Genomic DNA, 57,671 nt, shown 5'->3' with positions numbered 1-57,671 from the left:
GACGAGTAGGCAGTTCTGATCTTCAAGTATCTGAAATTTCTTTCGGGACAATGAGCATCGGTACCGACGAGCAGCAAGGAATCCGGCTGCTTCACGAAGCACAGGATCTAGGTATCAATTATTTTGACACTGCAGATTTATATGATCAAGGTAAAAATGAAGAGATTGTCGGAAAAGCATTCAAAGGCAGACGGGACAAAATAATTCTCGCCAGCAAAGTAGGAAACAGGCTGGATCCTGGCGGAGAGTCTTGGCATTGGGATGCAAGCAAAGAATACATTGTTTCACAAATCAAAGAAAGTCTTCGCAGATTGCAAACAGATTATTTGGACCTTTATCAGCTTCATGGCGGAACGATGGAAGATAATATCGATGAGACGATCGACGCATTCGAAACACTGAAAAAAGAAGGACTCATTCGCTATTACGGCATTTCGTCCATCCGTCCGAATGTTATCCGTGAATATGTAAAGCGGTCGAATATCATCAGTGTCATGATGCAGTACAGCTTGCTGGACAGACGGCCAGAGGAAGAAGTGCTGGATTTGCTTGCAGAAAGTAATATCAGTGTCTTTGCACGCGGCAGTGTTGCCAAAGGTATGCTGAGTGATTTTGCCAGTGAGAAAGTAAAACAAAAAGGTGCAGACGGCTATTTGACTCACTCATATGAGGAGCTGCTGGCTGTTAGTGAAAAACTGAGTGTACTGGCTGAACAAGAGCATACTTCCCCCACCTCGCTAGCCGTTCGTTATGTACTTCAGCACCCTGCTTTGGCGAGTTGCGTTATGGGAGCGAGTTCATTGGAACAGGTAAAGCAGAATGCCGCACTCGCCACTGATCCGCTGCCTCAAACGGCTTACGAGAACCTGCAGCAGATCACCCGTCAAAATAACTATACGAGCCATCGATAAGGAAAAACCGGAAGTCAGCAGGAATCTCCCCTGCCAGCTTCCGGTTTTTTGTCCAGAAAATCTGTATGTGTCAGATGTGCTTGTGGAATCAACGCATTCAGATATCCTTCTTTACTGGAGAGACGGAACACATTATTGCTGAAGTCCAGTTTGACTTCCTCAGCGAAATATACCTCCTGCTGCTCATTGACCAATGCTGGTATCGTCTCGCTTTCCACTTCGATATCTCTTGCCCGCGGTTCTTCCGCCAGACGCACTGTCGGGATGCCATTTGATTTACATCCCACACCTACCGTATCGTAATATAAAACAAGGTAACGATGTGACTCATCCTGCAATGCGTGCACTTTTTCCAAGGCTGTTTCTGTAATTATCAGCTTCATATTATGTTCCTCCTTCATTTCTTGTTGAATTGGCCTCCAAGCAGCTTTTCTGCCACTCCCGGCATCAGCTGATACATCTTGCTGCCAATACCCATCCAGCTAGGCAGATTGATTTCACGCTTATTTTTCCCAATAGATGAAATGACTTTACGGGCTACTCTATCAGGCTGCAGCATATAGCGGGCACTCGCCTCACGATATCGACCGCTTGGATCAGCTGTGTCAAAAAAGTTTGTGTCCATCGGTCCAAGATTCACCGTTGTCACTTGAATGCCATATGGCTTCATCTCCTGGCGCAGTCCATTGCTGAAACCGATGATGCTGTGTTTGCTTGCGCCGTAAACTGCCGCTTTAGGTGTGGCTACTTTACCAGCCATCGAACCGATCATGATGACGTGTCCTGTTCCCTGCTGCAGCATACCTGGAAGTATTGCTGCAGAGGCTTCCATCGCTGCCAAGACATTCACACGCATCGTCGTTTCGATCTGCATTGGCTCAGTATCCGTAAAGAGACGGAAATAGCCAACTCCCGCATTATTGATCAATACATTAATTTGCTGATTTTCAGTTACGATCCGCTGTAAGACAGTACGCCATTCCTCAGGATTATTCAGATCCGCGACATATAACGTACTGTCTGTCTGGAATCGCCCTTTCAGCTCAGCAGCTATCTGCTTCAGCTTATCCTCAGATCTTGCAACAAGCAGCAAGTGATAGCCGGCAGATGCGGCTTTAGCGGCAAGTTCTCTTCCAAGGCCGCTTGATGCTCCGGTAATCAACATGCTTTTCTTCCTTGCTTCCATATGCTGTACCTCTTTCTGTTTACCCTTCTTTCCTGATCATTATGTACGGAATGCTAACCGGATGGCTTTTTCCATCAAGTCGGGCAGCTTGCCAAAACTATAGGTCACTTCCAGCCGCTCTGTCCACTGATGTGCATCTTTACCATATGGTCCTAGATGCAGTACAGGCATTTGCAAACCTTCCATTAAATCGGCTGGCAACGTAAATCCTTTCTGCTGCAGCGGCATGTTTGATATCAAGTCCTGGATTGCTGTCCGTGATGTAGGTTTACCGATGAAGCTGGAATCAGAAAGACCAGGGAAAAACTGTATTTCTGTCAGTTCTGCTGAAAAGTTCGCTTTTGCCTCTAATTGTATATCAGCAATCAATTGCCTTACATAAGGGTCCTTTTTAGAGGAAACTGCAGGATAAAATGGCGGGCTGTAAAAAAGAACGATAACAGGTGCCAGATCATGACACATACTTACGAGTTCTTTGACAAGCTTAGTTGAAAAATCCCTGTCGCCTTCCTTGCGGGTGGTGACAAGCCTGTTTTGTCTTCTCTCCACTTCTGCCTTCCCGAACCGCTTGACTGCATGCGCATAAAGTTCTTCATAGAACATAGTCTTAATTTGGAAAGCTATTGGCTGATATGCATTCGTTCTAGCGGCCGAAAGATTGGCTTTTTGCTGATAATGCGCTTCTATCTTACGGGCTGCCTGCTCCATTGCTTGCTTTAATTTGGTGTTTATCTCTTGAATGGACTGTTCCAAAAACAGCACATTGTACATCGTGACAGCAGATACAGGAGTCTGTACAGAATAAGCTTCTTTCAGATCTCGGAGCATTAAGCTTACCGGAGGCGGAGTCACTTCTCCGTCCACTTCTTCAATGAAGGATTCCTGCAGCTCCAGCTCCTGTGACAGATAACTGATCATCAAGTTCGCGTTCAGTCCGCCGAAAGGCTCTCCTACATGCGTTTCTTTACCGTAGCAAAAGAAACCTGGCAGCACTTTACCGATGGATCCGCTGTACAAATAATTACCTGTATCACCGGGGTATTTGCTGAACACAGGTTCTCCATTCATGCACAATTTGTAAACCAATTCTTCAGCCGTCTGCAGCTGCTGCAGAATCTCCAGTGCACGCAGCATTCCGGAAGAATTCACTTCTTCATCTGGTACTGTCAATAATAGTATATTACCGTCGAAAGCATCATCCATCGCCCTTTCCAACATGGACAGATGGATTGCCAGGCCCGCTTTCATATCCATCGTCCCCCGGCCGAACAGCCATTCTCCTTGCTGTATTTCGGTTTTTATATAAGCAGGCAGTTCCACTTCATTGTTTAAATATGCCGCAGTCAGGTCATGTACTTTAGTGGCAAGATGCTGGAAGGTGCCAAAGTCCTCAGTCCCGACGACATCAAAGTGACTGAGCAAAATGATAGTATCTTGTTTGTCAGATTTCTTTACTAGTGCCGTGAGAAGCTGACGGCCGTCCTTTAAAGGATGGAGCTGCAAATGGTTTTTGTGCTTCTGGAAGTACTGCTTTTGTTCCAGAAGCGTATATACATGCTCCGGAAAACGGATTTCTTCTGGAGAACCTGTAATACTCTCGATTTCTACAAGCTCTGCCAGCAATGCTATCAATTCGTCCTTCGTTTGCCATTGTTTCATGCATGCACGTCCTTTCAAATTGACTTTTGCAAGTTTTTCTCGCACAATTCAACTATACGTCCAAGTTCGGGGTGAAACCATGTCTACCAAAATATTTGCACATCGCGGTGCCAGCAAATATGCACCGGAAAATACGATGGCCGCTTTTCGGCTGGCAGAACTGATGCAAGCTGACGGCATCGAAACCGATGTGCAGCTGACGAAAGACCAAGTACCAGTTATCATTCATGATGAAAGTATCAATCGCACGACGAATAAACGCGGTTTGGTTCGGAAGCTTACATACGGAGAAATACAGCAAGCAGATGCTGGCGCCTGGTTCTCCCGTGATTATGCTGGTGAGAAGATCATTTCATTAGATTTGTTTTTACAATGGATAAAAAAGACACCTATGCTTCTAAACCTGGAGCTGAAGACGAATAAGTATCCCTACCCTGGTATCGAGGAAATCGTCTTACAGCGTCTTTCTGATCATGGAATGAAAGACAGGACGACCATATCTAGCTTTAACGCAGATACAATTCGTCGTACTGCCGATTTGGATGGTGAAATAGATACAGGCTTTCTTACATCAAGACGACCGCGTCAGCTTTTTTCCTTGATGGAACAAATCGGAGCGAAAGCTTTACATCCAAAATACCGTTTGCTTAACAAGAAACTTATTCAAGAGTGCGAGCTGCACAACGTACCAATTAGGGTATATACAGTCAATCAGCCTGTTTATATCTTGCGTGCTTTGGAAGCGGATTGCGATGTTATCATCTCAGATGTGCCTGATCGGGCACTCGAACTGCAAAAGGGCTATATAACTAGTTAATCAAACAATCGGAGGTCCTACAATGGCTACACCAAAATTATTTCAGCCTATCACTTATAAAAACTGCACCTTTAAAAACCGCATTGTCGTCTCCCCGATGTGCATGTACAGTGTAGAAGAAAAGGACGGCAAAGTCACTCCTTTTCACATCACCCATTACGAAAGCCGGGCAATCGGACAAGCTGGACTAGTTTTCCTGGAATCTACGGCTGTTACACCAGAAGGAAGAATTTCCGATCAAGATCTTGGCATCTGGTCTGATGAACATGTTGAAGGACTTCGCGCTATCAGTGAGAGAATTCAAGCCCATGGCGCGAAAAGCGGCATTCAGCTTGGCCATGCCGGCAGAAAATCAAGAGCGGAAGATCCAATTGTCGCACCAAGTAATGTGGCTTGGGATGGCGAATCTGCCGCACCCGAGGCTTTAACAGAAGATAAGATAAAAGAATTGGTGGATGCATATCGTAAAGCAGCACTTCGCGCGAAGGAAGCAGGATTCGATGTGATCGAGATTCACGCTGCTCATGGATATTTGATCAATCAGTTTCTCTCTCCACTGACAAATAAACGAATTGATGCCTATGGCGGAGCACGGGAAAACCGATACCGTTTTCTGCGGGAAGTGCTCGATGCAGTCAAGCATGTTTGGGATGGTCCATTATTCGTTCGTATTTCGGCTGATGAATACGCAGAAAACGGCAATGGAATCAATGATTTTATTTACTTCAGCATTGAAATGAAACGACAGGGTGTCGATCTGATCGACTGCAGCACAGGAGGAGTCGTCCCTGAAGGTCCATCTGCTGTCTACCCGGGATATCAAGTGGTTCATGCAGAACGGATACGCAAGCATGCTCTTGTCGATACTGGAGCTGTCGGCTTGATAACGAACGGACAAATGGCTGAGGAAATATTGCAAAATGAACGCGCTGATCTTGTCTTTGTGGCGCGGGCGATGCTTAGAAATCCATACTGGCCGCTCAAAGCGGCTGAACAGCTGAACTATAGATTGGAAGCACCGGCCATGTATAAACGGGGCTGGTAACAGCAGGAGGCTTTTATCATGGAATTACATTTTCTTGGAACAGGTGCGGGGCTCCCGTCAAAAGATCGGAATGTAACGAGCCTCTGTCTGTCGATGCCGCAGGAACGGCAAGCTGTATGGATGTTCGACTGCGGCGAGGCAACCCAGCATCAGCTGCTTTATTCTCCATTAAAACCAGGGAAAATCGAAAAAATCTTCATTACTCACCTACATGGAGATCATATATATGGATTGCCTGGTTTATTATCGACCCGTTCATTCCAACAGTCCGATTTGCAGCTGGAAGTTTACGGTCCGCAAGGCATCAAGGAGTATATCGAGGTCTCCTTGCGCGTCAGCGGAAGCAATGTGGCAAGTTCCCTTATCATTCACGAGATCGAGCCCGGGCGGATCTTCGAAGATGAGGGCTGGACTGTCGATGCCGTACAGCTTTCCCACGGTATTCCCTGCCTGGGGTATATTGTAGAAGAAAAGGCTGTACAAGGAGAATTGAAGGTTGAGAAGCTCAGACAAATGGGTATCTCACCTGGACCAATTTATCGTCAAATCAAAAACCAGGAAATGACGGTGCTGCCTGATGGACAGCAAATCAGAAGATCTGATGTAGTCGGTCCGGACAAGCCGGGCAGAAAATTAGCTATTTTAGGTGATACAACGTACTTGCCAGAGCTTAAGGACCATGTGGAAGGTGCTGACATTCTCGTTCATGAGGCAACGTTTTCTGCAGATGAACCAGAAATGGCAAAAGCTTATGGGCATTCTACAGCCGTGCAAGCAGCAAGCTTAGCTAGCGATGCCAATGTAAAAAAACTTATCCTGACACATATTTCGGCACGCTATCACCAAGACGACGCACAGATACTGGCCGATCAAGCTCGAAGTGTTTTCCCTGAAACAGAATTAGCAGAAGATATGCGTGTGTTTGATATACCAAAAAATAGCAGCGATTCATAAAAATCGCTGCTATTTTGTATAATCGTCAAGAAAATCCTTTTGAAAGCTCGTTCTCATACTATCCGAAGCAGATGAACGCAGAGTTTGAAAAGGATTTTTCCCAAATTTAGCTGTGAGCTGATCAATCACTTGATATAAGCCTTCTTTTGAAGCTTCTTTTTCGTATGTGAACAAATCAAGCTGTTTACCAACTTCTTTTTTCTCTGCCACATCAAAAACACTTACCCCTAAGAGACGTATCGGATCCCCATTCCAATGTTTTTGCAGTAAAGATTGGGCATGATGGAACACCTCATCCGCAGATTCCATGAAATGCTGCAGCTTCTTGCTGCGAGTGATCGTCTTTCGATCATGATAACGGATCATAAGCTGTATGCCTTTTGCAATCGCTTCTTTCCGCAGCATACGCCTTTCCACGCTCTTGGATAAGTCCAACAGCAGTTTATCCAATTCTTTATCATCGGTTGTATCCTGCGGGAGCGTTTGCGAGCTCCCGATACTTTTGAAGCTATGCACCGCATCCGGATCAACCGGTCTGTCGTCCAACCCATTGGCCCGATTAGCAAGCCTCTCCCCGTTTACGCCGAAGACACGTTTCAGCTGATATATATCTTTATGAGCTAAATCGCCAATCGTCTTTATACCGAGAGACCGCATCTTTTCAGCAGTCTTTTCTCCGACACCGTACATTTCCTCAATCGGAAGCGGCCACAGAAGTTCAGGTATATCCCGTTTCCGCAATACTGTGATACCAAGCGGTTTCTTCATGTCTGAGGCCATCTTGGCTAGAAATTTGTTCGGAGCAATTCCGATACTGCAAGGCAAATCCAGTTCCTTCATAATACGATCCTGAAGGGTCTGGGCGATTTCTAGCGAAGATCCCAAATGGGCACAATCCGTCACATCCATATACCCTTCATCTATGGAAACAGGCTGGATCAATGGCGTTACTTCCTGCAAGATTTTGAACATCTCACTGGATGCTTTCCGGTACCGTTCAAAGTTCGGGCGCAGCACGAGCAATTCCGGGCATAGGCGCCTTGCTTCCCAGAGAGTCATCGTCGTCCTGACACCCTTCTTCCTCGCTTCATAGCTGCTTGTTACGACGATACCTTTCCGCTCAGCAGGATTTCCGCATATGGCGAGCGGTTTTCCGCGGAGTGATGGATCAAAGGCCATCTCGACCGAAGCATAAAAACTATTCATATCCACATGGAAAATTGCCCTTCCTTTTGGCTGCATGCTGTCCCTCCTCTCGATACGAACTGTCGTTCTTATTATAGCATGTTTGCAAATAAAATAGGAGGCATGTGCCTCCTACTGCTCTTTGCTGTTAGCAACTTCACGTATGATGGCCGCAACCATCTCTGCAGTTTTCACTAATTCTCCTACCGGGATGCGTTCATTGGTTGTGTGGATCTCTTCATAGCCTACAGACAGATTCACAGTCGGGATACCGAAGCCTGCAATCACGTTTGCGTCACTGCCACCACCGCTGTGAGTCAGCTTACTGTCACGTCCGATGCTTTTGGCAGCTGTTCGAGCTATCTCGACGACACGGTCTCCCGCTTGCTGTTTGTAGCCAGGATACTCCACAGTGATTTCCACTTCTGCACGCGCACCCATACTTTCAGCGGTTTGCTCGAAAGCCTGCTTCATCTTCTGGACCTGTGCCTCCATCTTGTTTGCTTCAAGCGATCTTGCTTCTGCAAGGATCTCGACGTAATCACAAACAATATTCGTTTGTTTGCCTCCAGCAAATCGACCGATATTGGCAGTAGTCTCTTCATCAATTCTGCCAAGCGGCATTTTTGAGATGGCTTTAGCTGCTACAGTGATAGCTGAAATTCCTTTTTCAGGTGCTACCCCTGCATGCGCTGTCTTACCATAAACTTTTGCCAGCACGGAAGCACGTGTCGGAGCTGCCACAACGATGTCACCTACAGGACCATCACTGTCAATGGCATATCCGAAAGAAGCTGTCAGCAGGGATGAATCAAGTGCCCGGCTGCCGATAAGTCCCGCTTCCTCCCCAGCTGTGATGACGAATTGAACTGTGCCATGCGGCAATTCCTGCTCATTATACACTTTGATTGTTTCCAGTATGGCAGCGAGCCCAGCTTTGTCATCAGCTCCGAGTATTGTTGTGCCATCACTCGTAATATATCCGTCCTTGATCTGCGGTTTGATTCCTTGGCCAGGCACTACTGTATCCATATGTGAGGTGAAATAAATCGTTTCTGCTCCTTCAACATTTCCTTTCCAAGTACAAACCAGATTGTTTGCTCCATGTCCGGTTTTCGCCATAGAATCATCTTCTTGAACCTGCAAGCCTAGTTCGGTGAATTTTCTTTTCAGTACCTCGGCGATTTCTTTTTCATTCCCTGTCTCCGAATCAACTTGGACTAATTCGAAGAACTCTTCGACCAAACGGTCTTCATTTATTTTTATCATGGATTTATGTACTCCTATTCTATCTATTGGTTTCTCCTTGTCCCCCTAGCCGCTTCCCTGTACAATGGACATAAACAGATAAGGGGGCTCCATTCCATTGGCCAAACAGAACAAAAAAAGATCCAAGCAAAGCGTTGCCATGAAGTTCATGGTCTACTTGATGATAATCACAATGCTATTATCCACTTTTGCCATCACTTTGAGCTATTTTGTCCTTTAGGAGACAAAATAGCTCCATCTTCCCTTCCAATTTCTTCAAATGACTTCCATCCAGTCACAATTCTTACCTTTGTGCCTACTGGTATTTGTTCATATAATTCTTCCACATCACTGTTTCGCATCCGGATACATCCTGCGGATACACGAGTACCAATCGACTCTGGTCTATTCGTTCCGTGTATACCGTAGGTGCGTCCTTGAGTATCGTTGGCATTGAAGCCGATCCACCTGCTTCCCAACGGATTGTCTTTATCACCGCCGGCAATACCTTTTCGGGTATACCCGGGATATTCCGTCTTAAACAATGTAAGGAAGATCCCTTCCGGTGTCGACTCCGGCTTCTTGCCGGTCGCTACCGGATAAATCTTGATTACTTCCCCTTTATCCAAATATGCAAGCTGATTTGTCGTTTTATTGACAATGATGAGCGGTCTTCCCGGCATAGGATTTTCACCGAATGGCCATAACGGAGATAAAATCGACAGACAAGTGAAAGCTACCAGCAACGTGCGCATAAGCACATCCCCTTTTCAGATGGTGATGTGCTTATTGTTGCTCCTTCTGTCTATTTCTATGTTGTACATCGCTTTCTTTGAACGATTGTTTCAGTTCCAGGTAATTTTCCATCTCGTATAACAGCTGCAATAAGTGGGCACGTGTCTCGAATTCCTCTCTTGTCTTCGGAAGCGGATCTTCATCGAAGGACTTCCGCAATGCTTCGAGTTCCTCCAGGAATAAAACTGCCGTATTTCCAGGATGGACAGAATCAGCTAGACCTGCAAAGAAATGAGCCAGCTGCTCACACTGTGAATAGGAAGTCTCCGGAAGCCTGCTGATAAGAGGCAGAATTCTTTTCACTATCGCAAATTGCTTCGTACGCATCTCAAAGTAGTCATAATACGGATGCTCTGACCGGAGCACATGATTCTCCACATCCCTGCCGACAAGCTGGTTTGCTTCCTTCAGTATCTTTTCGGTCTGAGTGATTTCTTCCCCTGACCAAGACTGGTCCCCTTCACGAAGATATAGCGCGATTTCTTCTAAAATCTTCATAAAATTCCGTTCCAAAATGATCTGTTTCCGGCGGATTGTAGCTTCCAGGCTTGGCATATACAAATTCACAATTAGTGCCACGCCTATCCCTACAGCTATGAGGATTATCTCGTTGATGATCAAATCCAGCGTAATATGGCGGGAATTGTATAAATGCAAAATGATAACAGCACTTGATACGATTCCTGGAGATACATGCAGCATGACAGTAATTGGAATGAAGACAAGCAGCAAGATACCGATACTAATAGGGTGGAACCCGATAGTCTCAAATATCACAAAAGACAGCACGATTGCCAGCAAACAGGCAGCTACTCGATGCCAAGCTGCCAAAAAGGACTTCTTTCTTGTTACTTGTGTGCACAAAATTGTCAGGATACCTGCGGATACACTGTTCTCCAACTGCAAAAGCTCCGCTATCCATATTGCAAGCGGTGTTCCTACCGCAGTCTTAATCGTTCGGTAACCTATTTTCACAGTCCTGCTCCTCGTTAAAAGTGATCAAAAGCAGAATAGTCCCGCATCCAGATGGATGGGGACTTGTTCCGTCAAACTTCTTTACAATGCTCATCGAACAAAGACTGCAGTCTATTGACTACTTCCATTGGCTCATGACCTTCGATGTCATGACGTTCAATCATCGTAACAATTTCGCCGTCCTTCAAGAAAGCAAATGACGGAGAGCTTGGCGGGAAGCCAGTGAAATATTCCCTTGCTCTTTCTGTTGCTTCTTTATCCTGACCTGCGAAAACCGTCACAAGCTGATCAGGGCGTTTGTCATAATGCAGACTGTGGGCGGCTGCCGGGCGAGCAATTCCGCCGGCACATCCACAAACGCTATTGATCATTACAAGCGTCGTTCCGGAGTTCTTAAGCGTGGAATCCACTTCTTCCGGTGTTGTTAATTCCGTATACCCTGCATCGGTAAGATCCTTCCTAGCAGTCGTTACGATATCGTTCATAAACATTCTGAAATCTGCCATCGGTATTCCTCCTTTTACACTAGTTTAAGTGTATCAGCAATTTCAGTCTCTTTCAATTTCTATGACCTTCTCAGTAAACCGGCATTGTCGACTCGGATACGTTCTCCAGAATCTCTTTCACCCTGGCCATGAACTGTCCGCAGATCAATCCATCAAGGATACGATGATCGAGGCTCAAACAAAGGTTCACCATATCACGTGCAGCAAACATATCTTTGATGATGACTGGACGTTTTACGATTGATTCCACCTGCAAGATTGCTGCTTGCGGATAGTTGATGATGCCCATGCTCTGGACTGATCCGAATGAGCCAGTGTTGTTCACAGTGAATGTTCCGCCTTGCATGTCGGCTGCTGTCAGTTTGCCTGTACGTGCTTTCTTGGCAAGGTTTGTAATTTGCTTCGCGATACCCTTAACGCTCAAATCATCTGCAGATTGGATGACAGGGACAAATAATTCCTGCTCTTTTGCTACTGCAATAGAGATATTCACATCATCATGCTGGATGATTTTGTCGCCAGCCCATGAGCTGTTAAGCTGCGGGAATTCTTTAAGTGCCTGCGCGACAGCTTTTACAAAGAAACTAAAGAAAGTCAGTGCATAGCCTTCTTTCTCTTTAAACGCATCCTTCACCTTATTGCGGTAAGCAACCAGATCGGTTACATCCACTTCCACCATCATCCATGCATGCGGAATTTCCGTTGCTGCTTTGACCATATTAGTGGCGATAGCTTTTCTGACGCCAGTAACCGGTATGGATTTACCCACTGCATCTGTTTGGGCTGTATGTGCTGGTTCAATTGCTTGCTCACGGACAGGTGCTGGCGCTTCTTCAGCTGCTGGCTGCTTCTGCTCCTGTTTCTGCGGCTTTTCACCAGACGCAATGATGGCTTCTACGTCCTTACGTGTAATCCTGCCGCCTTTTCCGCTTCCAGTGATTGCGGAAAGATCCAGGTCATTTTCCTGTGCAAGCCGCATGACTGCCGGCGAATAACGTGATTTCATCGCAGTATCGGCAGCCGCATCGCGGGATGATGCTGCATCTGCAGAAGGAGCAGTTTCAACTGCTTCCTTTTTCTCTCCTGCTTCTTCTGTTTCAATCGTACAAATCAGCGCACCGACTTCGACCGTATCGCCTTCTGACACACTCAATTCTTTGATCACACCAGTGAAACTGCTGGGTATTTCCGCGTTTACTTTATCCGTCATCACTTCCGCAATGGCATCGTATTTACTTACTTGATCTCCAGGTTTGACCAACCACGTGCTAATCGTACCTTCGGTGACACTTTCACCGAGCTTTGGCATTGTTATTTTTTCTATCGTCATCATTACACCTCGTTTAGAATTCCGCTAATTCTCGCATGGCTGCTTCCACTTTTGCAGGATTGACCATGAAGTATTTCTCTGTACTAGGCGCATAAGGCATCGCTGGCACATCCGGTGCTGCCAGTCGCTGAATCGGCGCATCCAAGTCGAAGAGACAATTCTCCCCGATGATAGCTGCAACTTCTCCAATGATTGAGCCTTCTTTATTGTCTTCTGTGATCAGCAGGACTTTCCCAGTTTTTGAAGCGGCCTCGATGATCGCTTCTTTATCAAGCGGGTAAACGGTACGCAAATCAAGGATATGTGCTTCTATACCTTCAGCTGCAAGCTTTTCTGCCGCTTGCAATGCGAAATGCACACATAATCCGTACGTGATGACAGTGATATCGGTACCCTCTCGTTTTACATCTGCTTTACCGATTGGCAGCGTGTAAGGATCAGCAGGCACTTCACCTTTGATAAGACGATAAGCACGTTTATGCTCAAAGAACAAAACTGGATCCGGATCCTGGATAGCTGCTTTCAAGAGACCTTTCGCATCATAAGGCGTAGAAGGCATCACGATCTTCAATCCAGGCTGGTTTGCAAAAACCGCCTCTACAGATTGGGAGTGATACAAGGCACCATGCACACCGCCGCCATATGGCGCACGAATTGTAACTGGACACGTCCAATCGTTATTGGAACGATAGCGGATTTTCGCAGCTTCTGAAACAATTTGGTTAACCGCCGGCATGATGAAATCAGCGAATTGCATTTCAGCAATCGGTTTTAAACCGTACATCGCAGCACCTACTGCGACACCGGCGATTGCTGATTCCGCAAGTGGTGTATCCAATGCACGTCCTTCTCCGAATGTATCATAAAGGCCGTCTGTAGCACGGAACACACCGCCTTTTTTCCCGACGTCTTCTCCTAACACGAATACTTTTTCATCTGCTTCCATTTCTTCACGCATCGCCTGCGTGATTGCCTGGATATAAGACATTACTGGCATTGTTTCTCCCCCTTAATCGGCATACACATGAAGCAGTGCGGATTCCGGCTCCGGATCTTCAGCATGCTCAGCATAGTCTGTTGCTTCATTTACGATTAGCTTTATTTCTTCTTCCATTTGCTTTTCCAGTTCTTCCGTCAGCACACCAGCTTCACGCAAATATGCACCGAAAGTCAGCAAGCCATCTTTCTTACGCTGTTCCTCGACTTCTTGCTTTTCCCGGTATGTCATATCGTCGTCATCACTGGAATGCGGTGTCAGGCGGTATCCAACTGTCTCGATAAGCGTTGGCCCCTCCCCATTCAGAGCACGCTCCCGTGCTTCTTTCACAGTTTGATACACAGCTAGAGGATCGTTGCCGTCAATTGTGAATCCAGGCATGCCGTAACCTTGAGCCCGGTCTGATACGTTCACGCAGCCGAGCTGTTTTTCCTGCGGTACACTGATGGCATACTTATTGTTTTGAACCATCGTGATGACAGGCAGTTTATGAACACCTGCAAAATTCAAGCCTTCATGGAAGTCACCTTGGTTTGAGGAACCCTCTCCAAGCGTTACAAAGCTGACCAGCTGTTTCTTTTCCATTTTGGCAGCTAGTGCAAAACCGACAGCATGCGGCACCTGTGTAGTCACTGGTGACGAACCTGTCACGATTCGAGAGGATTTTTTCCCGAAGTGGCCCGGCATCTGACGGCCGCCGGAGTTTGGATCTTCTGCTTTTGCAAAAGCAGACAGCATCAAATCTTTCGCAGTCATACCGAATGGCATAACCAGTCCTAAGTCACGGTAGTATGGCAATAGATAATCAATTTCCGTGTCCAACGCCATTGCAGCGCCAACCTGTGCTGCTTCCTGCCCTTGACAAGAGATAACAAACGGAATTTTACCAGCTCTGTTCAAGAGCCACATACGTTCATCCACTCTTCTTGCCAGAAGCATCCATCTATACATTTCCAATACTTTTTCGTCTGATAATCCAAGAGAAGCATGTCTTGTTTCTGACATCGCCGCTCCCCCTTTCTTCAATATCTTAGCCATGGATTTGCTCTCCATCGACCGCAAGTGCCGCTTCTCCGATAATTTCCGAGAGTGTCGGATGCGGATGGATCGTTTGGCCGATTTCCCAAGGTGTCGCATCAAGCAACTTGGCAAGCGCAGCTTCTGAAATCATATCTGTCACATGCGGACCGATCATGTGGACGCCAAGCAGGTCATTCGTCTTTTCATCGGCAACAATTTTCACGAAGCCTTCTGCTTCACCGTATACCAACGCTTTTCCGATTGCTTGGAAACTCATTTTTCCAGTCTTGACTGTATACCCTTCTGCTTTTGCTTGTGCCTCCGTCAAGCCGACACTTGCTGTTTCAGGGAAACTGTAAACACAAGCAGGAACCAAGCTGTAGTCCAATACGCCTGTCTGATGTCCTGCAATATGCTCGACTGCGATGATGCCTTCCCTGGAGGCAACATGTGCCAGCTGCATACCGCCAATCACATCGCCAATTGCATAAATATGGGATTCACTGGTCTGGTAAAAAGCATTTGTCTGGATGAAGCCTTGCTCTGATAGCTGGATATCGGTATTTTTCAGCCCGATGTCAGCGACATTTGCGGAACGGCCTACAGAGACGAGAATTTTATCAGAAACGAATACTTGCTCTTCCCCATTCATCTCCGCCTTGACGGTCACTTTGCTGTCATCGGCTGCGGCGCTCTTCACTTGCACATTGGTATGGATGGTGATCCCGCGCTTTTTGAGCTGCTTGAACATTTCCTTGCTGATATGTTCGTCTTCAGTAGGCAGGATACGATCCTGATATTCGAGTACGGTGACTTTTGTACCGAGATCATGGAGCATAGATGCCCACTCTATTCCAATGACACCACCACCGATGATCGTCATGCTTTCCGGAAGCTCCTGCAGTGCCAAAGCACCTTCAGAACTAAGAATTCTGATTTCATCAAAGTTGATGCCTGGTAAGGAACGCGGAGAAGAACCAGTGGCAACGATAACGTTTTTCGGAAGAAGAATTTCATTTTCGCTGCCGTCGGCAAATTCCACCGAAATCGTTCCTGCCGTCGGAGAAAAGATGGAAGGTCCGAGGATTCTGCCGTAACCTTGAAAAACATCTATTTTCCCTTTTTTCATCAAATGCTGAACCCCGCGATGCAGCTGATCGATGATTTTTTCTTTTCTTTCTTGTACGCCTGAAAAGTCCAGACGCACATCTGTTGTATGTATACCGAAAGCTGCCGCTTCCTTTGTTTGCCGGTAAACTTCAGCAGAACGGAGCAATGCCTTGGATGGGATGCATCCTCGATGAAGGCAAGTTCCTCCAAGCTCAGCTTTTTCCACGATCGCTGTTTTTAATCCTAGCTGGGAAGCACGGATGGCGGCTACGTACCCGCCCGTACCGCCTCCTAAGATGACAATGTCATATTCTCTTACCATTGTTTCTGCCTCCTATACGACATAAACTTTTGCCGCTTCTTCTTTTCGCATGACACGAAGCGCACCTTCAGTCAGAGCTCTAAGCTCGTTTTCTCCTGGGTATACAAGCACATCTGCGATCCAGCTCACCCGATCCTTCAGCAGGGAGATGAACAGCTCATCATGCGCAAGTCCGCCAGTCACTGCAATCGCATCTACTTCTCCAGAGAGAACGACACTCATTGCCCCAACTTCTTTTGCTGTCTGATACACCATTCCTTCAAAAATCATCCTTGCCTCTTGATCGCCTTTTTTGATCCTGTCGGCAATGAGCCTTCCGTCATTCGTACCGAGATAACCCATGAACCCGCCTTTAGTTGTGAGCATTTTCATAAGCTGGTCCTTTGTATAAGTCCCGCTCAACGCAAGCTCGATCAAATCACCCGCTGGAACTGTCCCCGCACGTTCTGGCGTATATGGACCTTCCCCGCTCAGACCATTGTTCACATCGATCACGCGTCCATGATGATGCGCACCGACAGTAATTCCACCTCCAAGATGCACGACGATTATATTTGCTTCCTCGTAGCCCTTATCTTTGGCAGCTGCCGCTTTTCGCGCTATCGCTTTATGGTTCAATGCATGGAAGATACTCTTTCTTTCCACACCAGGCAATCCTGAAAGCCGTGCCAGCGGATTCAATTCATCAACCACAACAGGATCGGTGATGAAGGCAGGGATATGGAGACTGCTTGCAATCTCATAAGCAATCAATCCTCCCAGATTGGAGGCATGTTCGCCACTGTAACCAGCTTTAAGATCAGCAAGCATTTCTTCGTTCACACGGTATGTACCGCCCTCAAGCGGACGGAGCAGTCCGCCGCGTGCACAGACCGCAGTTAGCTTGGACACATTGATACCTTCGAAATCCAATGCATCCAAGATGATTTGTTTTCGAAACTGGTACTGATCCATCACTCTTTCATATCCGCCTATATCTTCTAAATCATGGCGGATCACTCGTTCAAAAATGTTATGCTCGTCATCAAACACACCGATTTTCGTAGAAGTAGAACCTGGATTGATAGCTAAAATGCGGTTTTCTGCTGTATGCACGCGGTTTCCCCCTCGTTATTATCTTCTGCTTAAAGTATGATGGCCGTTACGCAGGAATTGGCTTCTGGATCTGCGCATTGTTTCGATTCTTTCTTCAGCCATTCTATCAGCAGCGATACTAGTCGGAATCTCATCACGTTTTGCGATTTCGAATACGCGCTGCAAGCTGTCATAAATCGTCTCTACTTTACGAAGCGCACGTTCTCTGTTGTAGCCGTGCAATTCATCCTCGACGTTGATAACACCGCCGGAGTTGATCACATAGTCAGGTGCATAAACGATACCGCGTTCAAACAGGATTTGCCCGTGATGTTCTTCTTTCAACTGGTTATTTGCAGCTCCAGCCACTACTTTCGCTTTCAGTACACGCAAGGTATCGTCATTGATTACTGCACCTAATGCACAAGGAGCAAAGATATCACATTCCACACCGTAAATATCTTCTGGATCGACTGCAGTTGCTCCGAATGCTTCAACCGCTTTTTGGACAGCTTCTTTGTTGATGTCAGTCACAATCAATTTGGCGCCCTCTGCATGAAGATGTTCACACAAAGCATAAGCAACATTTCCGATACCTTGGACAGCAATTGTTTTTCCTTCCAAGCTGTCATCCCCAAAAGCTTCTTTAGCAGACGCTTTGATTCCTTTGTATACGCCATAAGCTGTTACAGGAGACGGGTTGCCTGAAGATCCCGATTCAGCAGAGATACCAGTTACAAAATCTGTTTCAGTATGGATAAGCTCCATGTCCTCTACTGTCGTACCAACATCCTCCGCCGTGATGTATCGACCATTCAAAGATTGAACATAACGGCCGAATGCACGGAACATCGCTTCGTTTTTATCTTTTTTTGGATCCCCGATAATGACAGTCTTTCCTCCGCCAAGATTCAAACCAGCTGCAGCATTTTTATATGTCATGCCTTTTGCCAGACGCAGCGCATCAACGATTGCCTCTTCTTCTGTTGCGTACGTCCACATTCTTGTACCGCCAAGAGCCGGACCAAGCGTTGTGTCATGGATTGCGATGATCGCTTTCAAACCGGATTCTTTATCCTGGCAAAGGACTAGCTGTTCGTAATCGTATTGTTCCAACGTTTCAAAGATTTTCATCTTAATTCCTCCTAGGCAAGTGATGCTGCCGCTATTGCGAAGCATATTGCAAAATATTTACTCGTACTGTCATCCGCACGTGATGTGAGGATGACAGGCGATTTCGTCCCTACCAGCAAGGAGGCACTTATAGCTCCTGCTGTATAGGTGAATGATTTATATAGCATATTTCCGCTTTCGATTTCCGGGACCAATAGGACATCCGCATCTCCTGCAACATTTGAATCAATTTTTTTGATAGCAGCCGACTGGGCGGATAAGGCACTATCCAGTGCTAGCGGACCATCAATCTGGCAATGCTTTATCTGCCCGCGCTGCTGCATGACAGAGAGAAGCGCTGCGTCAGTCGTGGCTGTCATTGCAGGGTTCACTTTTTCAGTAGCAGCCAGTGCTGCGACTTTCGGCTCTGCGTGGAGCATCTTTGTGTAAACAGTTACGGCATTGTCCAAGATTTTTTTCTTTATCTCCAAGGACGGGGCGATATTAATACCTGCGTCCGTCAGGAAAAGCAGTTTATGATAAGAAGGAATATCGAAAATTGCGAGCTGTGACAGGATGTTTCCTTGCGTGAGCATCGTCTTATCCTTCAAGATTTTACCAGCCAGCACATCTGTACTGACAATTCCTTTCATCAGTAAATCTGCTTTGCCTGACTTCCAGGCTTCTATCGCCATATCAGCGGCTCTATCCGAAGACGCTGCATGAATACAGGTGATTTTCTCTTCTGCCAGCTGTTCTTCCTTCATAAACTGCTTCAGCCGATCAATGTCTCCATATAGCAGAAAGGACGCCATTTGCTGATCGGCCGCTTTCTTTACTGCTTTAAGAATGGAAGGGTCATCAGCAGCTGCGATTGCAATCGAGAAGTCTTGCTTCGCTGCCGCCATTTTTTCAAGAGCGGTAAACTTATGCATCGTATTCTTCCTTCCCCATTATGAAAAATCTTGCATGCCACTTCTATCAAAATCATATTTATCCATCTTATAGTAAAGATTACGAATCGACACTCCAAGCTGATCTGCTGTTGCTTTTTTGTTAAAGTCATTCGCCCGTAATGCTGATTCAATCAACTGCTTCTCCAGATTCTCCACCTGTTCCTGTAATGTACCCGTTAAGGATTGCTGATCCTGAGAAGAAATCTGCAGGTGTCTAGGCTGGATGACATATTCCGTCTTGTCCAGGAAAGTCATTGCTTGCGCCACAGTTGTTTCCAGCTCTTTTACATTATGAGACCATTTCTTTTCTTTCAATACACTGATTGATGCTTCAGAAACAGATTGAACAGCACACTGCAGGAGCTGATTCTGCTTGTGGACAATTGTGGATAACAATCCTTCGAAATCCTTCATCCGTTCGACTAAAGCTGGTATATAGATTGTTATACGCTTCAATCTCTCGAAGAGAGGTTCATAAAATCTCTTTTCGAAAACCGCGCGTTCCAAAGGATGACGCGCACTAACTATTATCCTCACGTCCACTTGTTTCAACTTCCCTGAAGTAAGCTGCAGTTTGCCTGTTGCCATGAAGTTCGATAGTTTCTCCTGGACACGAAGCGGCATGGCATCAACATCATCGAGAAATAATGTGCCGCCGTCGCTTTTTTCAATCATTCCAGTATCATGACTGTTGCGCAGTGAACCGAACAGCCGTTTCTCTAAGCTCTCTTCATCACCAACTGTACAATCGACTCGGATGAAGGGCCGGTGGCGTCGTTTGCTTTCATTATGGATGATAGCAGCGAACATTCCCTTTCCTACACCTGCATCTCCGCGCAAAAGACAAGGCGCATCCGCATTAACAGCGAATTTAACTTGTTCGAGCGTTACTTGCATTGATTCCGAATCCGCTACGATATCATTCAGCGTGTATTTGTTTTCCAAACTGCGAATGATCTTACGAGCTCGCTGTACCTCATCCTGCAGCTCATGCAGCTCCGATATATCATGCAGGACTCCTACGCTTCCTCGCAATTTCCCGTCAACAATGATCGGCGCTGCATTGACCATCATTTCCTTACCATGTTTACCAACGCGCATCCGGGCTCCTGTGGCCGGTCTGCGTGTTCGGAGCACCTGCATATGCAGACTTTCACCTTCCATAATATCCGTAACTGCCGGCTTCCCGACTATCTGCTCAGAAGTATAACCGGTAAGCCGTGTATAAGCAGGATTGACAATCAAACCTATGCCATTTTCGTCTACTACACTGATTGCCTCCTGAGAGGAGTCGATGATTGCTTCCAGCATTGACTTGACTTCCCTGACATCCGTAAGCTTTTCTGCCAACGCAACGATATCGACCGTTTTCTTCATCACTGTAAAAGCGCCAGTTACTTCCTCTTGGTCATTTTCTATCGGAGCACAGGTATAGACAATCTCAATACCGGAAGGAAGCTTCAGCTGCTCATCCACGTATCGCTCTCTTTTTCGAATGGTTTCCGGCAGCCTCGAATTGGGAAGAACTTGTATTATCGGTTTACCTATTAAATGGTGTTTCTTGCTTCCAAGCAGTTTTTCTGCTGCTTCATTTATATACATAATCTCGTCCTGGCGGTTGATGCACAGGACCCCCTCATGCAAGTACTCCAGCGTTTTACTGCGAAACTGCTGGTTATTATATGTAGAAGATTTCTCTGTCTCTTCTTGAGATGCGAATGCTAGCATCAGCTGTGCACTTTGACCTGATATGATCTCCGCTTTGCAGGAAGTCGGATCAATGTAATCTGCTAATCTCTCTGAAGTCTCCAGCACAAAATCGACATGTCCGAGCAATTCCGCTGTCACATCTTTCCAAAGCGGGATATCCAATCGTTCCGCTTGATATTTTACGATAGCGCTGGGCTGTTTAACTAGCATCGCGACTATCTGGAATCCTTTTATCTGTTGGAACAGTTTGATGATTTGAACCGCTTCTTCACCGGCACCAACAATAAGTAATTGTCTCAATATGATCACATCCTGCAAAGTTTTGCACATACATAGCGTAAACTAGTCTGCAGAAATTAGCAATAACAAGATTTTTAGCATGCAAAGAATGCCTTTTCCTTTCCTTTCAAGCTAATTTGCGAATCAGTCTCTGTCATTCCCCCGCTTAATTAACCACTAGAAATCTTTTTGGCGCAAGTAATATTTGAGGATCCTCTATTAAGTCCAGCTTCCTTACCTTCAAAAATAATAAGCATTTGAGGTGTGCATTAATTTGTAGTCAGCAGTGCAAGAAACTTCATTTTAGAGACAGGAAAGATAATCGGTACGCTCATCAACTTCGGTCACGGGGCAGCTAGTATAGCCAAGTCTTGCATCTAATCTGCTATCGTCCATGAATCCAATAGCACTATTTTGGAACTCCTATACAGGATTACCAATGCTGATTAAATCGAAACATTCGTATGTAATGGTTCTATAGATCAAAATTAATCCGTTCTTTATCAGCAGATTGAAGGTATTAGGAACACTTGCCATGAGGGATTTATCAGGCTCAACGATCACTGTTGGAGACTGAAAGAATTGAAGGTCAAAGAAGGGATAGAAAGCCCTTTCATAATATTGAAAGAAAATGGAGCATATCTGTTTTTAGTTCCTTAATGTGAAAAATCCGGACAACGTCACATCAGACGCTGGCCGGATTCATCATTTCTTGAAAAATGCTGTGTACAATGATTGCACAGCTTCATTGATTTGATGTGCTTTGATACCGAACATCAAGGATACTTCAGAGGATCCTTGGTTGATCATTTCGATGTTCACATTTGCATCCGTGAATGCTTTTGTAGCGGTGCTTGATACACCGATTGTCTCGATCATTCCTTCACCAACTATCATGATCATAGCCAAATCACGGTCAATTGATACTTGATCTGCTTTCAGTTCATCTTTTAACCTGCGAACGACAATTGCTTCTTTTTCAGGAGGCAGCTGACTTTCACGCAGAATCACACTCATATCATCGATTCCGGAAGGTGCATGCTCGAAGGAAATATTCTCTTCTTCAAGTATTTGCAGCAGTTTCCGTCCAAAGCCTAGCTCACGGTTCATTAAGTATTTGCTGATATAGATACTCAAGAAGCCTGTATCACTGGCAATTCCGATAACTGGATTACCTGATACTTCTCTTTCGGCAACGATCATCGTTCCAGGTGCAGACGGGTTGTTTGTATTTTTCACACATACTGGTATCTTTGCTTGGAAAGCAGGAATCAGTGCTTCATCATGGAAGACAGAAAAGCCTGCATAAGACAACTCTCGCATTTCCCGGTATGTGAGCGTGTTGATTTCTTTCGGATGGTCAACGATATTCGGATTTACACTGTACACGCTATCCACATCGGTGAAGTTTTCATATAAAGATGCTTTTACGCCTGCACTTACGATAGAACCAGTAATATCTGACCCTCCTCTAGGGAATGTTGCAAGCTTCCCTTCTTTTGTATAGCCAAAGAAGCCCGGAATAACAAGTACTCCTTCACGCTCGCGAAGCTTGTACAATAGCTCGAAGCTCTCATCCAGTATACGCGCACCGCCTAAATCCTCTCTCACAAGCAAACCTGCTTCTTGAGGATTCACATAGGCCGCCTTCACGCCTAATTTATTGAGATACGCACTGAACACTTTAGCTAGGGAATCTTCTCCTGTCGCCTTCAGCGCATCCATTTTATTAACGGATGGGACAGTATCTGCCAAGATACCTTTTAGATGATCGGCAATCTGTTCAATCAGATTGCTATCAAGCTCTAATTCCTCCACAATGGACCGGAAACGTGATAGTACTCTTTCCACCTGTGTACTGACGTCTTCCCCTTTGTTATGCGCTTCTCCGATAGCGATAAGTAAATCTGTCACCTTGGTATCCGCTTTATCACGTTTACCTGGGGCAGAAACGACTATAAATTTCCGCTCCTGATCAGCTTTTACGATTTGTGCTACTTTGCGGAGTTGTTCCGCACTTGCTACTGAACTACCACCAAATTTTGCTACCTTCATGTGTCTCTCTCCATTACGCTTTTTCTTTACATAGGTAAAATAGTATCACAGAATTTCTTCTGCTGGCTAGATGAAAGACATAATTTTGAGAAAAAAATGACTACATTAATTGACATAATATTTTTATCGTCAACTGATGTAGTCTGTTCAAGAAATAAGAGAGAATCTCAAGAGTTTAAACTTCTTTAGATTCTCACCTCTGTTATCTTCCAATTCCTCAGTTCAAGAACATTCGCTTTTCAGTTTGAGAGGGTAAAGGACATGTCTTCTTAAGAAAGAGTTTTCTTCGGTTTCGCGCTATGACACGATAAATTGCATCCCTGACTGTTCTTGGAATCAGCTTAGCTAAAACTAATGGGTAAAAAAGTTTGTTGGCTGATTTAAGGAGATTGATGATGGAGTCCGAATAGATGTACCTTTCATCATTTGATATAAAAATCATACTATCTACATTGGGGTCAACATGTATATTTTCTTTTGTCCAATTACTATTGAAATCAGTAATAAACAATCGAGGATTTTTGTTGATTCTGATCACAAAACGGATAAAATTGCTGCAAAGATTACACTCCCCATCATAAATGAGCACGTACACTTGATCCTCCCCTTTCACTCAGACCAGACCATACAGGAAACTGACTATCGAAAATGTAAAGAGTATACACAGAACTAGAATCGGAAAGTTGTATTCTTTCCTTATGATTGTAAGTAAGCTAAAAATCCCCAATAATATAGCTGTCAGACTTTCGATAGAATTCACTATCCAATCTGGCGGCTCTAACTGCATAAAAGTGGCTATTAATGATAAGTAGATTAATAGTGCTGCAATGAAAAAAGACTGTATTTTAATAAGATAAGAATAATAATCAAACTTATTTTTGGGTGTTACTTTATATGTACCTAAGAGATCTTTTGTCTTTACAGCAGCATATGACTCATTTAACCTCGGATAGATTGGCTGCATATACGGAGCTGCCCCCTCCATCGACTCAAAGCCCCATGCCAATTCCTTTGCCCCAACCTTATAGACAGTATCCTTCATTGCTGTGCTTTTATTTGTATAAGCAGGATAAAGCTTCCTCTCTGGGTCTATTGAGAATACAACACGACCTTCCTCAATTTCTTCCGCATAACGTTGCTTATTACTAAAAGCTCCCCATCGGACAGTAGCTCCTATATTCCTCAATGGATGTCTTGGGAATGTGTACATCGCCAGACTAACATCCATGGCTACCCATCCTCTGCCCTTCAAATACACTTCATTCCATGCATGGGGCTGAAACTTGCCTCTGAAACTGCCCACCATCACGCGGCACGGTATTTGAATGGAACGGCAAAAGGAGGCAATGACTGCCGAAAGTTCTCCGCAATCCCCTTTTTTATTACGTATGCATTGCTGAAAGCCTCTTTCTTTCAGTCGACTGGTATAGGTAAAGCTTTTTCGTACGTGATCAAATATCGATCTGACTTTATCCACATCTCTGTCAAAGGGTGATGTTAATTCCTCCGCATACCTCTTTGTTTCTTCGTTTATTGGTATAAGTTCTGTGCTCCGGAGGAAATATTGGCGTTCTTCTGGTTTAAGCTCGTATCGTGCTGCATCTTTATAGTCTGCTTCATACGATACTGTCTTTTTGGCAGGGACCTCAAAATAGTAAAGATTCCCGAGCACATTATCTTCATGTATGCTGATGGGCTCCTCGTGTCCAAAAGTAATACCCTCCGTACCAGGTGCAGCCGATAGCCAAACTTCAATCGGTTCCTCGCTTTTGTTTTTGTACAAAAAGGAAATTTTACTAGGTTTCATGCTGACGTCCTCTCCTCTTTTCTTCCCGTTCTCCACCTTTTTCTAATTTTCTCTATGCCGTTTTGAAGCATATTATGACATGCGCGATATTCTTTGTTTGTGATCAGAAGCAGGTCCATTGCAATCATGATGAGGGAAAAAGTTACTAGCCCCATTTGGAAAAGGATTCCTAGATGGAATAGTACTATACCGGTTAATACTATATATTTCGTATAGCGATTGAATATCGCAAATGGGAAAGCCAGTTTTATCAATACAGAAGCATAGGTAGCAATCACGATGAATTCAGGATTTGTAATCAAGAAATCTGGTAATAGACCTATGGAGTATTGTTCTACCTGCATAATATAATACACCGCTGTACCGCTGCTCCATCTTTCCCCCATTGCCTGATAAAAGCCGGACATGAAATACATTAAACTCAGCTGCGCAATTACAAAGATTACTCCAAAGTTATGCAATATAGCACGTTGCTCTTGAAATTTATAACTAAGCTTAGATTTATTTTTCAGTTTGAAAGAAAAATATGCGGTCACATTCATGAACAGCATATAAAATAAACACACGTACAGTAGATTGTCGCCGCCATCACTGATTAAACCGTTCCGGTTAATCAATGAGAAGGTAAAAATATAATTCAGGATCTGAACGATTTTACCTCCAAATCCTAATGTGAATAAAAACGTGATAAGCATACCAAGATGATAGATGATCTCAAACATCACAGCCCCATCCCATAAGCCATAGACGGAGAAAAAGACACGATTCATTTCAGTGTATGAAGCGTTATCGATTATTCCGGAATCTCCCCAGAAATATTGCCGTAAAGAATAATTGGCAACGTAAGAATACAGAATCAGTATACCTAGGGTTATACGCAGAATACTAGCACCAATCAGATGCTGCGGGCTTTTGAACCATCCATATAATTTGGTTAGCATATGAAATTCTCCTCTTATGAATAAGTTAGGACAGGAAAGTATTCCTTCCAATCAAAATCGATATGCTCTGATACTTGCTCATAGTCAGTGTTATTTCGTTCAGAATATGGGATTGCCTTCACATTTACCACTCTGACTCTTACATCTTTTACTTCTTCTTCAGTTACTAAGGGAATTGCTGAATTTGCAAAACGATACAGCAAATTTATTTGCTTTGATCTTGTTTCTTCGATCTTATCCATATCGATCGATTCATTCAGCTCCTCATCACTTGCATTCTCGCCCATTGCAGTTAGGATATCATTTTCTTTGAAGATGCCGAAGTAGATACCTGAAGGTATACGAGCAGCTTTGTTATAGGAACTTATAATATTGGAGCGATTTGCTTCAAGCAGAGGTTGTGATATATTAAACCATTCTGAAGTTTCATTCGAAGCTGTGCGATACTGAATAAGGATATTTTGCGTTTCCTCGACTGGATCTGGGGCAAACAAATTCCAATTTTGAGTAAAAAGCGGACTGATATAGTTTTCAACAGGAATACGATACTTTGTATAAACAGGATTAAGCGGACCAGTATGTAATACTAAAATCGAAAAATGAAAAAGTGTGAAAAGAGAGAGCACGGTTATTATGACCACATTGACTTTCTTCCCCATCACCTAACCTCCCAGATTATAAAGGGAGGAGCAAACTGCTGCTTGCTCCTCTTTAAATTAGAGTAAGTATATAATCATGATGTTAAGTATCAGTCAAACATTGGATCCAAATTCGCATCACTGTTTACCGGATCTTGTTCAGAACTCCAAATCCCAATGATCTTATCAGCAACCCAGTCACCTACCGCAGCTCCAGCTGCAGTTGCCGCTCCTGAAATGAAGGCTGTTCCAACAACAGCTGGCACAGCTTGCGGTTCAACCGTTTCCTGATTTTTCCCTTCGTATTCTACAGACGCCGGAGATAGATCTCCAGTTGCTGCAGATGCCGAAGTGGATACTGCTCCAATAGCAATTGCTGATGCAAGGACAACTGTAAACAACTTTTTCTTAGGTTCCATTTTTTACCTCCTCTCTGTACCCATATGGTAACTAGTTCCATATAAAACAGTCAATTAATTATCAGTTAATTTTGATAAATGAAAAATACTAACTAGGAACTTATTCCTCATTTCATCTTTAAGCTCATCTCTCGAAAAACATACTATAATTGGGTGGACTGCTATATGTGTACTGCGATGCATCTGTCATGGGATTCTCGCCTATCAATTCCTTTATATTACCGTCTATCGCGGTTGATAATTTCCTACTATAACAAATTGACCATTAAATCTTAGCAATATAAAGTATCTTTTTCCGTTCGAAACGTTACCAAGTGCTTTACATACAAATACCGTTCCCAATAGGAACGGCTCTATTTTTATAAAACAACGTATTCAACCTCAAGTAGAATAGAAATCTTCTCAAGCTGTGAAGCAATGTGTCCAACTGCCAGTGCGCAATGATGTGTCGGAGCTTCTTTAAACCATCTAGTCATATAAATATCTGGATGCTCATTAAAGCTGACATGCGTCTGGGTATTTCCAATTTGCATAATCGGACCATCTACTGCCTCTCCTTCGCTAATAATGAATTTGACTTTCCCTTCAACCGTTTGAGTGACATTTAGTGTGGTAACACGACCTGCTTTCACTTTTGCCTCCACTGCCACTCCGGTTCCCTGCTTTCCATGATACAGACCCATTCCCCGCAAGATAGGCTTTTCCTTTGCGATAGCTATATGGAAAGGACCATCATGACCAAGCAAAATCGTTTCTTCTGCATAGTCTGTGAGCACAATTTCAGCAAAACTGCCGCCTGCATCGAGAAGGTCACAGATCTTCATAGCAATATTGGTCTTTAGATCCCCTTCTCCTGCACATGGGATATGTTTGGCTGTCAGCAAGCTGTTTCCAACAATCATTCCTGCTTGCAATGCTTCTTCCTCACTGCCCGGCGCACCGTGATAATAGTAAGTCAATGCATCCAAATTTCTTGTATCAGCGAGCTGTGCCTCGGCAGCAGCTACTTTTGCCGCCCAATTCAATTGCGTTTCTGTTGGCTTCTTGGCAATCGGGTCACTATGCGAATCCTCACTGATCGTAAACACACTTTCAATTTCTGCGCGCTTTTTCTCTACATCTTTGTCTGACACTTGCTCTAGCTGTTCTTTCAAATCACCAATCTCCAAAACGTCTACATGAATTCCAAGCTGTGCCTGCAGCATCGTAAAATCACTGTACATATCCAGCATACCGCTGTATGTGTTTCCGAGAAAACCGAAGTTACTATATTGCAAGCTGCGCTTCACAGAAGCCGCTATAACCCATTCCTTAATCTGTTTCCAAGCATTGATTGCCTCCGGCTCCTCTGCTGTCGCCTCATTCGTTTTGGAAACTGATGGAGTTTCCCTCAGTCCAATCAACCCATTCACAACATGATACGGAATATTTGCTCGGTGACATGCATTCGCAAATTCAGGCACTGGACAGGCGCCGCAGTGAGCCAGCCATTCTTCAGTTGATGTTTCTGCATAATTGATTTGGCGTGTCGGCTGCAAATTGAGGAAAATGACTGGCACAGAACACATTCGATGAATCGGCAGGATAGAGGCACTCGTGCAATACGTTGCGGCATGGCAGAATATAATGTCAACTTGCTCCTTTTGAAAGTATTCGCCTGCTGACCTGCCAGCTTGCTCAGAGTCTACCAAACCGAAATTGTACACATCTGCCCATTGCGCTATTTGAACCTTAACATGCTGGTTATATCCTAACAAACGTTCTTTTAATGTAGGAAACTGACTCCAATATGCCTCTAAGCCAACAGAATACAATCCAATTCGCGCTTTCCTCATGAACGGTCCTCCTATTGAGCACGGAAATTTAAAACTCTCCCGCTAGTTTCTCCAACTATATTTGATACCGCTTACAAAAAAACATAGCGCCAGCTCCTTAGGCTGGCTGAGCCTTTATTGTCATTCATCACAGCGACTCAGGATACGTTTCTTTTAAAAAGTTCACAGAATCTCTAATCAATTGCTTTAAGACATTTTCATCAATATCTGCTGTCTTATTAATATACACACATGCCTTCCCGGTCTTATACTTACCGAGTTTCTGTAAGCGTGCTTCCCTATCAGGTTCACCCGGAGCTAGATAAAGACTGATATTGGCTTTTCTCGGCGAAAACCCGACAAGTGGTGCGTCTCCTTCGTGACCGGTTGCATAACGGTAATGATAAGAACCGAATCCAATTATACTCGCACCCCACATTTTGGCTTCATAACCTGTTGTCTCCTTAAAGATATCTAACAGCTTATAAGCATCTTCTCGCTTTTTAGGATTTTCCACAGCTTCAATAAAATCCAGCACACTGTTGTCTGTTTCCTTTGTTTTAAGTTCATATCCCAATTATTTATCCTCCCCTGCTTTTAATTTCCCAATAAGTAAAAGTAATTTTTAGAAGCAAAGCTTGATTCTATACTTTCTATAAGTTTCCTTCCATGTCCTTTAAACAGTAAGTTTAATATGTAATTTCACAGTGTTATGGCTGTATATAATCGCTGCTGTGTCATTTCCTTTTCTCATGCTGCTTTCACCGAAATTTATCTCATCTGAGAGTTGGTGTGTTGTCCACATTATGTTCATTAAAATCCAACATTAAAATAAGGAAAAGGCTGCCTGATGATTGACAGCCAATTCCCTTATCAAAGCTTTACTTTAAATTCGTAACTTCCTGATTCTATTTCGTATACAGCCTTTCCTTCCCGCATTCCTTTATGCAGCACTTCTGCATTTTTAACATCTATATCTTTCCCTGTATCTTTTCCAATTGGGAGGTATAAAGTAGCTGTCGTATTCGCTGGGATAGTCACCTTATAATAAATACTATCGCCATTAATTCTCCATCCACTTTTGATTACACCGTAAACTGAATTATATTCTGCTCGAACTTCCTTTATTCGTTTTTGTTCATCAAAAGTAGGCTGTAATTGAATATGCTTGAATCCAGGGGTATCTGAGTCATAGCTGATACCTGCCATGTATTTATACATCCACTCTGCAATAGCGCCATACGCGTAGTGATTAAATGAATTCATACCCACATACCCGAATCCATTTTCCTTGGAGTAAGAATTCCATCGTTCCCAAATCGTTGTGGCACCATTTTTGACAGAATACAACCACGAAGGCATCTGATCCTGCAGCAGTAACGCATACGCAAGATCGGAACTGCCAATATCAGATAAGACAGGAGCTATCACATGGACACCAAGAAAGCCTACTGATAAAGTGTTTTCAGCATAATTCACACGCGTGCTATTGGGATGTGCAGCCTTGTATGCCGTTTCATTTTTTATATTGTTTTTTAATAACTCTATTAATTTTGCTTTTTGTTCTTCATTTTCATAAAGGCCAAGCTTTAACACCCATAGCAGAGCAAATTGGCTGTTATCCTCTTTCGTTGCTTTATATACGTCAATTCCTTCTTCAAAGATATCTTCTGGATTTTCAGTTAAAGAAGATTTGATTACGAGATTATCTTGATCTCCCGTAGTTATATAATGCTTAATGAAAGACGTTTTAATGTTATGAAACAGTTCTTTGTATTTTTTCGCGTCCTCTGTTTTACCGATATGTTTCGCCATGCTGCCCATCAATTCAGCAGCATACGCATAATAAATATCACTTACAAGTTGATTCCCGCTTCCTTGGAATGCCAGCCAATCCCCAATACCTGCTGCACCTCTATGGCCGTCACCAGATTGGATGTACAGCCAATCCATATACTTCACCATCGAAGCATAATGTTTCCTTATACTGCTGTCATCTCCCGTCATTTGCCAAAGAGTCCATGGAATGATCAGCCCTGCTTCTGCCCAGCCTGCTTGCCCTTTTGGCCCTTTTCCCGTTCTGGCAAAACTGTTGAGGTTTGCCCATTTGCCACCAGGAGCAACGGAAGTAAAGGAAGCTTGATCAATTCCATACAATTCCTGAGAATCTACAAGGGTATCCATGTAAGTTTCTAAAAATAGGACAGATTCTGCATTATACAGAGCTGTATTTGCAAAAACCTGTGTATCTCCAGTCCAGCCTAAACGCTCATCACGCTGCGGACAATCAGTTGGAACCCAGAAATAATTCCCTCGATGTCCCCAAATCACGTTCCGATAAAGCTGATTTACAGCATCACTAGATGTTAAAAACTTCCCCGTTTCATCTATAGAAGAAGATGCCACCTTTCCAGTAAACTGTATAACTTGAACGGAAGCATCATCTGTCAGTACCTTAATCTCTGCAAACCTGAAACCATAAAAGGTCATAGAATCCTGATGGGTTTCTCCATTTTCATCGCCCTTTAGCGTGTAAAGACTTGTTTGCTCAGCAGTTCGCAGATTCTCAAAATAAACAGAGCCTTCGGGGCCGTCCGCACCTTCGCTATCATCATTAGTAATTTCTCCAAAACGGATTTGGATCTGTGCGCCAGCTTCACCCTTTACCGTGTAGTTTGGTACACCAACCATATTTTGACCAAGGTCTATGATGGCTGTTTCGCCATTCTTTAAAGTAAAGCCTCCACTCAAATCTGACGGCCGATACTCTCTTACCACCTTAATCTTTCCCCGGCCGTTTTTCCCTTCGAATTCGGGCAGGACACCTTGGTAAATAGTGATCGATTCTGGGTGCTGTTCAAGCTCTTTCAGTATTTGAGCAGGTTTCGCCGGATATGCTTTCAGCTTAGCATCAGGAAAAGATGCTCTATATGAATGTTCTTTTACAGTAGACCATGCAGCGTCATCATAGTCCTTTTCCAGCCATCCTTCTGGTTCCATCGTTGCATCGTATACTTCTCCGTCATAAATATCATTTTCTCTGATAGGTCCTTCGTCTGTTGCTTTCCATTGTCCATCTGTATCAGAGATAATACTTTCCCTGGTATCATCTTCATAGGTTACCTCTAATTTCACGAGCAGCCCCAGATCGTTTCCAGTCTCGTTATAATAATTGCTGCCTTCTCCAATCCTGCTGTTAAACCAGCCATTTCCTACTTGGGCAGCTAATACATTTTCACCAATAGCAAGATCCTTTGTCACATCATAGGTGAAGTAATGTAAGGTCTTATCATAGTTCATCCAGCCTGGTGTCAGAAGTTCTTCGGCAGCAGAGCCATCTTCCTGAAGAAAACCTGCCTTATTTCCGTTTACAAAAAATGTGTATACACCAAGTGCAGTGACATAAAGTCTTGCATTTTTCACCTTTTTAGAAAGCTTCAACTCCCTTCGAAACATGACCGCATTTGCTTTTTTATCTTTCTTCCCTTCCATGGCAATCCATTTTGCTCCGTCCCAATTATCCAAGGAATCTTCACTGAACAGTCCTGTCTCAAAAGAGCTTACCTCCGACTCAATTAGGTTTTCTTCTTTATCCCAGACAAGAACCTTCCAATAATACGTAGAAGAAGGGAGGAGTATGTTACCACCATACTGGATTGCAACAGATATCCCTGAAGGTACTTTCCCGCTATCCCAGCAATCTGCAGCTTGAGGAGTTAAGCTATCCGGGTTTCGTGCGACCAAGATTTGATAGGCAGTTTGCTTTTGACCTGATTCAGCAGCTGACATATTCCAGCTAAACCGCGGTTTTTCGCTATCAATTCCGACTGGTCTGATTCGATATTCCACTCTTAAATTACCAATGGCAGTTGCTTGTAGACTCATACATAAATCCTCCCTTATTAAAATGGTTACTTGATTGATCCAGCTGTCATGCCCGCAACTATCCGTCTATTAAAGAAAATAAACATAATGAGCGGAGGCAATGAAATGATAAGAATATTGGCAAACAGCAAATTCCATTGGGTGCTGTACAGACTCATAAAATTATAGAGGGTGAGCTGTAAGGTAGCGTTATCAGCTCCTGGGAAAAAGTACAATGGGTTAACAAAATCGTTATAAACTCCTACAGCTGTAAGTACAATGACGGTTGCAGACACTGGTTTTAGCAGCGGCAAAATGATAGAGAAAAACAGCCTCAGCTTTCCGCATCCGTCTATAAGAGCCGCTTCATCCAATTGTTTCGGGATTGTTGCCATAAAACTGCGATAAAGCATAACAGTGAATGGCAGGTGAAGTGCAACTTCAACAAAAATAATTCCTGGCATCGTCTTGAAAAGACCGATACTTTCCAACACCCAAATAGTTGGTACAACAGCGGGCGGTATTATCAGACCTACTAAAATCAAAAAATTGATTACTGGTGTGCTTTTTGTACGTTTACGGTGTAGCACGTACCCTGCCATCGCACCGAAAAATATAAGCAAAACAATCGAAGCGATTGTTATAACAGCACTATTGAAAAAGGCCCGCATGATCATGCCGTTTTCAGCTGCAAAAACCAGTTGGAGATTTTCAATCAGCTGAAATGTACTTGGCCACGACATGTTAAGCAAAGAGGATTCTTGTGTGTCTTTAGCAGCATTCACAAATATGAAATACAAAGGTATGCCAAAAAGTATAATGGTCACAGCTACCGCGAATATTTCTGTGATCAAACGTCCTGCGGTTCTTGTTCTTTTCTGTTTGATTCTTTTTGGTACAAACATCTTTTCTTCTGGCGGAGATGAAGGCGCTATCATTTTTTCCATTATAAATCCACCTCTTTTCGGTTTAAATAGAGATACAACGGAAAGGCCAGCGCAGCTACCACTATGAACAAGATAACATTACCGGCTGTGGAGATTCCGTAAAAACCAGCTTGATATTGTTTATAAATGATAGAGGCAATGATGTCTGTACTGAATCCAGGTCCTCCCTTTGTCATCGCCCAAATCAAATCGAACGTACGAAGACCGCCAATAAACGATAGAATTATGACGGTATTCATAGCTGGACGACTGAGTGGCAGAATGATATTCCTGAATCGATGCCACGCGTTACCACCATCAATCGAGAGTGCTTCGTGATATTCCTGTGGAATGGACATGATACCGGCTATAAAGATGACGGTTGCGATGCCGACACCTTTCCACACATCGACTAAAGCAACAGAAAGTAATGCTATCTTTGTATCGCCAAGCCAGTCAGGTCCTACAATACCTAAGAAAGAAAGGGCAGCATTTATCATCCCCTGTGATGGGTGCATCAGCGTGGAAAATGCAATTCCAACAGCTATGGTACTAAGAAGTGCCGGAAAGAAAACCATTGAACGGATGAAGCCCACCGAACGAAGCCGCATACTAAGGAATACACCGAGCAGCAGACCTAAAACGACTTTCAAGCCGCTGGTTACAACTGCATAGATGATCGTATTTCGAAAGCCTATGTTCATGGAAGGTTCGGACAGAAACACTTTAAAATTTTCAAGTCCAATGAATTTCCAATCCGTCAATGTCCACCATGTCATACTAAAGAAAAAGGATAATATAGTCGGCAGGATAAAAAAGATAAGGTAAATAGCACCTGCCGGCAGTAAAAAGAAGTACGTATATGGATCTGATTTAATCTTTCGCACGAACAAGTCTCTCCTTCTTTTAAGGGTCCCCCGTATGAAACGGGGAACCCTCGCTATTTATACCTACCATCCTTCTAAACCAAGTTGTTTTGCCTGTTTCTCTACATCCTGATCGTAGAGCTTTGCCCCTTCTTCTGCTGTTTTTCCACCGCTTCCAACTTCTGTTGTGATTTGTTCAAGATTTGGTCCTTTGAGCGGACTCAAAAACTCCAGTGCTGGAGCTGTATTTCCTTCTTCAAAATATGGAAGCATATCTTTGACAGCCTGCGGTACATCTTCCGGAAGATCCACCCCTTCAACTGCCAATGGTCCATCCAGTGTAGCTGCTTCGACAAAACGCTTCACTCCTTCATCGGAAAGAAAAGCTTCTGCCCATTTTTTTGCCGTATCGACTTTTTCACCATTTTTATTTAAGTAGAATGCATGTGGCATCCAAGCTGTAAACCCATTTTTATCGGGACTATCACCTGGCTGCGGAAATACACCAATGTCATTTAATTGATCTGGATAATTTGTTTCGAGAAGAGGTAAAATCTGCGACAGCATAGGATAATGAACACCAGTACCTTCAGCCAGCATTTTAGTTCCTGCATCATAGGTAGTTGCCAGGAAATCATCGTTCATATATCCCTTCTCGTATACCTCCTGCAACTTCTCAAAACTGCGTAGGGCACCAGGAGTCGTGGCCAATTTCGCTTTGTTTGCTGTATACTCTTCTGGGAAGGTCGGATCCTCCGCCAACACATTGTAATTATCACCTAATACAATAAGCTGGCTGGTCCACGTTTCTTTGTAAGAACCAATTACAGCAGTTTTGCCAGCAGCTTTTATCTTTTCGTTGTTTGCCATAAGATCATCCCAAGTTTTCGGTATCTCTAAGTCAAGCTCCTCGTATACTTTCTTATTATAGAACCAGGCCCCTACCATGACCGAGGTAGCTGGAATACCGTAAATTGCACCGCTATCATCAGAAACAGTTTCTTTAAATGTATCCAATACTTTATCCATATACGGTTCTTTGCTTAAATCGACGAAATTTTGTGATGGGTTTAAAGCCTGCAGCAAAGACCCAGAGTTATAGAACGCAATATCAGCCATATCACCCGTGGCTAGACGCGTTTTCATGATATTATCTCCTTCTGTACCGCCAGGTCTTGTTTCGAACACTGTCTTGATTCCATGTTCTTCTTCTATATAATCTGTTACTGCTTCAATCGCAGTTCTAGATGAATCATTGGAGATAAGAACAGTTACCGTATCCTCTTCACCAGCTGATGAAGAATTTGCACCTCCGCACCCAGCTAAAAGGCCAACAAGAAGCACTGTTACGCAAAACAAGGAAATAAACTTCTTAAACTTGTTCATTTTATCCCTCCATTGCATGAAATGAATTTCTTTGCACTTTTATTGTAACCGCTTACAAAATGAATTTTAAGTCCGTATAATTTAGGATAATGTCCGTTTTTTTCATGTAGAGCATTTACTTCTTCTCTCTGTACGAACCCGGGCTCACTCCAGTATGTCTCTTAAAAACATCAGTAAAATGACGATAGCTATGATACCCCACCTTCTCACTGACTTCCTTTACTTTCCCGCCGTTAAGCAGCAATTCCTTTGCTTTTTCAATTCGTATATTGGTCAAGTATTTAATGTAGGTGATGCCGGTTGTTTCCTTGAACAGCATGCTAAAGTATGTGGTATTCATTCCAACCCGTGCCGCAACATCTTGCAGTGTGATGTCTTTATAATAACAAGTCTCTATAAACACTTTTGCTTGCTCGACTGACCCTTGGCTTAGTGTTATCTTAGCTTGTCGAATACTTTCTAAAAATTTGACCATTTTACATAACAGCCACTTCTCCATTGCTTCGCTAGTGTCCAATGTTCTTATATCATGATGAAAATTATAATCGTGTCCAGTATCATGTGCACCATTTTCTTTAGCGACTTCTAATCCCAAATAAACCAGACGCACTATTTCACTTTCCAGAATTTCAAGCTGGCAAGATTGTCGGAGTTCTCTCATCCATGTTCTTACATGTTCTTTTAAACTAACTTCATCGTTAGTCCGCATACTAGCAAAAATAGCCTTTTCCATGCTTGATAAGTCTTGCGGAGCAGTATTACTTATATCAATGTCTTCATAATGAAGGAAGGGAACACCTAAAAACTTTGCATAACGATATGCTTTTTTCGCTTGCTGATAGCTTTTATGTAAATAACCAGGCTCCGTATACGTTCTGCCGATTCCAACCTTCCCTTTTACATTGGAAGTTACCGAATATTTATAATGCTGACTTGATAAAGCTGTTAGATGAAGAAGGACCATAAGATATTCATCTCCAGAACGGACAGGTACACTTTTAAGGTTTGGTTTCTCTATTTGAATAACATCTTCGGAAGCAAGAACCGTAAACCCATATACCTTTTTTGAATAGTTCTGCACTGCTTGCTCCCAGTTTCGCTCTCCTTCTTCATGGCGAAGCATTAGGTGATGGAGGACATGTTTTAAGCGTTCCTGCTGATTTATCTCCCTTTCATTCTCTAGTGTTTTTATCCGTTTTATATGATCTGCTTTTTTTATTGCACGTGCCAGAACATCTTCTACCTTTGAAAGTGTCACTGGTTTCTCCAAATAATCAACGACTCCCAGCTTAATCGCCTTCTTTAAATAAGCTGTATCATTGAATCCGCTGAATACAATACATAATGTGCTTGGTTCTAATTCCAGTATCCGTTCAATCAGGGCTAGACCATCTAGACCTGGCATTCGAATATCAGTAAGAATTATATCTGGCTTGTTCGCTTTAAAGTAGTCAAGCGCCTCTAATCCATTTTGAGCTGTACCGATAAGTTCAATTCCGAATTTGTCCCAGCAAACCATTGTTTGTAGACCTTGTACAACAATAAATTCATCATCAAATAGAGCGGCACGCAGCATTATGAATTCCTCCTCATTTTTATTGGGAAATGAAGTTCTACAGTAGTACCTCGATTCTTTTCACTCGAAATGGAAAATGCTGAGGACGGATAATATAATTCCATTCTCCGCTGTACATTTTTTAGTCCAAAACCCTTTTTCGTATTGGACATATCTTCTATCCCTACTCCGTTATCTTCTATAATGAAAATTGTTTTTTCACCTTCAATCTTTCCAATCATCCGTACAATTCCAGCTTCCAATTTTGGCTCCAGCCCATGATATATTGCATTTTCTACTAGCGGCTGCAGCAATAGCTTTAAAATTTCCATATCATGCAATGCCTCGTCAACATTTTCTTCGTATATAATCCGCTCAGGGAATCGCAGCTGCTGGATCGTTATGTAATGACGAATATGTTCTAATTCATCAGCTACCGTAATCATCTCTTTCCCCTTGCTCAAGCTAAGCTTAAAAGTCTCCGAGAGAGCATTTGTCATCTTCGCGATGTCTTCATTTTGATTTAAGATAGCCATCCAATAAATGGAATCCAGTGTGTTGTACAAAAAGTGCGGTTTAATCTGTGCTTGCAGCAGGTTAAGCTCTGCTTCCTTCGTCTCTAATTTCGATCGTATCAATAAATGATTCAACTCTTCGTTCTCGGATGCCATTTGCTTAAAAGTATTGCTTATCAAACTTATATCATCAGAAACTATTTCTCCTTTGGTTTCTTTTGACGTCTTCACCCAGTCCACTACCAGCTTCTTGAGCTGTGTCAAAGGATGCGTGATTTTGCTAGAAGCAATAAAAGAAAGAATCAGCGCAATGAGCGCCATCATTCCAACAAGTACACCCGTTACATTCCGTATATAATAGGTTTCATTGAGTAACACGTCCTTTTCAATAATATGAACAAAATCCCATCCTGTGGTCTCATTTTTATAGCTGCTGATTAAGTATTCGTCTGGTGGTAAGTCCTCGCTTTGAATGAGTGGAAGCATACTCTTCTCTCCCCGATTGGAAATCGGTACAGAATAAACCAACCGATTTGAAGTTTCTGATTTATCCTGAATGGCAGATTCACTAGTTGGACTCTCTTCTATAACTCTTGAGAAAATGGATTTATGAATATTTACAACAAGTACACCAAGAATCTGCTGATCAAACACACTATCCGAATCACGGAGCAGCTTTACTGATGAAAATGTATTCGAGGATGGATCATCCAGCAGAACATTTCGGCTGAAAAACAATACCTTTCCTTGCTCATTTTCCGTTTCTCTGTACCAATTCTGCGTTCCTATCTCATGAACTGCTCCTCCACTAGTATCATACTTTCCCATACTGCTGCTATTACCGTAACAAAACGACCGAAAATGCTTATCAAACAAACAGACTGAATCTATATCCTGTGTATCAATAAAATAGCTGTACAGTAAGTGCTCCATCCGTTCCTCCATATTTTTTTCTATCTCCTGAGAGGAATCGGATGTTATTTTAGCGCTCTTCTTTAACTCAGCTTGCATATCACTATTCCAGGCAATTAAGCGCTGCATATTTATGACGTTTTTCAACAGTACATCAGCACGTTCGCTTGATGCTTTTACTTGGGTCTGCATCGTATTGATTTGGTGTTGCATTAGTGTTGTCTTTGCGATGTAGTATGAAGTAATACCCAAAACAGCTAATGGGATGATTGAGATAATCGTTATCGCTATAAAATATCTATGACGCATTTTCCTGAGTCTTAAAGACGAAATAATTGCTCTTTTTATCCTCATATTATAATCCCTGCTTTCATCTTCTTTTAATGAAGCGCTTACATTATAACGTAAATCATATGTACACAATCTAAGAGGTATGTATCCCATTTTCTGTTCTTTTGAATACATACGCTACCTTTCTCTTATTTACCTGTCGAAAATTATGAAAAGCGCCTGCTGTCAGGCGCTTTTCATAATTTATATAAATCCTCCATTAACACGCAATGTTTGGCCAGTTACCCACTGTGATTCCTTACCCGCTAGGAAAGAGATTACCGAAGATATATCCTCTGGTTCTCCAAGCCGGTTAAATGCATTCATTTTTTTCAGGCTATCAATCTGCGCTTCCGATTTTCCTTCCGTAAATAATTCGGTGTTTACAGGTCCAGGAGCAACTGCGTTAATTGTAATCTGTTTAGAGCCAAATTCCTTCGCAAGCTGTCTTGTGAATTGTTCTACCGCTCCCTTTGTTCCTGCATACATGCTGTATGCAGGAAACATCTGACCCACTACAGAAGTAGATATATTAATGATGCGTCCATATTCAGCCATATGCTTCATTGCTTGCTGACAAGAGAAATATGTTCCTTTTACATTTATAGCGAAAATCTTATCAATATCTTCTTCTGTTGCATCCAAAATAGGTTTATTAACCATGATTCCTGCATTGTTGACCAAGATATCTACTTTGCCGAAAGCCTGTAAGGTTTCGCTGAATAGTCGTTCAACGTCTTCCAGCTTACTAATATCTGCTTGGATAGCCAATGCTTCTCCGTTTTTTTGGGTAATAGCTTGAACGGCTGCTTCAGCTTTATCTGGACTGCTTGTATAATTGACAATTACTCTTGCTCCTTCATCAGCGAGCTGCAAGGCAATAGCTTTGCCGATTTCCCTTGATGCACCCGTTACAATTGCTACTTTTCCGAATAAATGACCTGCCATACTTTAAACCTCCTATTCTTAAAAGATACTTCTTACTAAACCGCCATCCACACGTAAAGCCGCACCATTGATTGCAGATGCTAGCGGACTGCTTAAATACGTAACAAAATGTGCAATTTCTTCCGGTCTGATCAGCCGCTGTATGATAGATGTTGGGCGATTTTCCTTCATGAACCGTTTTTCCGCTTCCTCTATCGACAAGTTCTCATTAGGATATAAAGTCTCAAGCATTTTTTCTACGCCCTCTGTCAGCGTTGAACCCGGCATTACAGTATTGACCGTTACATTCGTTCCTTTTGTAAGTTCTGCCAAGCTTCGGGAGATAGATAATTGCGTCGTCTTGGTAGCGCTGTAATGCGCCATCTCCTGAGAGGGCATAACAGCCGCTTCACTAGCGATAAATATAACTCGTCCTTCTTTCCGCTCCAGCATTGATTTTGCATAGCTTCTTGTAAGCCGTATACCGCTCATCACGTTTACTTCAAACATGTTAAGCCATTCGTCATCTGTAATATCAAAGTACTCTGCTGGCTCAAAAATACCCAGATTATTGACTAGAATATCGACTTCGGGATAACTTTGAAGTATTTTTTCACAGTCTTCCGCAGTACCAAGATCTGCCTCTGCTGGATATAAAACGGCATTGAAATTGAATTCTTTTATTTCACGGATTGTTTGGTCAATTTTTTCTTGAGATCTGCCATTGATGATAACCTCTGCTCCTTCGGCCGCGAGCGATATTGCAATTGCCTTCCCAATCCCTGACGTAGAGCCAGTTATAAGAGCTTTTTTACCTTTCAATCCCAAATTCATGTTCAGCCTCCTCCTTGTTTGTTAGTTCCATGTTATACGCTATAGTTTTAGAAGCAAGCTATATGCTATTCCAATGGTTTTAATTAACTTGATTCATCAAAAAAACCGGGGATTGTTAGCTCCCCGGCCATTTACTATCAATAAACATCCTTCCACTCATCAATATTGGATTTATCAAATTTGAACGGATCTCCAAGCATGATCTGCGTACCATCTCCGTCCTCGACTACTTCTACTTCACCAAGGTCACGCAAATCTACTTTTTCCCCTAGTTCGCCAGTGATGTTGCCTTCGCCTAATTCATATGCTGCATATGCGGCACCTTTACCAACATCAATCGGATTCCACAAGTACATCCAAGGGCTGACACCGCTTTCGATGTAAGTTGCCATTTCACTTGGAAGGCCAAGGCCCGTCAAAGCTATTTGCCCTTCCAAACCTTTGTCTGTGAGCACTTTACCTGCTGCTGCAATACCAACAGTCGTAGGCGCAATGATTGCCTTCAAGTCTGGATAGGATTTAAGCAATGCTTCTGTTTCGGATACACTCTTATCTCGCAAGTCGTCTCCGTAAGCTACTTTTACAAGTTCAATATCTTTATATTCATCTTTTTCAAGTTCCTTCTTCATCCACTCAATCCATGTATTCTGATTCGTAGCCTGGCTCGTCGCACTCAAAACTGCTATTTGGCCTTCGCCGCCGATCATTTCGGATACAGCTTCAATCTGTACCCGCCCGATGCGCTCTGGGTTGGCTTGGTTCACATGGATATCACGACTGGCAGCATTCACTGCTGAATCAACAGACAACACTTTGATACCCTGATCCTTCGCCTTTTTCAATGCTGGCTCCAGTGCATCTGGATCGTTACCTGCTACCGCGATTACATCCACTTTTTGCGTGATCAGCTGTTCGATAATCTGAATTTGCCCTTCCGCAGTTGGCTGATCCGGTGAGCGCAGGATGACTTCTCCTCCTAATTCCTCAATCGTGCTTTCAAAGCCGTCCAGCATTTTTTCACCATACGGATTGCCTGTATTTTTAAATACAAAAGCATATTTCTTCGGTCCGTCGTTTGACTCTCCGCCAGATGCACCACTTGATTCCGGCGCTCCTTGGCTGCAGGCAGCCAGCAATAGTACCAACAGCATCATAGCAAACCATTTGCTCCACTTTTTCATCTCGGTCTCCCCTTCTTATCTATTAGTATCAGCAAGCGCTGGAATACTCACTTTCTTTTTATCATGCCGCCAAGCTTCGGAATGGCGACTGACAGGATAAGCAATGCTCCTACAATGATCAAGAACATTTGACTTGGAAGATTGATAAGTCCAAGTCCATATTGCAAGTAGCCGATGATGAAGACAGCTATGACAACACCGAGCACACGCCCTTTTCCGCCGGCTGTACTGACACCGCCAAGTGCTGCCATCGCAATAATGTCCAATTCATACATGGTTGCTATATTCGGCCGTGTACTGCCCATTCTTGATGTAAGGAAGATAGCTGTTACGGCAGCCAGCAATCCTGCCAGCATGAAGACGATTACTTTGACTTTATCCACCTTGATTCCAGAAAAACGGCTAGCGGTAGGATTGTTGCCGATAGCAAACACCTTTCTGCCGAACGTCGTCTTATGAAGCACGATGCCGAATACAACTGCCAACGCTGCAAATACAATCAGCAGAAACGGTATTCCGAAAACATAACCCCATCCAAAGAATCCGAACCACTCAGGAAAACCTCCTGCTGCCTGATCTTCTAAAATAATGTAGGCAATTCCCCGGTAAAGAATCATGGTGCCGAGTGTAACGATAACTGCCGAAAGCTCTTTGAATTTCACGATCAAGAGTCCATTGATCAGGCCGCAGATAGCGCCTGTCACAAGACAAGCAATGATGGCCAATTCCATCGGCAGGCCAACACTGGTATAAAGTGTGGCCATGACAACAGATGATAATGCGACCGTTGATCCTACAGAAATATCGATATCCCGCATAATCATGATCATCGCCATCGGAAAGACGATCAACGCTTTATCGAGGAAGACCATCGTCCCATCCCGCAGACTCGGATAATTCAGGAAGTAAGGTGACAAATTGCTTCCAAGCAGGAGCACTGCAACCAAAATGACTAAAAGCATCCATTCCCATTGGAAGAAAAGGCGTTTCCAGGAGAACGGCAGATGAGTTTCCAGAGTACGAGGTTGATATGATTGTTTCTTTTGTTCCATCAGCCAGCCCTCCTAAGCAGATGAGTTCTTTCGACACGGCGTTTCACGATGGCATTGACAATCACGGCAAGCAGGATGATAAAGCCTTGAATACCGTTCTGCCAAAAAGGTGATACATTCATAAGCGGCAGTGCATTGTTCAGAATTCCGAGCAATATTGCACCAAGCAGGACACCAGCAAGTTTTCCAGAACCACCGGCAATGCTCACCCCGCCTAAAATACATGCTGCTATGACCGTAAGTTCATAACCCGAGGCTGTATCTCCCTGGGCAGATGCAAACTTGGATACCCACAGAACACCGCACAATCCAGATAATCCTCCCATGATCGTATAAACCAAGAATAAGATACGCCCTTGTTTGATACCGCTCACAGCAGCAGATTGCGGATTGCTGCCGACTGCATAAATTTGCCGGCCCGTACGTGTGTAATTAAGAAAATAAAAGAATACGAGGCAGAAGAGCGCTGCAACCCAGATTAAGTGATTCAGTCCCAGGAAAGTTCCTGTTGCTATTTCCACGAAGCCTTCCGACATCTGATAAGAGCTGACCCATTCCCCGTCACTCACCAAAAATGTAAGACCGCGGAATATGTTCATCAATGCAAGTGTAGCTATGATTGGCAGCAAGCCAACTTTAGCTATCAGGACTCCGATGACCATTCCGCACACAGCACCGATGACGGTACCGATGAGCAAACATAGGAATGGATTTACTGACGGATTGGCTGCCACAAGCTGCGCTGTCAGCATACCGGAAAGCGCAATGACAGCTCCGATGGACAGATCGATTCCCCTTGTGATCAGAACAATCATCATCCCAAGCGACAGGATAACCAGTATGGAGGTATTCGTTGCCATATCAAGGATGTTTTCGCCCGTCAAAAAAGAAGGATTTCGCAGTTGTACCCCGATACATAATAGGACGATGAAGAAAAGCAACCCGAGCTCCCGGAACTGATAAAACAGCGCCAGCGGATTTTTCTTTTCCACTTCTAGATTTTCTGTTTTCATTTCCATTTTGACCCCTCCTTCTTCATCCGCTTTTCTCCTGTACTTGCTCTTCGCCCATTGCTGCTTCCAAAATCATCTCCTGGGTGATTCCCCTGTTAACGAAGTCGGCTGCAATCCTGCCTTCTTTCATCACTAAAATCCTATCGCTCATTCCGAGGATTTCGGGCATTTCAGAAGAGACGAATAAAACGGCATACCCCGCTTCTGCCAGCTGCTGGACGATTTCATAAATGGCTGCCTTTGCTCCGATGTCGACACCTTTCGTCGGTTCATCCAGCAAAATAACTTTCAAGTCCTTGGTCAGCAATTTCGCCACAGCTACTTTTTGCTGATTTCCGCCGGAAAGTGAATTGACCGAATCAAAGATGCTCATTGCTTTGATATGCACCTTTTCACCAAATTCTTTGGCTTGTCGTTTTTCTTTATCACGGTGAATCCAAGTAAAGCTGGATAAATCGGATAGATTGGCTAGCGTGATATTTTTTTCAATACTCCAATCCACGAGCAAACCTTGATCCAAGCGATCCTCCGCCAGGTAACCTATCCCATTATTCATGGCTGCCTGTGGATTTTTATTGCGTATTGCGTTGCCGTTCAGCAGAATTTCTCCCTTTTCATAGTCCGATATGCCGAAAATCGCTTGGCATACTTCGGTTCGTCCAGCGCCAACCAATCCTGTCATACCCAGTATTTCGCCGCTTCTTATAGAGAAGCTGATATCGTCGAAATCACCCAGCTTAGACAGATTTTTCACTTCTAGAACCGTCTCTCCTGCACTCGTCTTTTTATCAGGGAAAATCTGATTGATTTCCCTTCCCACCATTGCGACAATCAATTTCTCATTCGATATGTCTTCCACGTCCCATGTGCCAATGTAGTTGCTGTCGCGCAGCACTGTCACACGGCTGGCTAATCTGTACATATCCTCAAAACGGTGGGAAATGAAAATGACGGAAGTACCTTCATCCCGCAGCTTCTCGGTAATACGATACAGTTCTTCACTTTCTCTTGCTGTCAGTGCTGCGGTCGGTTCATCCATGATGATGATCTTTGCTTTCGTACTTATTGCTTTTGCGATCTCGACGATTTGCTGCTGTGCCACGCTCAGCGTATTCATTTGAGCTTTGGGATCCAAATTGCTTCCCAATTCGCGCAGGAGCTGCCGTGCCTGTTTATGCATTTCCCGCCAATTCAGCGTCTTCCATACAGGATGCCTGATCTCATGATTCATAAAGATATTTTCGGTAACAGATAAGTCGGGATAACTGGTTACGTGTTGATAAATAGCAGCAATCCCTTGTTGCTGAGCTTGTTTGGGATTCTGAAAAGATACTTTTTCTCCCAGCAGAAACATCTCACCTTCTGTCGGCTGATGGACGCCCGTTATGATTTTGATGAAGGTGGATTTCCCTGCACCGTTTTCACCCATCAATGCATGGATTTCTCCTTTCTTCAGCTGGAACTGCATATTGTTCAAAGCCTTCACACCAGGAAAGGCTTTGGATATCCCTTTCATTTCGAGTACATATTCATTTGTCATCTCTTGCCCTCCTTCATCACTGAATGCGCTTACATAAAGAGTATGAAAAAAGTCCCGCTTCGAGAAGGGGACGTCTTTCGGAAAAGGAGGTTATTCTTCTGTTATTGTCTTATCGGTGGAAGCGGCGATATTCAGATGGAGCAAATCCTGTATGCTTCTTGAACAGCTTGCTGAAATACTTGTGATCATGATATCCGACGGAATCAGCTATCATCGTCACTTTCTCATCTGTATCCTCCAGCTTGCGCTTGGCGAGCTCCAGCCGCTGTTTGGTGACATATTGCAGAACAGTTTCTTTGGTATGCTTTTTAAAATAAGCACAAAAATAGGTTGGATTCATGTAGACGTGTGCTGCTACTTGTTCAATCGTTATCGCTTCCTGCACATGATGATGTATGAATGCTTTTGCCCGCTCTACTGCTGTACGATCTGAATGTTGATCCACTCTGTTGCACATCCCTGCCAAATCCTTGGTCCAATTTTCAAAGCCTTGCAGCAATTCAGATGCTGTCAAGGTTTGGCTTGTGTATCTTCCCAACCTCTGAAGCATACGATTGACATCTTTGACCGGCAATCGCTTGCTGACATCATGCAGCATTTCAATACCTGTACTTTGGAATAATGCTGCTGTCGAGTCCAGCTGCCCTGCTGCAAGCTCATCTTTTAATTGGGATAAAGCTGCATCCACTTCATCGAATACAAACTGCTTGAAAGAAAAACGCAACGTATGCAGAATGCTCTGGATGTTAACACCGATCGCCACCGAATAGTGATCTTCTGCAGAAGCTGGCTGTAGCTTTATCTCCATCTGTTCTGCTTCCATTGCCGCAGGCAGCAATTCTAATTCGTGCAGTATTTGTCCTGGAGAAGCTGTTAGCTTGAAAATGGTTTTATGAGACAGAATTCCTGCAAGTTGATCAAAAAATATGGATGGATTTTCTTCTGTATGTACAAGCAAACCAAAGCTTTGTTCTTGGTCCCACCACCACCATATGCTGGAGTCAGACCACTGATTTGACAGCTCTGTCTCCAATATCCGGACAACTGCACTAAGCTCCTGGTGGAAACGAACCGGATCTCGCTTAGCTTTTTGCTGATGGAAGTTTTGAAGCTGCAAACGGCACGTATGATATGTTCCTGATGGGAATATCTCGGTCCATTGTGTATCGGCCAAGCTGTTTTCACTCGGGAGAGCTCGCAGCACCTGTAGTTGCTCATGCTTCTGATTCTCCCGTTCTCGCATATCTTCTATTTCTTGTTTATTTTCATACAGCTGCCGGAGCCGTTCCTGCAGCTGCTGCCTATCGATTGGTTTCAGAAGATAATCGGCAACTTGATTCCGTAATGCTTGCTGCACATACTGAAAATCATCGAATCCGCTCAAAACAAGGAAATCCCCAGAATAACCAGCCTCTTTCAGCTCTTGTATGAGGGTTAATCCATCCATGAACGGCATCTTGATATCAGTTAGAATCACTTCCGCTGTTTTTTTTAGTTTCCATTCATCCAATGCCTCTTGCCCATTAGCATACGCACCAATGATTGTACATTGCGGCTGGGCATTGATGAAACGCTCCAGCCCCATGCGGATTCGATATTCATCTTCGACGATCATGACTTGCAAATTCTGCATCAAAACTTCCCCTTTCCGATACATGACGAAATGGCAAGTAAAGCCGTACAGTCGCACCCTTTTGATTGTTCTCCAGTGAAACACCATAGTCATTTCCGTACAGCATTTTGATTCGATTGGCAACGTTGCTTAACCCATAATGCGCAGATTTTGAGGTTATTCCCGGTTCCAGACTGAGCTCTTGTTCCAGCTCCGTTTTAACTGCCGGGTCAAAGCCTGGTCCATCATCTTTTATGGTCAGTATGAGCATATCGGGTGTTTCGTGGATCTTGATATCAATGTGAATGGTTGTCTTTGTTTCCAAACCGTATTTTATACTGTTTTCGACAATTGGCTGGAGTATGAATTTCGGAACCTGTACTTCCGCTGCTATGTTCGGGTCATCGGCCTTCCACGTAAGACGGTCATGGAAACGGAATTGCTGAATAGCCAGAAAATCTTCAACATGCCTGATTTCCTCCGCAAGCGAAACAAATTTGACACCATTATCCAAGGAATAGCGCAGCATCCTGCCAAGCGTCGTAATAATATCGATGACTTCCTCCTGTTCGCCTGCTTCCACCGCATAATTGATCGTTTCAAGTGTATTAAAGATAAAATGCGGATTGATTTGAGTTTGGAGTGCGTATAATTCAGCTTCCTGCTGTTTTAGCTTGATCATGTAATTCTTTTGAATCAAATCGCGGATTTCAACGATCATGTGATTATAGCTCTCCGTCAGTCTGCCAACTTCATCTTGTTTGGTTACTGGCAGTGTTTGCTGGAACTGGCCACCCTGGACACTGCGCATGTTTTCTATCAATCGCTTGATTGGCTGCGAGACGTTATAAGCAACAAATGTGTACAAACACACACTGAATAAAATGAACAGCAAAAAAAGAACAATAGAGACAGTCCGGGTTTGCTGCTGTTTGGCAAAAAGCTTTTCTGTAGGTATCTCATAAATCAAAGCATAATCCTGCTGTATGGCTGGCGTGATACCGATGAGTTTTCCATCCTGCAGAAAACTTCCATTTTCAATTGGATAAAAATTGTCCGGAACAACTTGGTCGCTTTGCTCATGTTTCGAATCATAAGCTATTCTCCCGGATGACTTTTCCAGAAGCATGATTCTTGCTGCATTATGCTCTTTGATTGTACCGGTGATGCGGTCGACAAATGCTACATCCAATGCCAAAAACATTGTACCAAGATAAGCTTGGTTATCACGGTCTTGAAGTGGTACCCCGATCAACAGATAATCAGCATTATCCTCGAAGACGAGGTTTGTATCCTGCGGAAGAAGGATCATGCTTCCTTTTTCCAGCTCCAAACTCTGTCCGTAAACAGCTGCTTCACTTTTTGAAAAACCGCTATAATTCTTAGTTGCCGCTGCAAAAACCCTGTTTTTAGAGAAGACGAAAACACCAAGCAAATCCGAAGAACTGCTATGAAGGAAGCTGCTGGAAAGATACCGCTCCATCTCGTATTGCTGCTGCATTGCTTCCGCATGCGACTGGAAGCTATCCTCTCTCAATATCTCTATCATTTGCTGTGATTGGTAGAGTCTCTCAGGCATATTCGTCACATCCTGCACATTACGGTCTATTTGCTGACTTGCTTGTTCCAGCATTTGTGGTACAAGTGCTCCGATCTGCTCTTCTGCTGCTTTTGTATATGCTGTATAGATGAAAAACCCGAGAAGCGCGACCGGTATAATGGTAAGCAAAGTATAAGAAAGCAGCAGTTTATTCATCAATGTAAGATTGCGGAATTTCTTTTTAAAAATCATATTGATCCACATTCTCCGCCGTAAAATCTATTGGTTCCCCCATAATGATCTGTTCTCCCTTTACTTGGACCCTCCCCACACCTTCTATGAGCATACCGTCCTCAATCACTGTTCCATCTTGCATCAGCTTGGCAATCATGACAGTCAAGTAACCAAGTTTCTTTGGGCTCCATAAGGTGATGCCTTGGACATCACCTTCTTTTAAGTGCGCATTCATGTCACGCGGAGATGCCAAGCCGACTATAACGATTTCATCCGTTTTATTTTCTTCCTTCAAAACAGCCGCTGCTGCTGGCGGCCCTAGTGATGCAATCCCGATGATTCCTTTTAAATCCGGATAAGCTTCCACCAGTCTTTTTGATTCTTGATAGGCTGTGACAGGATTATCATTTGTATAAGCCACTTCTCGAAGAATTAGATTTGGATAATAAGATCTGTTATGCTGCTTGATATAATGCAGCCACTCTTCTTGATTGAGCGAAGAATGTGACCCTGAAAGAATGCTATAGTCGCCCTCCTCGCCCATTTGAGCAGCGAGACTGTCCAGTAAATGCTCTCCAAGCATTTCAGCATCCACCATATTGATAAAATAGTCTCTTGCTTCAGGATGAGCATCCGCATCCCATGTCAGGACTGTAATGCCCTGCCGTCTGGCTTCTGCCAGTACAGAAGTCAGTCGATCTGGATCTATGACACTTACTGCTAGTACATCGATCTCTTGTTTTATAAATGTACGGATGATTTCTTCTTGCTGAGCAGGATCTGCTGTTGTTGGCCCTTTGAAGTGAACAGTAGCCCCAGATGATTTTGCCGCTTCTTCCACTCCCGCTTGTACAGCTTGGAAATACGGAATATCCATCACTTTTGGAACAATAGCTATATCAATTTGTTCCGTTTGCACTGGATCGGCTTCAGACGGCGGCGTTTCCTGGACATAGAGTATTTCCTTTTTGTTGCAAGCGCTTACAAAAAACAACAAAATAAGCAGGATAACTGATTTCTTATACATAGTATCATCCTTAGCAACCCCGCAAAGCATAGCTTTACGGGGTCGTTGATTAGTTCACTGCTTGGAACTCCATGTTTTGTTTTTCGAAATAGCTTCTTGTGACTGCATCGATCCCTATATCTGTGTAGACCTTTGAAATTCGTGCAAGAGCAGTGATGGTCGCAAACGACCGCTTTCCGAATTTACTTGAATCAGCCAGCAAAATGGTCTGGCCTGCTATCTCGATCATTTGTTTCTTGACGATAGCCTGCTCTTCATTAGAATCACTCAATCCATGCTCAAGATGCACACTTTTACACGAAAGGAAGGTTTTATCCACATAATAAGTCGTTAAGGACCTCTCCGTCAGCGGTCCGACGAATGATAAAGATTTTGATAGCAGCTGCCCACCGAGCGAAATGACTCGTATTTGATCCTTCGTACTGCAGGCAAGCGCCACCTTGATACTATTTGTGATGATCGTGAGGGGCCTGTTTGGCAATTCCTTCGCCATATACCATGCAGTCGTACTGGCATCGAGTATGATCCGTTCGCCAGCCTGGATTTCCGAAACTGCTGCTTTGGCAATTGCCTGCTTTTCCTGCATTCGCATCACTTCACGCGCTTCATGGGCAATCTCTGTTGCACCTTCTTCTATGCGGACTGCCCCGCCATGACTGCGATGCAATAGCTGTTCCTTTTCAAGCTTCTCAAGGTCACGGCGTATCGTCTCCTCTGTCACATGAAAGAGAGAGCTGAGCTCGGTAACCCGGACACTGGTCCGCTCGTTGACCAGTTCTACGATCTTCCTTTGTCTTTCTGCAACTAACATCCCTTTTCCTGCCTTTATCACGTTTTGATTATAGTGTAGCATAATCTAACGTGTTACCGATGAGCCATTTCGTTTCTTTCATACTCCTGGACATGCTGCAGCCAAGCTGTCCCGCGCGGCACTTGCATCTCCTGACAGAAATAATCCCAAACCGCGCCGAATGGATAACTCTTCAACTCTTCCATCAACATAAGCCTTTCCGTGAATTGTCCCTTTTCTTGATATTCCTTCAGCTCTGCATGCGGCGTCAGCAATGCATAAAGAAGAGCCTTCTGCATATTACGAGTACCAATTACCCAAGCCGCTACACGATTGATGCTGGCATCAAAGAAATCCAGACCGATTCTTATCGTATCAAGCGTATCATTACGAACCAGCTCATGTGCAATCTCCTTCAGCTCGTCATCAAAGGTCACGACATGATCGCTGTCCCAGCGCACCGGCCGTGATACATGCAGCGCAATTTTATCTGTAAATGGAAGCATACCGCTAAGCTTATTCGAAACTGTTTCAGTCGGGTGATAATGGCCGGTGTCCATCAGCAGGTGCTTGCCGCGAGTCAACGCATAGCCCATGTAAAATTCATGGGAGCCGACTACATAGGACTCTGAGCCGATGCCGAACAGCTTGCTTTCCACAGCATCAATGTTGTAGTTTTCATCAATTTCAACAGCAAAGATCTGATCAAGTGAACGTTTGAGGCGTTCCCTTGGCGTCAGGCGATCACTTGGGACATCCTTGTAGCCATCGGGTATCCAGATATTTGTAAGGCTCGCTGTGCCAAGTTCTTTTCCGAAATACTCGCCGATCCGCCGGGAAGCGATACAGTGCTCTATCCAGAACTGACGTATTTCCTCATCCGGGTGAGCGAGAGTCAATCCATCAGCCGCTTTCTCGTGGGAAAAGATCGTCGGATTGAAATCCAGACCAAGATCGTGTTCTTTTGCCCATTTGACCCAATGGCGGAAATGTTCTGGCTTGATTTCATTTCGCTCTACATGCTGTCCATCCGTTTCTGCGTAAATCGCATGCAAATTGATACGATGCTTGCCCGGGATAAGACGCAATGCCATTTCAAGATCTGCTCGCAGTTCCTCCGGAGTTTTCGCTTTACCAGGATAGTTACCTGTCACATCAATTCCGCCGGACAGCTCATTCTTCTGTACTTCGAAACCGCCTATATCATCCCCCTGCCAGCAATGAATACTTATTGGTACCGTTTTCAATTTATCCAACGCAGCTTCCACATCGACTCCCAATGCTTCGTACATCGATTTTGCCAGTTCATACGCTTTAATGACTGTCATATATATTCCTCCTCAATCTAAATGAAATACTTCCTTCACTTCTTCACTGACTGGACTATGATCAGGATTCGTCTGCATGATATCCTGCATATATGTCCACCATCTCCGGCACACTTCTGTTTCAGCTATACTTGCATGCTTTTCTTCTGATTCCGCCTCTAAATAAGCAAATAACATAGCAGTCGGTTCATGGAGGAAGATACTGTAGTTGCTGACACCATGCTCCTTCAAAACTTGTTCCATTTCAGGCCAAAGGTGATTATGGCGTGCTTTATACTCATCGAATTTATCACGGTAAACATACATGACACTAGCTTTACGAATCATGGACTGTCCTCCTATTATTCTCCGTTATATCCTGGCTGATCGGTTTGAAAGTCTCGACAGGGAACGATTTTCGGATAAGCTGTCTTCCAGCATCCAAGGATTCCAACTCGCCAGCAGCAATCATTTGCACAATCAAATTTCCAAGAGCTGTCGCTTCTGTAGGTCCGGCAATAACTTCCACTCCGCTGTAATCTGCTGTCAGCTGATTCAGTACCTTATTCTGCGAACCGCCGCCGACAATATGAAGCGTTTGAATGCTCTCTCCTGTCAGTGCTTCCAACTCCTCTAATGCTTCACTGTAGGCAATTGCTAGATTATGAAATACTGTCAAACTGAGATCCCCTACACTATCGGGTACAATTTGAGCCGTTTCCCGGCAATAATCCTGAAGTTCTTCAATCATATTATCCGGCTTTAAAAATCTTGCATCATTCAGGTTTACTGAAGGTACTTGTGTGAGATCAGCTTGTTTTGCGGCTTCAACCATTTCACCAAAATTATAGTCAACAGGATATACTCTTCTGATTTCCTGGATCACCCACATACCGATGATATTTTTCAAGTATCTATATGTGTTGTTGATGCCCCATTCATTCGTAAAATTCTTCTCTAAACTGCTGTCTTCAAGGATCGGCTGCTTTCGTTCAGTCCCAATCAGGGACCAGGTGCCGCTGCTAAGGTATGCCCATTCTTTCCCGCTCGCAGGCACCCCCGCGATTGCAGAAGCTGTATCATGGGAACCGACAGCAATGACAGTACAAACGGGCAAATCGTACATTTCATTGAATGTATCTCGAAGTTCACCAAGTATAGTACCGGCTTCAATCAGCGGAGCAAATTGCTCAGAGTGAAAGCCTGTCAAAGCAAGCAGGTCAGCATTGAAATCCTTGGTAATTGGATGCAATAGCTGCATCGTAGAAGCATTGGTAGCTTCCATCACTTTTTTTCCAGTAAGTCTGTAGTGCAGATAATCAGGAACCAGCAATATCGTATCGGTTTTTTGTATCAGCTCCTCACTTTCTGTGAAGAGCTGATAAATGGTATTGAATGACTGATACTGGATACCGGTTTTTCGATAGATTTCAGTCTTTGAAACCTTTTCCCACACCTGTTCCATCACACCATCTGTCCGGGAATCCCGGTAAGCGATCACATCACGCAGCCGCTCACCATCCTTCCCTAACAATACATAATCCACTGCCCATGTGTCGATTCCGAGCGTACAAGATGTAATACCCTGCTGCTTGGCAATCTCCAGACCTTGCAAAATCTGTTCTTCTAAATGATCAATATCCCAGCAGTGGTGGTCTCCTTGCTTCTGGTAGCCATTTGCAAAACGGTGTATCTCCTGTATGACGAGCTTTCCGTCTTTTCGTTCACCAGAGACAAGACGGCCGCTAGACGCTCCGATATCAACCGCTATATGCATAGGATATCCCCCTATCTAGTGAAGGCAGCCGGTACGCCGCCGTCCACTGTTATCATGCAGCCAGTTGTCTTTAGTGCTGCATCTGAGGCAAAGAAAGCAATAGACTCCGCTATATCACTTGGATAGATATTCACACCAAGCGTTGTCCGTTTGCGGTAATGCTCTTCCAGTTCATCGGGTGAAATGTTATAAGCAGCTGCCCGCTCCTCACGCCATTTGGAGCCCCAGATTGCTGAGCCTTGGAGCACGGCATCAGGCAGTACACCATTTACCCGAATGCCATAGCTGCCTCCTTCTGCAGCAATACATCTAGCCAAATGCATTTCCATCGCTTTCACTGCACTGTATGCTGCTGCATTTTTACCGGCATACACACTGTTTTTAGATCCGACGAATACCATGCTGCCGCCAATTCCTTGCTGCTTCATCAATCGGAAAGCTTCACGGGCAACGAGGAAATAACCTGTACCTAATACATCCATATTAAGCTGCCATTCTTTTAATGTTGTTTCATCAAATGGACTGCTTGTAGCAAGACCTGCATTATTGACGATATGATCTACTCCGCCAAACTGCAAAACAGCTGTTTCAAAGGCTTCGGCAATAGCATTTTCATCCGTCACATCCATTTTGACGGCTATTGCACGACCCGCTCCGTACGTTTCGTTTAACTCTTGGGCGACCTTTTCCGCCCCTTCGAGATTGATATCTGTCACAATCGCATGCGCACCGCCTTGAAGGAATAGGCGCAATGTTGCACTGCCGATACCGCCAGCTCCTCCTGTAACAAGAACCACTGAGCGGCTGAATCTTGCTTCTGGCGGCGCCAAGGAAAGCTTATACAGCTCAAGCGGCCAATATTCCACTGCAAACGATTCTGCTTCAGACAAGGAAACAAAGTCCCCGAGTGCTGTTGCTCCTTTCATCACCGCAATCGCACGGTGATACAGGGCAGCACTGATATCAGCTGCTTTTTTGTCTTTGCCTGTTGTCACCATTCCTACCCCAGGGATGAGCACTACTCTTGGTACAGGCTCGAACATGACATCGCCCTCGGAGGCAAGACGATTGAAATAATCCTCGTAATCTTTAGCAAAGCTCTGGATACCTTCTTCGACTTTTTGCAGCAATTCCTCTGCATTGTCAGCAGACGGGTCGAATGCAATGTACAAAGGCGTACGCTTTGTATGTACAAGGTGATCCGGACATGCCGCTCCTACCTGACTCAGCTGCTGAGCTTGTTCGCTGTTCACAAATTCCAGCACATCTTCGCTGTCATCGAAGCTTAGGATCATCTTCTTATCTCCACTCACTGCACCTCTAATAGCTGGCATGACTTTCTTAATTAGCTGATGCCGTTTCTCTTTATCAAGAGCAGCTGTTTTTTCTCCGCCGAAAGCTTTTGTTTCCGATTGCTTTTGATTAATATAATCCTCTGCTTCGTTAATTACAGCTATCGTGCGATCATAGCTCTCTTTCGCTGTCTCTCCCCACACAACCAAACCATGCTTCTCCATCAGTACAAGCTCTGCCTTGGGATTTGCCGCTACTGCTTCTGCAATCATCTTGGATAAAGTAAATCCAGGTCTGATGTAAGGAACCCAGACAAACCGCTCACCGAAGATCTCTCTCGCAATTTCCTGTCCATTGTCTGCACAGCATAAGCTGATGATGCTGTCAGGATGAGTATGGTCAACATGCTTGAATGGAAGGAACGCATGCAGCAGTGTTTCGATAGAGGCACGCGGATGACTTGCATCAATCATGCATTGACTCAAGTATGCGACCATCTCTTCATCTGTCATGGATTCTCTTTCGATCAATGGACGTATATCCTCCATTCGCAAGCCTGTGAAGTTATGCGCACCCATTGTTGCCAAATCAGATCCGCTGCCTTTAACGTACATAACTTCAACCGGCCGGCCGCGGAAGTCTTCAACCGTTGTTTTCATTGATGTATTTCCGCCGCCCCAGTTACAAACAGAACGGTCACTCCCAATCAAGTTGGAACGGTAAACGAGTTCACCTAGTCCTTCAAATTGGTTAGCATTTGATTCATTCCATTTATTCTGTACCAATTCTACCACTCCTTTTAAAGGTGATGAAGCGCTTTCAAATTATAGAATCATTATACAATATAAATCCTGACTTTTGTGTATTTATCTTTATTTTTATTTGTTTATTTTTGTTTCATTAATTTCTTGCCTGACGCGCTCTTTCTACTGCACTTCCATACCGTTCTTCCTGTATTTCTTCCAATGACTTTCCTCTTGTTTCAGGCGCCATAATTAAACCAACTATCGCTGCGATAACAAGGAATCCGATCATAATTAACCCTGCTGCCTGGAATCCAAGGGAACTGATCATCAAAGGAACAACAAGTGAAATCAATCCTACCGCAATTCTCGCTAAAGCAAAGATAAAACCTTGTGCCTTTGCCCGATAACGTGTATGGAACAGCTCTCCAGCCCAAAGCCCATAAAATGCCTGAGCCCCGAACCCAGCTGCAACACCCCATAAGACAACAAATGTGAATAGCTCGATCATACCCATACCACCAAACGTAAGTACAAGCCAAGCAGCAATACCCATACCTGCTCCTATTCCATAAAGAAGCTTACGATTCACTCGGTCACCGAGCTTAATGAAGACAAAATAAGTAGCTGCAACAGTTAATGTCCAAAGGAAGCCTTGCAGCAAGTTAGCCTGTGAGGCAGATAAGCCGCCGACCGTTTCGTAAATATAAGGCATGAAATAGCCCATGACCCCTGCAACCAGATTCCAAAACACATAGATGCCAACAAGCAGGACAATCGCTTTGAGATTTGCCTTGACCGTAAACAATTGTTTCCACGAAACGTCTTGCTTTCCTTCTTCTCTTCGGCTTTTTTCTTTTTCTTCCGTCCAGATGGTTGACTCATTGATCTGCTGCTGCATAATCCATGTGATGAGAGCTACAACGAAGAGCTGCGCAAAAATAATCCGGCTGCCAAGCAAACCTAAAGGAGCCAATAAAACAGATAAAAAGAGGGTGATTGCTGGTCCAATCGACCAAGCAAACTGGCCCCAGCCGACTCGAGCAGCCCTCTCTCCTTTCGGCGCTTCTTCTGCTATGTATGTCCAAGCAGCTGGTATAGCCGCTCCAACAGCAATCCCTGTCACCACATAGCCGACGAGCAGCATCGGGAAATTGAAAGAAAACGTAATAAGCAAAATACCAAACATGTACACAAGCAGATCATACTTATAGATGAATTTTCTGCCGAACTTGTCCACCAGAATACCACCTAGAAATGCACCGATCGCAGATCCGAAACCATTGGCACTCAAGGCGCCGAGCAAACCCAGCTTTGCATCATTCAAATTCAGGTACTCCATCCATAATGTCAATCCGCCAGCTCCGGCAACAATCGAACCCGCTTCCAGATAGTTGGACATCGCAACTGTAATTGTAGCCTTTAAACTACCTTGTTTTGCTTCCACTGCTTTTCCCCTCCTATGTATTTAAATGGATGTAAGCCCATTAATAAAGCGCTTACAAAAACTTCATGACTGGATTATACACTATAATGTTTTGTTTGTCTTTATTTGTCTTTATTTATTTTGTTTTACTTATA

The 57,671-nt window shown here is 43.9% G+C and carries 50 protein-coding genes (1 of these 50 running past the window's edge); 5 read left to right on the top strand and 45 right to left on the bottom strand.

The features are described from left to right. Positions 1–911, top strand: partial view of an aldo/keto reductase gene (locus SFC25_RS02710; RefSeq protein ID WP_411213816.1) — the 3' portion only. The gene continues 10 nt to the left of window position 1, outside the view; only the last 911 of its 921 coding nucleotides appear in the window; its start codon lies beyond the left edge, outside the window; it ends in the stop codon at positions 909–911. A 14-nt stretch (positions 912–925) separates the two neighbouring features. On the opposite strand, the gene SFC25_RS02705 is transcribed toward SFC25_RS02710, so the two are convergent. Genes SFC25_RS02705 through SFC25_RS02695 form a run of 3 tightly spaced genes read right to left on the bottom strand, consistent with a single transcriptional unit; the run spans position 926 to position 3,756 of the window. Beyond that, positions 926–1,294 (bottom strand): iron-sulfur cluster biosynthesis family protein, encoded by a 369-nt coding sequence (locus SFC25_RS02705; RefSeq protein WP_411213815.1) that lies wholly within the window; start codon positions 1,292–1,294, stop codon positions 926–928. Between the two features lie 14 nt (positions 1,295–1,308). Further along, a complete protein-coding gene (locus SFC25_RS02700; RefSeq protein ID WP_411213814.1) occupies positions 1,309–2,097 on the bottom strand; it encodes an SDR family NAD(P)-dependent oxidoreductase in 789 nt (262 codons plus the stop codon). Between the two features lie 39 nt (positions 2,098–2,136). Further along, positions 2,137–3,756: a M20/M25/M40 family metallo-hydrolase gene (locus tag SFC25_RS02695; protein ID WP_411213813.1), complete on the bottom strand. Its 1,620-nt coding sequence runs from the start codon at positions 3,754–3,756 to the stop codon at positions 2,137–2,139. Positions 3,757–3,835: 79 nt separating this feature from the next. Between SFC25_RS02695 and SFC25_RS02690 the strand changes: the two genes are divergently transcribed. The 3 genes from SFC25_RS02690 to rnz are packed head-to-tail and all read left to right on the top strand — an operon-like array spanning position 3,836 to position 6,572. Further along, entirely contained in the window at positions 3,836–4,573 is a 738-nt protein-coding gene (locus tag SFC25_RS02690) for a glycerophosphodiester phosphodiesterase (RefSeq protein ID WP_411213812.1), read from the top strand. A gap of 22 nt (positions 4,574–4,595) precedes the next feature. Then, positions 4,596–5,618 (top strand): NADPH dehydrogenase NamA, encoded by a 1,023-nt coding sequence (gene namA / locus SFC25_RS02685; RefSeq protein WP_411213811.1) that lies wholly within the window; start codon positions 4,596–4,598, stop codon positions 5,616–5,618. An 18-nt stretch (positions 5,619–5,636) separates the two neighbouring features. Continuing rightward, positions 5,637–6,572, top strand: a complete 936-nt coding sequence (gene rnz / locus SFC25_RS02680) for a ribonuclease Z (protein ID WP_411213810.1) — start codon at positions 5,637–5,639, stop codon at positions 6,570–6,572. A gap of 9 nt (positions 6,573–6,581) precedes the next feature. On the opposite strand, the gene SFC25_RS02675 is transcribed toward rnz, so the two are convergent. Next, a complete protein-coding gene (locus SFC25_RS02675) occupies positions 6,582–7,814 on the bottom strand; it encodes a DNA polymerase IV (protein WP_411213809.1) in 1,233 nt (410 codons plus the stop codon). Positions 7,815–7,889: 75 nt separating this feature from the next. Beyond that, complete coding sequence (locus SFC25_RS02670; protein WP_411213808.1) at positions 7,890–9,026, bottom strand: M20/M25/M40 family metallo-hydrolase; 1,137 nt, start codon at positions 9,024–9,026, stop codon at positions 7,890–7,892. A gap of 139 nt (positions 9,027–9,165) precedes the next feature. On the opposite strand from SFC25_RS02670, the gene prli42 reads away from it, so the two are divergent. Further along, entirely contained in the window at positions 9,166–9,246 is an 81-nt protein-coding gene (gene prli42, locus SFC25_RS02665) for a stressosome-associated protein Prli42 (RefSeq protein WP_411214197.1), read from the top strand. Here prli42 and SFC25_RS02660 read toward each other — a convergent pair. From SFC25_RS02660 to SFC25_RS02465, 40 genes are all read right to left on the bottom strand, one after another. Further along, positions 9,221–9,760, bottom strand: a complete 540-nt coding sequence (locus SFC25_RS02660; RefSeq protein WP_411213807.1) for a L,D-transpeptidase — start codon at positions 9,758–9,760, stop codon at positions 9,221–9,223. The genes prli42 and SFC25_RS02660 overlap by 26 nt on opposite strands. 31 nt (positions 9,761–9,791) lie before the next feature. Further along, positions 9,792–10,775, bottom strand: a complete 984-nt coding sequence (locus SFC25_RS02655; RefSeq protein WP_411213806.1) for an aromatic acid exporter family protein — start codon at positions 10,773–10,775, stop codon at positions 9,792–9,794. 71 nt (positions 10,776–10,846) lie between these two features. Continuing rightward, positions 10,847–11,281, bottom strand: a complete 435-nt coding sequence (locus SFC25_RS02650; protein WP_411213805.1) for a BrxA/BrxB family bacilliredoxin — start codon at positions 11,279–11,281, stop codon at positions 10,847–10,849. A gap of 70 nt (positions 11,282–11,351) precedes the next feature. Then, complete coding sequence (locus tag SFC25_RS02645; protein WP_411214196.1) at positions 11,352–12,611, bottom strand: dihydrolipoamide acetyltransferase family protein; 1,260 nt, start codon at positions 12,609–12,611, stop codon at positions 11,352–11,354. A 13-nt stretch (positions 12,612–12,624) separates the two neighbouring features. Then, positions 12,625–13,608: an alpha-ketoacid dehydrogenase subunit beta gene (locus tag SFC25_RS02640; protein ID WP_411213804.1), complete on the bottom strand. Its 984-nt coding sequence runs from the start codon at positions 13,606–13,608 to the stop codon at positions 12,625–12,627. A 12-nt stretch (positions 13,609–13,620) separates the two neighbouring features. Next, a complete protein-coding gene (locus tag SFC25_RS02635; RefSeq protein ID WP_411213803.1) occupies positions 13,621–14,646 on the bottom strand; it encodes a thiamine pyrophosphate-dependent dehydrogenase E1 component subunit alpha in 1,026 nt (341 codons plus the stop codon). Beyond that, positions 14,639–16,060: a dihydrolipoyl dehydrogenase gene (gene lpdA / locus SFC25_RS02630; RefSeq protein ID WP_411213802.1), complete on the bottom strand. Its 1,422-nt coding sequence runs from the start codon at positions 16,058–16,060 to the stop codon at positions 14,639–14,641. Before lpdA ends, SFC25_RS02635 begins: the two co-directional genes overlap by 8 nt. A gap of 12 nt (positions 16,061–16,072) precedes the next feature. Continuing rightward, positions 16,073–17,155 carry a butyrate kinase gene (gene buk, locus SFC25_RS02625; protein ID WP_411213801.1) on the bottom strand — a complete coding sequence of 361 codons (1,083 nt, stop codon included), beginning with the start codon at positions 17,153–17,155 and terminating at the stop codon, positions 16,073–16,075. A gap of 18 nt (positions 17,156–17,173) precedes the next feature. Further along, positions 17,174–18,268 carry a Glu/Leu/Phe/Val family dehydrogenase gene (locus tag SFC25_RS02620; protein ID WP_411213800.1) on the bottom strand — a complete coding sequence of 365 codons (1,095 nt, stop codon included), beginning with the start codon at positions 18,266–18,268 and terminating at the stop codon, positions 17,174–17,176. An 11-nt stretch (positions 18,269–18,279) separates the two neighbouring features. Beyond that, positions 18,280–19,182, bottom strand: coding sequence for a phosphate acyltransferase (locus SFC25_RS02615; protein ID WP_411213799.1), 903 nt, complete (start codon positions 19,180–19,182; stop codon positions 18,280–18,282). A gap of 18 nt (positions 19,183–19,200) precedes the next feature. Then, on the bottom strand, positions 19,201–21,213 hold the full coding sequence (locus tag SFC25_RS02610) for a sigma 54-interacting transcriptional regulator (RefSeq protein WP_411213798.1): 2,013 nt from the start codon (positions 21,211–21,213) through the stop codon (positions 19,201–19,203). Positions 21,214–21,897: 684 nt separating this feature from the next. Beyond that, complete coding sequence (locus SFC25_RS02605; RefSeq protein WP_411213797.1) at positions 21,898–23,247, bottom strand: aspartate kinase; 1,350 nt, start codon at positions 23,245–23,247, stop codon at positions 21,898–21,900. Positions 23,248–23,464: 217 nt separating this feature from the next. Continuing rightward, on the bottom strand, positions 23,465–23,836 hold the full coding sequence (locus SFC25_RS02600) for a thiol-disulfide oxidoreductase DCC family protein (RefSeq protein ID WP_411213796.1): 372 nt from the start codon (positions 23,834–23,836) through the stop codon (positions 23,465–23,467). Between the two features lie 24 nt (positions 23,837–23,860). Further along, positions 23,861–25,054, bottom strand: coding sequence for a transglutaminase-like domain-containing protein (locus tag SFC25_RS02595; protein ID WP_411213795.1), 1,194 nt, complete (start codon positions 25,052–25,054; stop codon positions 23,861–23,863). Continuing rightward, entirely contained in the window at positions 25,051–25,995 is a 945-nt protein-coding gene (locus tag SFC25_RS02590) for an HTTM domain-containing protein (protein ID WP_411213794.1), read from the bottom strand. Before SFC25_RS02590 ends, SFC25_RS02595 begins: the two co-directional genes overlap by 4 nt. Before the next feature lie 14 nt (positions 25,996–26,009). Continuing rightward, positions 26,010–26,654 carry a DUF5819 family protein gene (locus tag SFC25_RS02585; RefSeq protein ID WP_411213793.1) on the bottom strand — a complete coding sequence of 215 codons (645 nt, stop codon included), beginning with the start codon at positions 26,652–26,654 and terminating at the stop codon, positions 26,010–26,012. Between the two features lie 89 nt (positions 26,655–26,743). Further along, positions 26,744–27,052 carry a hypothetical protein gene (locus SFC25_RS02580; RefSeq protein ID WP_411213792.1) on the bottom strand — a complete coding sequence of 103 codons (309 nt, stop codon included), beginning with the start codon at positions 27,050–27,052 and terminating at the stop codon, positions 26,744–26,746. A gap of 359 nt (positions 27,053–27,411) precedes the next feature. After that, positions 27,412–28,887: an L-arabinose isomerase family protein gene (locus SFC25_RS02575; protein WP_411213791.1), complete on the bottom strand. Its 1,476-nt coding sequence runs from the start codon at positions 28,885–28,887 to the stop codon at positions 27,412–27,414. 127 nt (positions 28,888–29,014) lie between these two features. Then, the gene (locus SFC25_RS02570) at positions 29,015–29,443 is read right to left on the bottom strand and encodes a DUF1801 domain-containing protein (RefSeq protein WP_411213790.1); all 429 of its coding nucleotides are present in this window, start codon (positions 29,441–29,443) and stop codon (positions 29,015–29,017) included. A 296-nt stretch (positions 29,444–29,739) separates the two neighbouring features. Then, positions 29,740–32,751, bottom strand: coding sequence for an alpha-L-rhamnosidase (locus SFC25_RS02565; protein WP_411213789.1), 3,012 nt, complete (start codon positions 32,749–32,751; stop codon positions 29,740–29,742). Between the two features lie 26 nt (positions 32,752–32,777). Continuing rightward, positions 32,778–33,635, bottom strand: coding sequence for a carbohydrate ABC transporter permease (locus SFC25_RS02560; RefSeq protein ID WP_411214195.1), 858 nt, complete (start codon positions 33,633–33,635; stop codon positions 32,778–32,780). 41 nt (positions 33,636–33,676) lie between these two features. Next, on the bottom strand, positions 33,677–34,543 hold the full coding sequence (locus tag SFC25_RS02555; protein WP_411213788.1) for a carbohydrate ABC transporter permease: 867 nt from the start codon (positions 34,541–34,543) through the stop codon (positions 33,677–33,679). Between the two features lie 63 nt (positions 34,544–34,606). After that, the gene (locus tag SFC25_RS02550) at positions 34,607–35,908 is read right to left on the bottom strand and encodes an ABC transporter substrate-binding protein (protein ID WP_411213787.1); all 1,302 of its coding nucleotides are present in this window, start codon (positions 35,906–35,908) and stop codon (positions 34,607–34,609) included. 115 nt (positions 35,909–36,023) lie between these two features. After that, entirely contained in the window at positions 36,024–37,484 is a 1,461-nt protein-coding gene (locus SFC25_RS02545; RefSeq protein WP_411213786.1) for a response regulator, read from the bottom strand. Further along, complete coding sequence (locus SFC25_RS02540) at positions 37,484–39,199, bottom strand: cache domain-containing sensor histidine kinase (protein WP_411213785.1); 1,716 nt, start codon at positions 39,197–39,199, stop codon at positions 37,484–37,486. The genes SFC25_RS02545 and SFC25_RS02540 overlap by 1 nt, the downstream gene beginning before the upstream one ends. A gap of 225 nt (positions 39,200–39,424) precedes the next feature. Then, entirely contained in the window at positions 39,425–40,168 is a 744-nt protein-coding gene (locus SFC25_RS02535) for an SDR family oxidoreductase (protein ID WP_411213784.1), read from the bottom strand. A gap of 18 nt (positions 40,169–40,186) precedes the next feature. Further along, a complete protein-coding gene (locus tag SFC25_RS02530; protein ID WP_411213783.1) occupies positions 40,187–40,981 on the bottom strand; it encodes an SDR family NAD(P)-dependent oxidoreductase in 795 nt (264 codons plus the stop codon). Positions 40,982–41,118: 137 nt separating this feature from the next. Next, positions 41,119–42,162: a rhamnose ABC transporter substrate-binding protein gene (gene rhaS, locus SFC25_RS02525; RefSeq protein ID WP_411213782.1), complete on the bottom strand. Its 1,044-nt coding sequence runs from the start codon at positions 42,160–42,162 to the stop codon at positions 41,119–41,121. A 47-nt stretch (positions 42,163–42,209) separates the two neighbouring features. Beyond that, the gene (locus tag SFC25_RS02520) at positions 42,210–43,214 is read right to left on the bottom strand and encodes an ABC transporter permease (RefSeq protein WP_411213781.1); all 1,005 of its coding nucleotides are present in this window, start codon (positions 43,212–43,214) and stop codon (positions 42,210–42,212) included. Next, the gene (locus SFC25_RS02515) at positions 43,214–44,233 is read right to left on the bottom strand and encodes an ABC transporter permease (protein WP_411213780.1); all 1,020 of its coding nucleotides are present in this window, start codon (positions 44,231–44,233) and stop codon (positions 43,214–43,216) included. Before SFC25_RS02515 ends, SFC25_RS02520 begins: the two co-directional genes overlap by 1 nt. A gap of 16 nt (positions 44,234–44,249) precedes the next feature. After that, complete coding sequence (locus SFC25_RS02510; protein ID WP_411213779.1) at positions 44,250–45,767, bottom strand: sugar ABC transporter ATP-binding protein; 1,518 nt, start codon at positions 45,765–45,767, stop codon at positions 44,250–44,252. 109 nt (positions 45,768–45,876) lie between these two features. Then, entirely contained in the window at positions 45,877–47,400 is a 1,524-nt protein-coding gene (locus tag SFC25_RS02505; protein ID WP_411213778.1) for a response regulator transcription factor, read from the bottom strand. Continuing rightward, a complete protein-coding gene (locus tag SFC25_RS02500) occupies positions 47,366–49,171 on the bottom strand; it encodes a sensor histidine kinase (RefSeq protein ID WP_411213777.1) in 1,806 nt (601 codons plus the stop codon). Before SFC25_RS02500 ends, SFC25_RS02505 begins: the two co-directional genes overlap by 35 nt. Further along, positions 49,161–50,180, bottom strand: coding sequence for an autoinducer 2 ABC transporter substrate-binding protein (locus tag SFC25_RS02495; protein WP_411213776.1), 1,020 nt, complete (start codon positions 50,178–50,180; stop codon positions 49,161–49,163). The genes SFC25_RS02500 and SFC25_RS02495 overlap by 11 nt, the downstream gene beginning before the upstream one ends. Before the next feature lie 49 nt (positions 50,181–50,229). Continuing rightward, positions 50,230–50,991, bottom strand: a complete 762-nt coding sequence (locus SFC25_RS02490) for a DeoR/GlpR family DNA-binding transcription regulator (RefSeq protein ID WP_411213775.1) — start codon at positions 50,989–50,991, stop codon at positions 50,230–50,232. Between the two features lie 53 nt (positions 50,992–51,044). Continuing rightward, entirely contained in the window at positions 51,045–52,298 is a 1,254-nt protein-coding gene (gene rhaA / locus SFC25_RS02485; RefSeq protein WP_411213774.1) for an L-rhamnose isomerase, read from the bottom strand. A gap of 12 nt (positions 52,299–52,310) precedes the next feature. Then, the gene (rhaM, locus tag SFC25_RS02480) at positions 52,311–52,625 is read right to left on the bottom strand and encodes an L-rhamnose mutarotase (RefSeq protein WP_411213773.1); all 315 of its coding nucleotides are present in this window, start codon (positions 52,623–52,625) and stop codon (positions 52,311–52,313) included. After that, positions 52,615–54,054: a rhamnulokinase gene (gene rhaB / locus SFC25_RS02475; protein WP_411213772.1), complete on the bottom strand. Its 1,440-nt coding sequence runs from the start codon at positions 54,052–54,054 to the stop codon at positions 52,615–52,617. The genes rhaM and rhaB overlap by 11 nt, the downstream gene beginning before the upstream one ends. 11 nt (positions 54,055–54,065) lie before the next feature. Then, a complete protein-coding gene (locus tag SFC25_RS02470) occupies positions 54,066–56,132 on the bottom strand; it encodes a bifunctional aldolase/short-chain dehydrogenase (RefSeq protein ID WP_411213771.1) in 2,067 nt (688 codons plus the stop codon). A 115-nt stretch (positions 56,133–56,247) separates the two neighbouring features. After that, positions 56,248–57,492: an MFS transporter gene (locus tag SFC25_RS02465; protein ID WP_411214194.1), complete on the bottom strand. Its 1,245-nt coding sequence runs from the start codon at positions 57,490–57,492 to the stop codon at positions 56,248–56,250. Between the last annotated feature and the right edge of the window lie 179 nt (positions 57,493–57,671).

This window comes from Terribacillus saccharophilus (genome assembly GCF_046592595.1).
GTDB lineage: Bacteria > Bacillota > Bacilli > Bacillales > Amphibacillaceae > Terribacillus > Terribacillus saccharophilus_C.
The sequence above is the reverse complement of the archived record's forward strand: the minus strand, read 5'-3'. Positions and strand labels throughout refer to the sequence as shown.

What these genes read in the sequence shown, in the direction of transcription:
- SFC25_RS02705 (WP_411213815.1), bottom strand. Translation starts at nt 1,294, where the DNA reads ATGAAGCTGATAATTACAGAAACAGCCTTGGAAAAAGTGCACGCATTG.
- SFC25_RS02700 (WP_411213814.1), bottom strand. Translation starts at nt 2,097, where the DNA reads ATGGAAGCAAGGAAGAAAAGCATGTTGATTACCGGAGCATCAAGCGGC.
- SFC25_RS02695 (WP_411213813.1), bottom strand. Translation starts at nt 3,756, where the DNA reads ATGAAACAATGGCAAACGAAGGACGAATTGATAGCATTGCTGGCAGAG.
- SFC25_RS02690 (WP_411213812.1), top strand. Translation starts at nt 3,836, where the DNA reads ATGTCTACCAAAATATTTGCACATCGCGGTGCCAGCAAATATGCACCG.
- namA (WP_411213811.1), top strand. Translation starts at nt 4,596, where the DNA reads ATGGCTACACCAAAATTATTTCAGCCTATCACTTATAAAAACTGCACC.
- rnz (WP_411213810.1), top strand. Translation starts at nt 5,637, where the DNA reads ATGGAATTACATTTTCTTGGAACAGGTGCGGGGCTCCCGTCAAAAGAT.
- SFC25_RS02675 (WP_411213809.1), bottom strand. Translation starts at nt 7,814, where the DNA reads ATGCAGCCAAAAGGAAGGGCAATTTTCCATGTGGATATGAATAGTTTT.
- SFC25_RS02670 (WP_411213808.1), bottom strand. Translation starts at nt 9,026, where the DNA reads ATGATAAAAATAAATGAAGACCGTTTGGTCGAAGAGTTCTTCGAATTA.
- prli42 (WP_411214197.1), top strand. Translation starts at nt 9,166, where the DNA reads ATGAAGTTCATGGTCTACTTGATGATAATCACAATGCTATTATCCACT.
- SFC25_RS02660 (WP_411213807.1), bottom strand. Translation starts at nt 9,760, where the DNA reads ATGCGCACGTTGCTGGTAGCTTTCACTTGTCTGTCGATTTTATCTCCG.
- SFC25_RS02650 (WP_411213805.1), bottom strand. Translation starts at nt 11,281, where the DNA reads ATGGCAGATTTCAGAATGTTTATGAACGATATCGTAACGACTGCTAGG.
- SFC25_RS02645 (WP_411214196.1), bottom strand. Translation starts at nt 12,611, where the DNA reads ATGACGATAGAAAAAATAACAATGCCAAAGCTCGGTGAAAGTGTCACC.
- SFC25_RS02640 (WP_411213804.1), bottom strand. Translation starts at nt 13,608, where the DNA reads ATGCCAGTAATGTCTTATATCCAGGCAATCACGCAGGCGATGCGTGAA.
- SFC25_RS02635 (WP_411213803.1), bottom strand. Translation starts at nt 14,646, where the DNA reads ATGGCTAAGATATTGAAGAAAGGGGGAGCGGCGATGTCAGAAACAAGA.
- lpdA (WP_411213802.1), bottom strand. Translation starts at nt 16,060, where the DNA reads ATGGTAAGAGAATATGACATTGTCATCTTAGGAGGCGGTACGGGCGGG.
- SFC25_RS02620 (WP_411213800.1), bottom strand. Translation starts at nt 18,268, where the DNA reads ATGAAAATCTTTGAAACGTTGGAACAATACGATTACGAACAGCTAGTC.
- SFC25_RS02615 (WP_411213799.1), bottom strand. Translation starts at nt 19,182, where the DNA reads ATGCATAAGTTTACCGCTCTTGAAAAAATGGCGGCAGCGAAGCAAGAC.
- SFC25_RS02605 (WP_411213797.1), bottom strand. Translation starts at nt 23,247, where the DNA reads ATGAAGGTAGCAAAATTTGGTGGTAGTTCAGTAGCAAGTGCGGAACAA.
- SFC25_RS02595 (WP_411213795.1), bottom strand. Translation starts at nt 25,054, where the DNA reads ATGAAACCTAGTAAAATTTCCTTTTTGTACAAAAACAAAAGCGAGGAA.
- SFC25_RS02590 (WP_411213794.1), bottom strand. Translation starts at nt 25,995, where the DNA reads ATGCTAACCAAATTATATGGATGGTTCAAAAGCCCGCAGCATCTGATT.
- SFC25_RS02585 (WP_411213793.1), bottom strand. Translation starts at nt 26,654, where the DNA reads ATGGGGAAGAAAGTCAATGTGGTCATAATAACCGTGCTCTCTCTTTTC.
- SFC25_RS02580 (WP_411213792.1), bottom strand. Translation starts at nt 27,052, where the DNA reads ATGGAACCTAAGAAAAAGTTGTTTACAGTTGTCCTTGCATCAGCAATT.
- SFC25_RS02575 (WP_411213791.1), bottom strand. Translation starts at nt 28,887, where the DNA reads ATGAGGAAAGCGCGAATTGGATTGTATTCTGTTGGCTTAGAGGCATAT.
- SFC25_RS02565 (WP_411213789.1), bottom strand. Translation starts at nt 32,751, where the DNA reads ATGAGTCTACAAGCAACTGCCATTGGTAATTTAAGAGTGGAATATCGA.
- SFC25_RS02560 (WP_411214195.1), bottom strand. Translation starts at nt 33,635, where the DNA reads ATGTTTGTACCAAAAAGAATCAAACAGAAAAGAACAAGAACCGCAGGA.
- SFC25_RS02550 (WP_411213787.1), bottom strand. Translation starts at nt 35,908, where the DNA reads ATGAACAAGTTTAAGAAGTTTATTTCCTTGTTTTGCGTAACAGTGCTT.
- SFC25_RS02545 (WP_411213786.1), bottom strand. Translation starts at nt 37,484, where the DNA reads ATGCTGCGTGCCGCTCTATTTGATGATGAATTTATTGTTGTACAAGGT.
- SFC25_RS02540 (WP_411213785.1), bottom strand. Translation starts at nt 39,199, where the DNA reads ATGCGTCATAGATATTTTATAGCGATAACGATTATCTCAATCATCCCA.
- SFC25_RS02535 (WP_411213784.1), bottom strand. Translation starts at nt 40,168, where the DNA reads ATGGCAGGTCATTTATTCGGAAAAGTAGCAATTGTAACGGGTGCATCA.
- SFC25_RS02530 (WP_411213783.1), bottom strand. Translation starts at nt 40,981, where the DNA reads ATGAATTTGGGATTGAAAGGTAAAAAAGCTCTTATAACTGGCTCTACG.
- rhaS (WP_411213782.1), bottom strand. Translation starts at nt 42,162, where the DNA reads ATGAAAAAGTGGAGCAAATGGTTTGCTATGATGCTGTTGGTACTATTG.
- SFC25_RS02520 (WP_411213781.1), bottom strand. Translation starts at nt 43,214, where the DNA reads ATGGAACAAAAGAAACAATCATATCAACCTCGTACTCTGGAAACTCAT.
- SFC25_RS02515 (WP_411213780.1), bottom strand. Translation starts at nt 44,233, where the DNA reads ATGGAAATGAAAACAGAAAATCTAGAAGTGGAAAAGAAAAATCCGCTG.
- SFC25_RS02510 (WP_411213779.1), bottom strand. Translation starts at nt 45,767, where the DNA reads ATGACAAATGAATATGTACTCGAAATGAAAGGGATATCCAAAGCCTTT.
- SFC25_RS02505 (WP_411213778.1), bottom strand. Translation starts at nt 47,400, where the DNA reads ATGCAGAATTTGCAAGTCATGATCGTCGAAGATGAATATCGAATCCGC.
- SFC25_RS02500 (WP_411213777.1), bottom strand. Translation starts at nt 49,171, where the DNA reads ATGATTTTTAAAAAGAAATTCCGCAATCTTACATTGATGAATAAACTG.
- SFC25_RS02495 (WP_411213776.1), bottom strand. Translation starts at nt 50,180, where the DNA reads ATGTATAAGAAATCAGTTATCCTGCTTATTTTGTTGTTTTTTGTAAGC.
- SFC25_RS02490 (WP_411213775.1), bottom strand. Translation starts at nt 50,991, where the DNA reads ATGTTAGTTGCAGAAAGACAAAGGAAGATCGTAGAACTGGTCAACGAG.
- rhaA (WP_411213774.1), bottom strand. Translation starts at nt 52,298, where the DNA reads ATGACAGTCATTAAAGCGTATGAACTGGCAAAATCGATGTACGAAGCA.
- rhaM (WP_411213773.1), bottom strand. Translation starts at nt 52,625, where the DNA reads ATGATTCGTAAAGCTAGTGTCATGTATGTTTACCGTGATAAATTCGAT.
- rhaB (WP_411213772.1), bottom strand. Translation starts at nt 54,054, where the DNA reads ATGCATATAGCGGTTGATATCGGAGCGTCTAGCGGCCGTCTTGTCTCT.
- SFC25_RS02465 (WP_411214194.1), bottom strand. Translation starts at nt 57,492, where the DNA reads ATGTCCAACTATCTGGAAGCGGGTTCGATTGTTGCCGGAGCTGGCGGA.